The sequence below is a fragment of the Acidovorax sp. NB1 genome (genome assembly GCF_005405905.1).
Classification (GTDB): Bacteria; Pseudomonadota; Gammaproteobacteria; order Burkholderiales; family Burkholderiaceae_C; genus Acidovorax.
Map to the genome: position 1 here is coordinate 226458 of NZ_BJHU01000005.1, position 55624 is coordinate 282081.

General features: G+C 65.8%; 54 protein-coding genes and 2 tRNA genes (2 of these 56 only partly in view). 23 read left to right on the plus strand and 33 right to left on the minus strand.

Going from position 1 to position 55624, the window contains the following annotated elements:
- The 3 genes from folD to AvAM_RS02325 all read left to right on the plus strand — a co-directional run.
- Positions 1-179: the end of a bifunctional methylenetetrahydrofolate dehydrogenase/methenyltetrahydrofolate cyclohydrolase FolD gene (gene folD, locus AvAM_RS02315; protein WP_137745548.1), read on the plus strand. The gene continues 676 nt to the left of window position 1, outside the view; 179 of the gene's 855 nt are visible here — the last part of the coding sequence; its start codon lies off the left edge, out of view; its stop codon occupies positions 177-179.
- A gap of 81 nt (positions 180-260) precedes the next feature.
- Positions 261-2306, plus strand: a complete 2046-nt coding sequence (locus tag AvAM_RS02320; protein WP_137745549.1) for a M3 family metallopeptidase — start codon at positions 261-263, stop codon at positions 2304-2306.
- 65 nt (positions 2307-2371) lie between these two features.
- Positions 2372-3022 carry a glutaredoxin family protein gene (locus AvAM_RS02325; protein ID WP_137745550.1) on the plus strand — a complete coding sequence of 217 codons (651 nt, stop codon included), beginning with the start codon at positions 2372-2374 and terminating at the stop codon, positions 3020-3022.
- 108 nt (positions 3023-3130) lie between these two features.
- Here AvAM_RS02325 and rpiA read toward each other — a convergent pair whose 3' ends face one another.
- Positions 3131-3826, minus strand: a complete 696-nt coding sequence (gene rpiA / locus AvAM_RS02330; protein WP_137745551.1) for a ribose-5-phosphate isomerase RpiA — start codon at positions 3824-3826, stop codon at positions 3131-3133.
- Positions 3827-3862: 36 nt separating this feature from the next.
- Between rpiA and AvAM_RS02335 the strand changes: the two genes are divergently transcribed.
- Positions 3863-4915, plus strand: coding sequence for a quinone-dependent dihydroorotate dehydrogenase (locus AvAM_RS02335; protein ID WP_137745552.1), 1053 nt, complete (start codon positions 3863-3865; stop codon positions 4913-4915).
- 122 nt (positions 4916-5037) lie between these two features.
- Here the strand turns inward: AvAM_RS02335 and AvAM_RS02340 are convergent, their stop codons facing one another.
- The 16 genes from AvAM_RS02340 to uvrB form a co-directional block, all read right to left on the minus strand.
- Entirely contained in the window at positions 5038-5385 is a 348-nt protein-coding gene (locus AvAM_RS02340) for a hypothetical protein (protein ID WP_249367886.1), read from the minus strand.
- A complete protein-coding gene (locus tag AvAM_RS02345) occupies positions 5382-5777 on the minus strand; it encodes a phage holin family protein (protein WP_137745553.1) in 396 nt (131 codons plus the stop codon). The genes AvAM_RS02340 and AvAM_RS02345 overlap by 4 nt, the downstream gene beginning before the upstream one ends.
- 51 nt (positions 5778-5828) lie before the next feature.
- The gene (locus tag AvAM_RS02350; protein ID WP_137745554.1) at positions 5829-6131 is read right to left on the minus strand and encodes a DUF883 domain-containing protein; all 303 of its coding nucleotides are present in this window, start codon (positions 6129-6131) and stop codon (positions 5829-5831) included.
- 147 nt (positions 6132-6278) lie between these two features.
- On the minus strand, positions 6279-7376 hold the full coding sequence (locus AvAM_RS02355) for an NAD(P)/FAD-dependent oxidoreductase (protein ID WP_137745555.1): 1098 nt from the start codon (positions 7374-7376) through the stop codon (positions 6279-6281).
- A gap of 48 nt (positions 7377-7424) precedes the next feature.
- The gene (locus AvAM_RS02360; protein ID WP_137745556.1) at positions 7425-8465 is read right to left on the minus strand and encodes a histone deacetylase family protein; all 1041 of its coding nucleotides are present in this window, start codon (positions 8463-8465) and stop codon (positions 7425-7427) included.
- Between the two features lie 196 nt (positions 8466-8661).
- A tRNA-Val gene (locus tag AvAM_RS02365) sits at positions 8662-8736 on the minus strand.
- A 50-nt stretch (positions 8737-8786) separates the two neighbouring features.
- A tRNA-Val gene (locus AvAM_RS02370) sits at positions 8787-8861 on the minus strand.
- Between the two features lie 38 nt (positions 8862-8899).
- Positions 8900-9613, minus strand: a complete 714-nt coding sequence (gene dnaQ / locus AvAM_RS02375) for a DNA polymerase III subunit epsilon (protein ID WP_137745557.1) — start codon at positions 9611-9613, stop codon at positions 8900-8902.
- A 1-nt stretch (position 9614) separates the two neighbouring features.
- The gene (gene fdx / locus AvAM_RS02380) at positions 9615-9953 is read right to left on the minus strand and encodes an ISC system 2Fe-2S type ferredoxin (RefSeq protein ID WP_010458418.1); all 339 of its coding nucleotides are present in this window, start codon (positions 9951-9953) and stop codon (positions 9615-9617) included.
- 41 nt (positions 9954-9994) lie between these two features.
- A complete protein-coding gene (gene hscA / locus AvAM_RS02385; protein ID WP_137745558.1) occupies positions 9995-11866 on the minus strand; it encodes a Fe-S protein assembly chaperone HscA in 1872 nt (623 codons plus the stop codon).
- Positions 11867-11937: 71 nt separating this feature from the next.
- Positions 11938-12456, minus strand: coding sequence for a Fe-S protein assembly co-chaperone HscB (gene hscB, locus AvAM_RS02390; protein WP_137745559.1), 519 nt, complete (start codon positions 12454-12456; stop codon positions 11938-11940).
- An 84-nt stretch (positions 12457-12540) separates the two neighbouring features.
- Positions 12541-12864 carry an iron-sulfur cluster assembly protein IscA gene (iscA, locus tag AvAM_RS02395; RefSeq protein WP_137745560.1) on the minus strand — a complete coding sequence of 108 codons (324 nt, stop codon included), beginning with the start codon at positions 12862-12864 and terminating at the stop codon, positions 12541-12543.
- A 20-nt stretch (positions 12865-12884) separates the two neighbouring features.
- Positions 12885-13289: a Fe-S cluster assembly scaffold IscU gene (gene iscU, locus AvAM_RS02400; protein ID WP_137745561.1), complete on the minus strand. Its 405-nt coding sequence runs from the start codon at positions 13287-13289 to the stop codon at positions 12885-12887.
- A gap of 39 nt (positions 13290-13328) precedes the next feature.
- On the minus strand, positions 13329-14549 hold the full coding sequence (locus AvAM_RS02405) for an IscS subfamily cysteine desulfurase (protein ID WP_137745562.1): 1221 nt from the start codon (positions 14547-14549) through the stop codon (positions 13329-13331).
- 112 nt (positions 14550-14661) lie between these two features.
- A complete protein-coding gene (iscR, locus tag AvAM_RS02410) occupies positions 14662-15198 on the minus strand; it encodes a Fe-S cluster assembly transcriptional regulator IscR (protein ID WP_015013980.1) in 537 nt (178 codons plus the stop codon).
- Positions 15199-15441: 243 nt separating this feature from the next.
- The gene (gene uvrB / locus AvAM_RS02415) at positions 15442-17532 is read right to left on the minus strand and encodes an excinuclease ABC subunit UvrB (protein ID WP_137745563.1); all 2091 of its coding nucleotides are present in this window, start codon (positions 17530-17532) and stop codon (positions 15442-15444) included.
- A 106-nt stretch (positions 17533-17638) separates the two neighbouring features.
- Between uvrB and AvAM_RS02420 the strand changes: the two genes are divergently transcribed.
- Both AvAM_RS02420 and AvAM_RS02425 read left to right on the plus strand, forming a co-directional pair.
- Positions 17639-18835, plus strand: coding sequence for an amino acid aminotransferase (locus AvAM_RS02420; protein WP_137745564.1), 1197 nt, complete (start codon positions 17639-17641; stop codon positions 18833-18835).
- 34 nt (positions 18836-18869) lie between these two features.
- On the plus strand, positions 18870-19457 hold the full coding sequence (locus AvAM_RS02425; RefSeq protein WP_249367888.1) for a nucleotidyltransferase family protein: 588 nt from the start codon (positions 18870-18872) through the stop codon (positions 19455-19457).
- 86 nt (positions 19458-19543) lie between these two features.
- Here the strand turns inward: AvAM_RS02425 and ygiD are convergent, their stop codons facing one another.
- A complete protein-coding gene (gene ygiD, locus AvAM_RS02430; RefSeq protein ID WP_137745647.1) occupies positions 19544-20449 on the minus strand; it encodes a 4,5-DOPA dioxygenase extradiol in 906 nt (301 codons plus the stop codon).
- Between the two features lie 134 nt (positions 20450-20583).
- On the opposite strand from ygiD, the gene AvAM_RS02435 reads away from it, so the two are divergent.
- The 3 genes from AvAM_RS02435 to AvAM_RS02445 all read left to right on the plus strand — a co-directional run bounded on the left by AvAM_RS02435 (position 20584) and on the right by AvAM_RS02445 (position 25185).
- Positions 20584-21474 carry a CoA transferase gene (locus AvAM_RS02435; protein ID WP_137745566.1) on the plus strand — a complete coding sequence of 297 codons (891 nt, stop codon included), beginning with the start codon at positions 20584-20586 and terminating at the stop codon, positions 21472-21474.
- A gap of 16 nt (positions 21475-21490) precedes the next feature.
- On the plus strand, positions 21491-22183 hold the full coding sequence (locus AvAM_RS02440; RefSeq protein ID WP_137745567.1) for a cold shock and DUF1294 domain-containing protein: 693 nt from the start codon (positions 21491-21493) through the stop codon (positions 22181-22183).
- A 488-nt stretch (positions 22184-22671) separates the two neighbouring features.
- The gene (locus AvAM_RS02445) at positions 22672-25185 is read left to right on the plus strand and encodes an EAL domain-containing protein (RefSeq protein WP_249367890.1); all 2514 of its coding nucleotides are present in this window, start codon (positions 22672-22674) and stop codon (positions 25183-25185) included.
- Between the two features lie 64 nt (positions 25186-25249).
- Here AvAM_RS02445 and AvAM_RS02450 read toward each other — a convergent pair whose 3' ends face one another.
- Entirely contained in the window at positions 25250-27751 is a 2502-nt protein-coding gene (locus tag AvAM_RS02450; RefSeq protein WP_137745568.1) for a YgiQ family radical SAM protein, read from the minus strand.
- Positions 27752-27942: 191 nt separating this feature from the next.
- On the opposite strand from AvAM_RS02450, the gene AvAM_RS02455 reads away from it, so the two are divergent.
- Complete coding sequence (locus AvAM_RS02455) at positions 27943-28905, plus strand: helix-turn-helix domain-containing GNAT family N-acetyltransferase (protein ID WP_137745569.1); 963 nt, start codon at positions 27943-27945, stop codon at positions 28903-28905.
- A 47-nt stretch (positions 28906-28952) separates the two neighbouring features.
- Positions 28953-29501 (plus strand): GNAT family N-acetyltransferase, encoded by a 549-nt coding sequence (locus AvAM_RS02460; RefSeq protein ID WP_137745570.1) that lies wholly within the window; start codon positions 28953-28955, stop codon positions 29499-29501.
- Between the two features lie 85 nt (positions 29502-29586).
- Here AvAM_RS02460 and AvAM_RS02465 read toward each other — a convergent pair whose 3' ends face one another.
- Positions 29587-29778: a hypothetical protein gene (locus tag AvAM_RS02465; protein ID WP_137745571.1), complete on the minus strand. Its 192-nt coding sequence runs from the start codon at positions 29776-29778 to the stop codon at positions 29587-29589.
- A 207-nt stretch (positions 29779-29985) separates the two neighbouring features.
- Here AvAM_RS02465 and AvAM_RS02470 point away from each other — a divergent pair, with 207 nt between their 5' ends.
- Positions 29986-30579, plus strand: coding sequence for a YigZ family protein (locus AvAM_RS02470; RefSeq protein WP_137745572.1), 594 nt, complete (start codon positions 29986-29988; stop codon positions 30577-30579).
- 88 nt (positions 30580-30667) lie between these two features.
- Positions 30668-30883, plus strand: coding sequence for a YjfB family protein (locus AvAM_RS02475; protein ID WP_094286290.1), 216 nt, complete (start codon positions 30668-30670; stop codon positions 30881-30883).
- Positions 30884-30909: 26 nt separating this feature from the next.
- Here AvAM_RS02475 and AvAM_RS02480 read toward each other — a convergent pair whose 3' ends face one another.
- The 4 genes from AvAM_RS02480 to AvAM_RS02495 all read right to left on the minus strand — a co-directional run bounded on the left by AvAM_RS02480 (position 30910) and on the right by AvAM_RS02495 (position 36086).
- Positions 30910-32055, minus strand: a complete 1146-nt coding sequence (locus tag AvAM_RS02480; RefSeq protein ID WP_137745573.1) for an FAD-binding oxidoreductase — start codon at positions 32053-32055, stop codon at positions 30910-30912.
- A 16-nt stretch (positions 32056-32071) separates the two neighbouring features.
- Positions 32072-33634, minus strand: coding sequence for an amidase (locus tag AvAM_RS02485; RefSeq protein ID WP_137745574.1), 1563 nt, complete (start codon positions 33632-33634; stop codon positions 32072-32074).
- 34 nt (positions 33635-33668) lie between these two features.
- Positions 33669-34655 (minus strand): tripartite tricarboxylate transporter substrate binding protein, encoded by a 987-nt coding sequence (locus AvAM_RS02490; RefSeq protein WP_137745575.1) that lies wholly within the window; start codon positions 34653-34655, stop codon positions 33669-33671.
- A gap of 66 nt (positions 34656-34721) precedes the next feature.
- Complete coding sequence (locus AvAM_RS02495) at positions 34722-36086, minus strand: D-serine ammonia-lyase (RefSeq protein ID WP_137745576.1); 1365 nt, start codon at positions 36084-36086, stop codon at positions 34722-34724.
- 93 nt (positions 36087-36179) lie between these two features.
- Here AvAM_RS02495 and AvAM_RS02500 point away from each other — a divergent pair, with 93 nt between their 5' ends.
- From AvAM_RS02500 to AvAM_RS02520, 5 genes are all read left to right on the plus strand, one after another.
- On the plus strand, positions 36180-37136 hold the full coding sequence (locus AvAM_RS02500) for a LysR substrate-binding domain-containing protein (RefSeq protein ID WP_137745577.1): 957 nt from the start codon (positions 36180-36182) through the stop codon (positions 37134-37136).
- Positions 37137-37371: 235 nt separating this feature from the next.
- The gene (locus tag AvAM_RS02505; protein WP_137745578.1) at positions 37372-40887 is read left to right on the plus strand and encodes a DNA methyltransferase; all 3516 of its coding nucleotides are present in this window, start codon (positions 37372-37374) and stop codon (positions 40885-40887) included.
- Between the two features lie 90 nt (positions 40888-40977).
- Positions 40978-41724 carry a nuclease-related domain-containing protein gene (locus AvAM_RS02510; protein WP_137745579.1) on the plus strand — a complete coding sequence of 249 codons (747 nt, stop codon included), beginning with the start codon at positions 40978-40980 and terminating at the stop codon, positions 41722-41724.
- A gap of 184 nt (positions 41725-41908) precedes the next feature.
- The gene (locus AvAM_RS02515) at positions 41909-42532 is read left to right on the plus strand and encodes a hypothetical protein (protein WP_137745580.1); all 624 of its coding nucleotides are present in this window, start codon (positions 41909-41911) and stop codon (positions 42530-42532) included.
- A gap of 213 nt (positions 42533-42745) precedes the next feature.
- The gene (locus AvAM_RS02520; protein WP_137745581.1) at positions 42746-43033 is read left to right on the plus strand and encodes a DUF6150 family protein; all 288 of its coding nucleotides are present in this window, start codon (positions 42746-42748) and stop codon (positions 43031-43033) included.
- Positions 43034-43068: 35 nt separating this feature from the next.
- Here the strand turns inward: AvAM_RS02520 and AvAM_RS02525 are convergent, their stop codons facing one another.
- Positions 43069-43914, minus strand: a complete 846-nt coding sequence (locus AvAM_RS02525) for a fumarylacetoacetate hydrolase family protein (RefSeq protein WP_137745582.1) — start codon at positions 43912-43914, stop codon at positions 43069-43071.
- 301 nt (positions 43915-44215) lie between these two features.
- Between AvAM_RS02525 and AvAM_RS02530 the strand changes: the two genes are divergently transcribed.
- Positions 44216-44815: a chromate transporter gene (locus tag AvAM_RS02530; protein WP_137745583.1), complete on the plus strand. Its 600-nt coding sequence runs from the start codon at positions 44216-44218 to the stop codon at positions 44813-44815.
- A complete protein-coding gene (locus tag AvAM_RS02535; protein ID WP_137745584.1) occupies positions 44812-45408 on the plus strand; it encodes a chromate transporter in 597 nt (198 codons plus the stop codon). The genes AvAM_RS02530 and AvAM_RS02535 overlap by 4 nt, the downstream gene beginning before the upstream one ends.
- Before the next feature lie 24 nt (positions 45409-45432).
- On the opposite strand, the gene AvAM_RS02540 is transcribed toward AvAM_RS02535, so the two are convergent.
- From AvAM_RS02540 to AvAM_RS02555, 4 genes are all read right to left on the minus strand, one after another.
- The gene (locus AvAM_RS02540; protein ID WP_137745585.1) at positions 45433-46599 is read right to left on the minus strand and encodes an ABC transporter substrate-binding protein; all 1167 of its coding nucleotides are present in this window, start codon (positions 46597-46599) and stop codon (positions 45433-45435) included.
- Positions 46600-46770: 171 nt separating this feature from the next.
- Entirely contained in the window at positions 46771-47508 is a 738-nt protein-coding gene (locus tag AvAM_RS02545) for an NAD-dependent deacylase (protein WP_249367892.1), read from the minus strand.
- Between the two features lie 150 nt (positions 47509-47658).
- The gene (gene rlmB, locus AvAM_RS02550; RefSeq protein ID WP_137745586.1) at positions 47659-48405 is read right to left on the minus strand and encodes a 23S rRNA (guanosine(2251)-2'-O)-methyltransferase RlmB; all 747 of its coding nucleotides are present in this window, start codon (positions 48403-48405) and stop codon (positions 47659-47661) included.
- A 111-nt stretch (positions 48406-48516) separates the two neighbouring features.
- Positions 48517-49230, minus strand: coding sequence for an ABC transporter ATP-binding protein (locus tag AvAM_RS02555; RefSeq protein WP_137745587.1), 714 nt, complete (start codon positions 49228-49230; stop codon positions 48517-48519).
- A 15-nt stretch (positions 49231-49245) separates the two neighbouring features.
- On the opposite strand from AvAM_RS02555, the gene AvAM_RS02560 reads away from it, so the two are divergent.
- Positions 49246-49920, plus strand: a complete 675-nt coding sequence (locus tag AvAM_RS02560) for an arylesterase (RefSeq protein ID WP_137745588.1) — start codon at positions 49246-49248, stop codon at positions 49918-49920.
- A 16-nt stretch (positions 49921-49936) separates the two neighbouring features.
- Here the strand turns inward: AvAM_RS02560 and AvAM_RS25835 are convergent, their stop codons facing one another.
- From AvAM_RS25835 to AvAM_RS02580, 4 genes are all read right to left on the minus strand, one after another.
- Positions 49937-50125 carry a hypothetical protein gene (locus AvAM_RS25835; RefSeq protein ID WP_137745589.1) on the minus strand — a complete coding sequence of 63 codons (189 nt, stop codon included), beginning with the start codon at positions 50123-50125 and terminating at the stop codon, positions 49937-49939.
- Between the two features lie 77 nt (positions 50126-50202).
- Entirely contained in the window at positions 50203-51075 is an 873-nt protein-coding gene (locus tag AvAM_RS02570; RefSeq protein WP_249367893.1) for a DUF2189 domain-containing protein, read from the minus strand.
- Between the two features lie 94 nt (positions 51076-51169).
- Entirely contained in the window at positions 51170-52408 is a 1239-nt protein-coding gene (locus tag AvAM_RS02575; RefSeq protein WP_137745590.1) for a PLP-dependent transferase, read from the minus strand.
- A 58-nt stretch (positions 52409-52466) separates the two neighbouring features.
- On the minus strand, positions 52467-52961 hold the full coding sequence (locus AvAM_RS02580; RefSeq protein ID WP_137745591.1) for a BON domain-containing protein: 495 nt from the start codon (positions 52959-52961) through the stop codon (positions 52467-52469).
- 163 nt (positions 52962-53124) lie between these two features.
- Here AvAM_RS02580 and AvAM_RS02585 point away from each other — a divergent pair, with 163 nt between their 5' ends.
- Positions 53125-54813, plus strand: coding sequence for a SulP family inorganic anion transporter (locus tag AvAM_RS02585; protein ID WP_137745592.1), 1689 nt, complete (start codon positions 53125-53127; stop codon positions 54811-54813).
- Positions 54814-54916: 103 nt separating this feature from the next.
- Positions 54917-55624: the 5' portion of a GGDEF domain-containing protein gene (locus tag AvAM_RS02590; protein ID WP_137745593.1), read on the plus strand. 66 nt of this gene lie beyond the right edge of the window; only the first 708 of its 774 coding nucleotides appear in the window; the start codon lies at positions 54917-54919; the stop codon falls past the right edge of the window.

The following is a 55624-nucleotide window of genomic DNA, read 5'->3' on the forward strand; positions in this document are numbered from 1 at the left end:
TGATCGATGTGGGCATGAACCGCAACGACGAAGGCAAGCTCTGCGGCGACGTGGACTTTGATGGCGTCAAGGAAGTGGCAGGCTGGATCACCCCCGTGCCCGGCGGGGTTGGCCCCATGACCATTACCATGCTGCTGGTCAACACCATCGAAGCCGCCGAGCGCACCGCTGCGCACTGAGCCCACCGCTCAGTGCCCCCGAGGTCGGTGTCGGCCGCTTTGCAACTTGAACCTGTGCCACCTGGCGCCATCTAATTTCGCATGAGCAACGCCCTTCTCGACTTCTCCGACCTCCCCCCGTTCGACCGCATCACGCCGCAGGACGTCGCCCCGGCGATGGATGTGCTGCTGGAGCGCGCCAACCAGGCGCTGGAGACGGTCACCGCCCCGGACTTTCCGGCCCGCTGGGATGCCATCGCCCAGGTGCTGGATGTCGCCACCGAGCAGCTGGGGCGCTCGTGGGGCGCCGTGAGCCACCTCAACAGCGTGGCCGACACGCCCGAGCTGCGGGCCGCCTACAACGCCGCCCTGCCCCGTGTCACCGAGTTCTGGACCCGCCTGGGTGCCGACGAGCGCCTGTACGCCAAGTACAAGGCCATCGATCCCGCCACCCTCACGCCCGAACAGCGCCAGGCCCACTCGAATGCCGTGCGCAACTTTGTTCTCTCGGGTGCCGAGCTGACCGGTACTGCCAAGGAGCGGTTCGCCCAGATCCAGGAACGCCAGGCCGAGCTGAGCCAGAAGTTCAGCGAAAACGCGCTGGACGCGACCGACGCCTACGCCTACTACGCCACGGCCGAAGAATTGGAGGGCATCCCTGCCGACGTACAGCAGGCCGCCCTGGCTGCGGCGCAGGCCGAAGGCAAAGCGGGTTACAAGCTCACGCTCAAGATGCCCTGCTACCTGCCGGTGATGCAGTTTGCCGCGCGCAGCGACCTGCGCTCCAAGCTCTACCGCGCTTATGTCACCCGTGCTTCCGAGCAGGCTGAAGGCGACGGCCGCAAATTCGACAACTCCGCACTCATCGGCGAGATCCTGGCGTTGCGCCGCGAAGAGGCCCAATTGCTGGGCTACGCCAACTTCGGCGAAGTCTCCGTGGTGCCCAAGATGGCACAGTCGCCCGCCGAGGTGATCCGCTTCCTGCGCGACCTGGCCCGCCGTGCCCGGCCTTATGCCGAAAAAGACGTGGCCGACCTGCGCTCCTTCGCCGCTGAACATCTGGGGCTGAGTGACCCACAGGCCTGGGACTGGCCCTACATCTCTGAAAAACTCAAGGAAGCGCGTTACTCCTTCAGCGAGCAGGAACTCAAGGAATACTTCACCGCCCCCAAGGTGCTTGCAGGCCTGTTCAAGATCATCGAGACGCTGTTCGAAGTGTCGATCCGCCGCGACTCGGCGCCCACGTGGCATCCGGCTGTGGAGTTTTACCGCATTGAACGCAACGGCGCCCTGGTGGGTCAGTTCTACCTGGACCAACCCGCACGCACCGGCAAACGCGGCGGCGCCTGGATGGACGATGTGCGCACACGCTGGCTTCGCCCCGACACCGGCGCACTGCAAACGCCGGTGGCCCACCTGGTCTGCAATTTTGCAGACGCTGTAGATGGCAAGCCACCCCTGCTGACACACGACGATGTGATCACGCTGTTCCACGAATTCGGCCACGGCCTGCACCACATGCTCACGCAGGTGAACGAGCGCGATGTCTCCGGTATTGGCGGCGTGGAATGGGACGCGGTGGAACTGCCCAGCCAGTTCATGGAGAACTTCTGCTGGGAATGGGACGTGCTCAAGCACATGACCGCCCATGTGGGCACGGGTGAACCCCTGCCCCGCGCCCTGTTCGACAAGATGATTGCGGCCAAGAACTTCCAAAGCGGCATGGCCACGCTGCGCCAGATCGAATTTGCGCTGTTCGACATGCTGTTGCACACCGAACACGACCCTGCACAGGACTTTATGCCCTTGCTGACGCAGGTGCGGCAGGAAGTGGCCGTGCTGCAGCCGCCCCCTTTCGGCCGCACGGCCCACACTTTCAGCCACATCTTTGCGGGTGGCTACGCGGCCGGGTACTACAGCTACAAGTGGGCCGAGGTACTCAGCGCCGACGCGTATGCTGCCTTTGAAGAAACAGCGGGCAGCGATGGCCTGCCCAGCACCGAAACCGGACGCCGCTACCGCGAAGCGATTCTGGAAGCGGGCGGCAGCCGCCCCGCCATGGAGTCCTTCAAAGCCTTCCGGGGCCGGGAGCCTAGCCTGGACGCACTGTTGCGCCACCAGGGCATGGCCGAGGAATTGACCGCCTGAGCCCGCCCAGCGGACACCATCCCCCACGCCGCCAGCCCACAAAAACTGGAGTAAGGAGAACAACCATGCAGAAATCCTTGTTTGCCCCCTTGTTGGCCTCGCTGCTGATGACACTGGCTGGCGCCAGTGCACAAGCGCAGGGTGTCTACCGCATCGTCGGGCCGGATGGCAAGGTGACGTTCTCCGACCGCCCGCCAGCCGATGCTCCGGCGCAGGCAGCACGCACTACCGGTCCGGCGCCAGCGCCTGCCAGCGGCGCAGCGCTGCCGTATGAGTTGCGGCAAATTGCGACGCGCTTCCCTGTCACGATTTACACGGGCAATGACTGTGCCCCTTGCGTGGGCTTGCGCAACGCTCTTGTCGCCAGAGGCGTGCCATTCAGCGAGCGCACCGTGTCCACCAATGAAGATGTGGCAGCGCTGCAGCGCCTGAGCGGATCGGCCAGCCTGCCGTTTGGCAGCATTGGCGGCCAGCAACTGCTAGGGTTCTCCGACGCGGAATGGACACAGTACCTGGATGCGGCGGGCTATCCAAAGCAGTCACAACTGCCGGCCAACTACCAACAGCCCGCCGCTACGCCACTGGTGGCGGTCAAGTCGGCTGCAACGGTTCCTGCGGCAGAGAAACCCAAAGCGGCAGCCCCTGTACGACCCGCACCGGTGGCCCGCCCTATTGATGGCCCAACGCCCAGCAACCCGGCTGGTATCCGCTTCTGACGGGCACCATAACGTCGCTGCACCCGACAAAAGAAGGGGGTCCTACGGGACCCCTTCCTTTTTCATAACGCTTCTGCGCTATCGCACAAACGTTTGTCAGCAAGCCACTCAAAGGGAATAGTCCAGCGTCTTGACCCCCTGCGCCGTCCCCAGCAGGCACACCGTAGCCTTCTGGTGGGCAAACACCCCCACGGTCACCACGCCCGGCCACTGGTTGATCTGCGATTCGAACGCCAGCGGGTCGGTGATCGACAGGCCCTTCACATCCAGGATGTGCTGGCCGTTATCGGTCACCAGCGGCTGGCCGTCCTTGAGGCGCAGGCTGGCCTGACCGCCCATGGCCTCGAAACGGCGCGCAATATGGTTGGCCGCCATGGGGATCACTTCGACCGGCAGGGGAAACTGACCCAGCGCCTGGACCAGCTTGGACTCATCAGCGATACAGACAAAGCGCTCGGCCAAGGCCGCCACGATCTTCTCGCGTGTCAGTGCCGCGCCACCGCCTTTGACCATGTGGCCCTGGCCGTCGATTTCATCAGCGCCATCGATGTAGACCGAGAGCGACTTCACTTCGTTGGCATCGAACACAGGAATGCCGAGCGCCTTCAGGCGCTCGGTGCTTGCCACAGAACTGGATACAGCGCCTTTGATCTGGTCCTTCATGCCCGCCAGCGCATCGATGAACTTGTTGACCGTGGAGCCTGTGCCCACTCCCACAATCTCGCCGGGCACCACATACTGCAGCGCGGCTTGGCCAACCAGGGTCTTGAGTTCGTCTTGTGTCAGGGGAGTCATCGTCGTCATGGGAGAAAATCGGGGGTAATCCTGAATTATCCCCCCATGTCCCTGATCCCCTACGCCCTCACCCGCCCCTTTCTCTTCGGCATGGACGCCGAAGCCGCCCACGAACTCACCATGGACATGCTGGCACGCGGGCAACGCACGCCGCTGCAGTGGGCCTGGTGCAACGAAACCGTCCATGATCCCGTCACGCTGGCGGGTCTTACCTTTCCGAACCGGGTGGGCATGGCAGCGGGTCTGGACAAGAATGCACGCTGCATCGACGCACTGGGCGCCATGGGCTTTGGCTTTGTGGAGGTGGGCACCGTCACACCCAAGGCGCAGCCTGGCAACCCCAAGCCGCGCATGTTCCGTCTGCCCGAGGCCCGCGCCCTCATCAACCGCCTGGGCTTCAACAACGAAGGCCTGGAAGCCTTCTTGCGCAACGTGCAGCAAGCGCAGTTCCGCAAACAAAACCGCCAGCACCCCATGCTGCTGGGCCTGAACATCGGCAAGAACGCCAGCACCCCCATCGAGAATGCCACCAGCGACTACCGCACCTGTCTGGAAGGTGTGTACCCGCATGCGGACTATGTGACGGTCAACATCAGCTCGCCCAACACGCAGAACCTGCGCGCGCTGCAAAGCGATGAAGCGCTGGACGCCCTGCTCTCCGCCATCGCTGAGCGCCGCGAGACACTGGCCACCCGGCACGCCAAGCGCGTGCCTGTGTTCGTGAAGATTGCCCCCGACCTGGATGAAGCCCAGGTCGCCGTGATTGCCGCCACGCTGCAGCGCCATGGCATGGACGGGGTGATCGCCACCAACACCACCATCAGCCGTGCGGCGGTGCAAGGCATGCGCCATGCTGAGGAAACAGGCGGGCTCAGCGGCGCGCCCGTGCTGGAGGCCAGCAACCAGGTCATCCGGCAACTGCGTGCCGCTCTGGGCAGCCGCTTTCCGATCATTGGCGTGGGCGGTGTGATGAGCGCCGAAGACGCGGTGAGCAAGGTCCGCGCTGGCGCGGATGTGGTGCAGATCTACACCGGCCTGATCTACGAAGGGCCTGCCCTGGTCGTCAAGGCGGCCAAGGCCATCAAGGCCATGGCCTGAGCCTGGGAGCGCCCGGGAGCCTGAGGTCAGTCCTCGGATTCAACCCTCCGCGCCCCAAAAAATAGCCACTGTGCAGTGGCTCTTCTCTTTGCTGATGAACGAAGCCTAACCCCACCAGGTGCTCATCGTCGCAGGCGCAGCACCATGGGCAGCAGAACACCTGCCCAGCGGATCAAACGCCGTGGCCCGGCTATCACGGCCACACCTGCCATGGCCGCCACGGCCAGCGGATGTTCGCGGGCAAAACCCGCAGCACGCACTGCCAGCGAGTCCTCCGCGCCCCCGGCGGCGGCATGCTGGCTCTGCGCCAATGCCTGGGCCTCGGCACGCGCGGCACGGCGCGCGCGCAGCCGCTCGCGCTGCAAGGCGATGCGGTCAAGGATGCGCTGCTGCTGGGCGGTGGGCGGGGGCAGCACGGATCGGCTTTGTCCCGGTACTGCAGGCCGGGAAGCGTTAGAAGGTGTACTCACAGCCGCTCCTTGATGTCGCGCCAGTCCTGGGCCAACTCGTTGCGCGTCAGTGCAAAACCGTTGCCCGCGCGCTGCGCCACGGACACCAGTGCCACCAGCGCTGCCACCCACCCCAGCGTCCAGACGCCAGCCACCAACCAGGCGACCAGAGTGCGCTGCGGCGTGTCCCAGAAGTGCACCAGCACCGCGAGCGACAGCATGATCAATGCCACCACCGTGAGCCCGGTGACCACAATGGTCAGCACCAACAACTGCTGAATCCGCTGTTTCAGGTCGGCCCACTCCAGGCGCGCCAAGTCCACGCGGTCTTCCACCGCAATGGCCCCCTCAATCACGTTGGCGCGCCAGCGCGCCGCCAGGCCTTCCAGGCCCAGGAGCGACAGCCAGTTCATGCGGGGCGTCCCTCAGGGCCTGCCATGGTCAGCATGCGCATGGCCGGGCGCTCAGCGGCGCGCAAGCAGAAAACCAACCAAGGCGCCCACCGCCAATGCAGCACCCGCCACACGCCAGGGTTCGTCGTGGGCATAGCGGTCGGCGGCCAGGGCGGCTTCCTTGGCTTGGCGGGCTGCGTCTTGCGCGGCACGCACAGCGGACTCGCGCACGTTGTGCATGCCATCGTCCAGGCGCTGGCGCAGCAGTTTGATCTCTGGCACTGCATCCAGATCCTTGTTGGCCAGCAAGCCGCGCAGGTCGGAAACCAGTTTTTCCAGTTCGCCTTGGGTGGTGGTGGTGTCGGAAGCATTCATAAAAGCAGCCTTTCTTTCAATCAACAAGCGGTTTGGAAAACCCCAGTACGGGGACCTCGGTTCATCTTAGCCACCCGCCCAGAGACCCCTCGTAGGACGGGGGCGCAAGAGGTTACGGATTGCAACAGCCTTGCCCCAGATCAAACCTCAAACCAGCGCAGCCACCTGCTCTGCAATCGCCAGGGAACTGGTCAGGCCGGGCGATTCGATCCCAAACAGATTCACCAGCCCGGGCACCCCATGGACCGCAGGCCCCTGGATCACAAAATCGGCCGCAGGCTGGCTTGCATCGTGGATCTTTGGGCGGATGCCTGCGTACCCCGGAGCCAGGGCTCCATCGCGCAGGCCGGGCCAGTACTTGCGCACCTCGGCATAGAAGGCATCGCCCCGCGTTGGGTCCACCAGCAGGTCGTCGGCCGATGTGACCCACTGCACATCCGGCCCGAACTTGGCCTGACCACCCAGGTCGAGCGTGAGATGTACCCCCAGCCCTGCAGCCTCAGGCACCGGGTAGATCAGGCGGCTGAAGGGGGCCTTGTCGGTCAGCGTGAAATAGCTGCCCTTGGCAAAGTGCGCTGTGGGCACATGCGTGGGGTCCAGCCCTGAAAAGTAGGCCGCCAAGGCCGGTGCGTGCAAACCGGCCGCATTCACAACGCTGCGGGCCTGCAGGCGCGTGCCGTCGGCCGCTTCCAAATAGATAGCATCTTCCGCGCACTGGGCGCGCGCAAGAGGCGAATTGAATGCCACAAGTCCGCCCGCGTTCTCCAGGTCGCCCTGCAGGGCCAGCATCAGTGCATGGCTGTCCACAATGCCCGTACTGGGCGAAAGCAGCGCGCCCACACATTCCAGCGCAGGCTCCAGTGCCAGGGCTTCGTCGCGGCTGAGCCACTGCAGGTCGAGCACTCCGTTGGCCTGCGCACGCGCCTGGATCGACTCCACGCTGGCCAGCTGCGCGGCCGACGTGGCCACCAGCAGCTTGCCGCAGCGCCGGTGTGGCACCCCGCGCTCCGCGCAGTAGGCGTACAGCAGTTCCTTGCCCCGCACGCACAAACGCGCCTTGAGCGAGCCGGTAGGGTAGTACAGCCCGGCATGGATCACCTCGCTGTTGCGCGAGCTGATGCCCGTGCCAATGGCATCGGCCGCCTCCAGCACCAGCACCTCGCGCCCCTGCAAGGCCAGGGCACGGGCCACGGCCAAGCCCACCACACCCGCGCCCACCACCACACAATCCACCGTATCGGTCATTCGTCCGCTCCTTCCGCTGCAAACCAGCCTTTCTCCCCCAGACTGGTGTTATGCCTGCTCAAACCCATCCAGTACGTTGACGGCATTGGTCCCCAGTTCGGCAGCGGCATACCCACCCTCCAGCACAAACACGGTGGGCAGGTCCAGACGGGCCAGACGCTCGCCCAGCCGGGTGAAGTCAGAAGACGCAAGCGCAAAGCGGGAGATCGGATCGCCCTCGAAAGCATCAAGGCCCAGCGAGATCACCAGCGCATCGGCCTGATAGCCAGCGATGCGCGTGCAGGCCTGCTCCAAAGCAGCGAACCAGGTGGCTGCGCTGGTGCCCGCAGGCAGCGGCAGGTTCAGGTTGTAGCCGGTCCCCTTCCCTTCGCCCACTTCGTCCGCATGGCCGAGGTAGAACGGGTACTCCGTGCGGGGATCGCCATGCAGGCTGACGAAGAACACGTCATCACGGTCGTAAAAAATGCTTTGGGTGCCATTGCCATGGTGGTAGTCCACATCCAGCAAAGCCACGCGCCGGGCGCCCTGGTTGCGTAGCGCCTGCGCAGCCACGGCGGCGTTGTTCAAGAAGCAGTAGCCGCCCATGAAATCGGGCCCGGCGTGGTGGCCTGGTGGGCGCGTGCAGCAAAAGGCGGCGCGGGCTCCTTGCCCCACGCGTGCAGCGGCGCTCGCTGCGGCATCGGCTCCGGCCTTGGCTGCCGCCCAGGTGCCTGCGGCCATGGGCGTACCGTTGTCCATGGAGTACAGACCCAGGCGGGCCACGAAGTTGTCGGGCTCGACATCACTGCGCAGTGTGCGCACCGGCCAGACCGAGGGAAACGGCTGGACCGCCGCGTTGGCGACGGGGTCGAGCGCGAGCCATTGCTGCCAGGCGGTCTGCAAAAAGGCGAGGTAACGCGGTGCATGCACCTGCGCCAGCACAGGGTTGCTATCCACATCTGGGGCCAACATCCCGTGGCCACGGGCACGCAAGGCCTCCTCCACATAGTCCACCCGCGCAGGCTTCTCGAAACAGGGCACCCGCTCGCCCCGGAAAAATTCGTGGACAGGGGCGTGCCCTTGGTGCAGGGGATTGTGAAAAGTGATCATCGTCTGGGCGCCAGCAAGCAGTGAAAGGAAAGGTGCAGCGGGCCACGCGCCGCCGCAGGAAACCAAGCCCGACACTGTAGCGGCTTGGCAAGATGCCGAAGCCTTGTCTCACCCCTGCGTGCGCCGATGTCCGCACCCACAAACGGCACCCGCAAGAAAAAACCCCTGCAGACCAGAAATCTGCAGGGGTTTGTATTGGTGGGTGATACATGGATCGAACATGTGACCCCTGCCGTGTGAAGGCAGTGCTCTACCGCTGAGCTAATCACCCGTCGCACACACGTTGAAGCAAGGTTGTTGCGCGAAAGTTTGTCGAAAGCGTGGTGGGTGATACATGGATCGAACATGTGACCCCTGCCGTGTGAAGGCAGTGCTCTACCGCTGAGCTAATCACCCGTGTCGCTGTGACAAGCCTTAGATTATGGCACAGCTTTTCAGGCCGACTGAGAAGTTCGCCAAATTGTTTTGCCTCCGCTGGCCTTGTCGATCTGGGTCAGCACCTCGGCATGCGCGGCATGCTCCTGCTCGCTGGCGCGCAGCACCGGCAGCGCCAGGCCACGCAAATCAATGGCAGCCACCTTCACGCCGTCAGCACCCTCCTGGGCATCATCGGCCATGAGCAGCGCGTCCTGCCCGCGCGTGAGGTTGATGTACACATCGGCCAACAGCTCGGCATCCAGCAAGGCGCCATGCAGCGTACGGCCCGAGTTGTCCACGCCCAGGCGGTCGCACAGGGCATCGAGCGAATTGCGCTTGCCAGGGTACATCTCCTTGGCCATGGCCAAGGTGTCGGTCACGCTCTCCACATAGGTGCGGAACGCGGGGCGCCCCACCAGTTCCAGCTCCTTGTTCAGAAAACCCACGTCGAACGCAGCGTTGTGGATGATGATTTCGGCGCCTTGCAGGTACTGCAGGATGTCGTCCACCACCTCGGCAAACTTGGGCTTGTCCTTCAAGAACTCGTTGCTGATGCCGTGCACCTTCAGCGCGTCTTCGTGGCTGTCGCGGCCCGGATTGAAGTACAGGTGCAGGTTGTTGCCGGTGAGCTTGCGGTTGAGCAGCTCCACACAACCCAGTTCAATGATGCGGTCGCCGCCCTCGGCCGAGAGGCCGGTGGTTTCGGTGTCGAGAACGATCTGCCGTGTCATTTCAGTGGTTTTCCTTGGCGTGGTTGATCGTGTACTTCGGAATTTCCACAGTCACATCGGTCTGCGCCAGGATGGCTTGGCACGACAGGCGCGACTGCGGCTCCAGGCCCCATGCGCGGTCGAGCAGGTCTTCTTCCTCTTCCTCGGCCTCGTTGAGCGAGTTCAGCCCCTGGCGCACGATGACGTGGCAGGTGGTGCAGGCGCAGCTCATGTCGCAGGCGTGCTCGATGTTGATGTGGTTGTCCAGCAGCGCCTCGCAGATCGACGTGCCTGCGGGGGCCGTGATTTCGGTGCCTGCGGGGCAGTACTCGGGGTGGGGAAGAATCTTGATGACGGGCATGGGATGGTCTTGTTTTTGTTCGACAGATGCGGTCGGCTATATCAGAGGGCCTGCACGTTCTTGCCAGCGAGTGCCTGCTGGATGCCACGGTTCATGCGCTGGGCCGCAAAGGCTTCGGTGCCCTTCGCCAGTGCATCGGTGGCCGCTTCGATGACGGCGGCATCGTCAACGTCGCGCTGGTGGCGCAGGGCCACCATCAGGGCGTCAATCGCGGCGCGCTCCTGCGGGCTCAGCACGTCGCCATCGGCGTCCAGCGCGCTCTGGGTGGCGAGCAGCATGCGGTCGGCGTCCACGCGGGCCTCGACCACGGCGCGGGCCTTCATGTCCTGCGCCGCCGTGGCAAAGCCGTCCTGCAGCATGCGCGCGATCTGCTCGTCCGAGAGACCATACGACGGCTTCACATCAATGCGCGCCTCCACGCCACTGCCCTGCTCCTTCGCGCTCACGCTCAGCAGGCCATCGGCATCGACGGTAAAGGTCACGCGGATGCGGGCTGCACCAGCGGCCATGGGCGGAATGCCGCGCAGCTCAAAACGCGCAAGGCTGCGGCAGTCCTGTACCAGGTCACGCTCGCCCTGCACCACGTGGACCGCCAACGCGGTCTGCCCGTCCTTGTAGGTGGTGAAATCCTGCGCCTTGGCCGTGGGGATGGTCTCATTGCGCGCCACGATGCGCTCAACCAGCCCCCCCATGGTTTCGATGCCCAGCGACAGCGGGATCACATCCAGCAGCAGCAGGTCGCCTGCCGTGTTGTTGCCCGCGAGCTGGTTGGCCTGGATGGCGGCCCCCAGGGCCACCACCTCATCAGGGTTCAGGTTGGTCAACGGCTCTTTGCCAAAAAATTCGGCCACCGCGCGTTGCACCCGGGGCATGCGGGTGGAGCCGCCCACCATCACCACACCCTGCACCTCGTCGCGCGCCAGGTGGGCATCGCGCAGCGCGCGGCGCACGGCGGCCATCGAGCGGGCGGTCAACTCGGCGGTCGCGGCTTCAAAGTCTGATTTCTTGACATCAAAATGGGCTTCACCGCCTGATAGCATTGCCTTGAATGCTACCGAATCAGTAGCGGTCAATGCTTCCTTGCAGGCGCGTGCAGCCATGCGCACGGCCGATTTGTCGGCGGCGGTGACGGCTTCCAACCCCAGTTGCTGCAGCACCCAGTCGGCCAGCGCGGCGTCGTAGTCGTCCCCCCCCAGGGCCGAGTCACCACCGGTGGCGATGACTTCGAACACGCCTTGCGTCAAGCGCAGGATGGAGATGTCAAAGGTGCCGCCCCCCAGGTCGTACACGGCGTAGACACCTTCGCTGGCGTTGTCCAGGCCATAGGCAATCGCCGCCGCCGTGGGTTCGTTGATCAGGCGCAGTAGGTGGATGCCCGCGAGCTTGGCCGCATCCTTGGTGGCTTGGCGCTGTGCATCGTCGAAGTAGGCGGGCACGGTGATGACCGCGCCATACAGATCGTCATTGAAAGTGTCTTCGGCCCGGTAGCGCAGTGTGGCCAGAATCTCGGCGCTGACCTCTACCGGCGACTTGTTGCCGTCCACCGTAGCCAGACTGACCATGCCCCCTGCACCTGCGTCGTTGGCGTGAACAAAGTCGTAGGGCAGCTTGCCTGCCTCTGCCACGTCCTTCAGGCCCCGCCCCATGAAACGCTTGGCCGAGGCGATGGTGTTGCGCGCGTCCTGGGCCTGCGCGGCCACTGCGTCGTATCCGATCTGGCGCCCACCGTTTTCCAGGTACCGCACCACCGAAGGCAGCAGCACCCGGCCCTGGGCATCGGGCAGGCATTCAGACACGCCATTGCGCACAGCGGCAACCAGAGAGTGGGTGGTGCCCAGGTCGATGCCTACGGCGATGCGCCGTTGGTGCGGGTCGGGGGACTGGCCGGGTTCGGAAATCTGCAGAAGCGCCATGAAATTTCGGGTCTCAACGTGGTGGAGCCTGCCGTCACGCAAACGGAGGCTCAGGGGAAAGCAAAACCGCTCTATTGTCCCAGTTGCTCTCGGCGACGTTCAATGTCGTCGGCAAATCGCGCAATGAACATGAGGGCTCTGACCTGGCGGGCTGCGCCTGCGTAGTCCTGTTGCTGGTCGATGAGCTGCCCGCAATGCGCCAGCGCGGCGCGGCGCGCCTGCTCTACCTCGTCATCCAATGCGTCCAGCGCACTGTCTGCACGCGCGTCTTCCAGCGCCTCGCGCCACTCCATCTGCTGCATGAGGAAGGCTGCGGGCATGGCCGTGTTGTCTTCGGCGTTGATGGGTGCGCCGTGCAACTCGCACAGGTAGGCGGCGCGGCGCATCGGGTCCTTCAGGCGCTGGTAGGCCTCGTTGATGCGCACCGACCATTGCATGGCCACGCGCTGCGCGGCCGGGCCTTGCGCCGCAAACTTGTCGGGATGGGCTTCGCGCTGCAGTTCCTTCCAGCGCGTATCGATGGCGCTGCGCTCCTGGGCAAAGCAGCGCTCAAGGCCAAACAGTTCGAAGTCGTCAGATTGCAGATTCATGCGCGGAGGACGAGAGGGAAAACCAAGAAAAAACCGCCAGCACAGAGCGCGTTGGCGGTTTGGCGTGACATCAACCCAAGACGTTCAGACGCGGAAGCTCTCCCCACAACCGCAGCGGTCCCGCTCGTTGGGGTTGTTGAACTTGAAGCCTTCGTTCAGGCCCTCGCGCACGAAGTCCAGCTCGGTGCCGTCGATGTAGGCCAAGCTCTTGGGGTCGATCAGCACCTTGACGCCGTGGTTTTCAAACACGATGTCCTCGGGCTCGCTGTCGTCCACATATTCCAGCTTGTAGGCAAGCCCCGAGCAGCCGGTCGTCTTGACCCCCAGGCGCACACCCAGGCCCTTGCCTCGGCGGGTAAGGTAGCGGTTGACGTGCCGGGCAGCGGCTTCTGTCAGCGTGATGGCCATATTGCTCTCGGTGAATGCGCTCAGGCAGCGGCTGTTGTGGTGGCTGCGTGTTTGGTCTTGTAGTCCAGTACGGCGGCCTTGATGGCGTCTTCGGCCAGGATGGAGCAGTGCACCTTCACGGGCGGCAAGGCCAGTTCTTCGGCGATTTCGCTGTTCTTGAGGGCTGCCGCTTCGTCCAGCGTCTTGCCTTTGACCCATTCGGTCACCAGCGACGACGAGGCAATGGCCGAGCCGCAACCATAGGTCTTGAAACGTGCGTCTTCGATCACACCAGTGGCGGGATTCACCTTGATCTGCAGCTTCATCACGTCGCCGCAGGCGGGCGCGCCCACCATGCCGGTGCCCACCGAATCATCACCCTTGTCGAACGAACCCACGTTGCGGGGGTTCTCGTAATGGTCAACCACTTTGTCGGAGTAAGCCATGATGTGTACCTCTTCAATTCTTCAAAAATCTTCAGGGATTCAGTGCGCAGCCCACTGGATGGTGCTGATATCGATGCCATCCTTGTACATCTCCCACAGCGGGCTCAACTCGCGCAGGCGGGCGACGTTCTCGCGGATGGTGGAAATCGCGTAATCGATCTCTTCTTCGGTCGTGAAACGGCCAATGGTCATGCGCAGGCTGCTGTGGGCCAATTCGTCGCTACGGCCCAGGGCGCGCAGCACATAGCTGGGCTCCAGGCTGGCCGATGTGCAGGCAGAACCGGACGACACGGCCAGACCCTTGATGCCCATGATGAGCGACTCGCCTTCGACGTAGTTGAAGCTCATGTTCAGGTTCTGCGGCACACGGCGCTCCATGCTGCCGTTGATGAACACTTGCTCGATGTCCTTGAGGCCGTCAAGCAGGCGCTGCTGCAGCGCGTGGGCCTTGGCATTGCTCTCGGCCATTTCTTCCTTGGCGATGCGGAAAGCTTCGCCCATACCCACGATCTGGTGGGTGGGCAAGGTGCCCGAGCGCATGCCACGCTCGTGGCCGCCACCGTGCATCTGCGCTTCCAGACGCACGCGGGGCTTGCGGCGCACATACAGGGCACCCACGCCCTTGGGGCCATAGGTCTTGTGGGCTGTCATGCTCATCAGATCGACGGGCAAGGTGGCCATGTCGATGGCAACGCGGCCGGTGGCCTGCGCCGCATCCACGTGCAGCAGGATGCCCTTTTCACGGCACAGCGCGCCGATGGCGGGGATGTCCTGGATCACGCCGATTTCGTTGTTCACGAACAGGATGCTGATCAGAATGGTGTCAGGGCGGATGGCCGCCTTGAGCGCGTCCATGTTGACCAGGCCGTCTTCCTGCACATCCAGATAGGTGGCTTCAAAGCCCTGGCGCTCCAGCTCGCGCATGGTGTCCAGCACGGCCTTGTGTTCGGTCTTGAGCGTGATGAGGTGCTTGCCCTTGCCCTTGTAGAACTGGGCAGCGCCCTTCAGTGCGAGGTTGATGGACTCGGTGGCGCCGCTGGTCCAGACGATTTCGCGGGGGTCGGCACCAATCAGGTCAGCCACTTGCACACGCGCCTTTTCGACGGCTTCCTCGGCTTCCCAGCCCCAGGCGTGGCTGCGCGACGCCGCGTTGCCAAAATGCTCGCGCAGCCAGGGGATCATGGCGTCCACCACACGGGGGTCCACCGGGGTCGTGGCGCCATAGTCGAGATAGATGGGGAAGTGCGGGGTCATGTCCATGGCTGGCTCAGTAAAGGTGTCTGGCTGGCAGATTTGCAGGAAAAGGTCGATATTCAGGAAAACGCGTTCAGGGCGGTGCCGACCCCAAGGGCCGGCGCGAGCACTGCAGGTGTCAGGATTTCGCGAAAACGTTGCCCAGCGCGAACACCGAGTTGGGCGCATTCACGCGGATGGGCTTGACCACCGGCGTCGTGGAGATGGCACGGCGCACCACGGGCTTGTCTTCGATCTGCACACCCTTGGCGAGCTGTTCGTCCACGAGTTTTTGCAGGGTCACGGAGTCGAGGAACTCCACCATGCGCTGGTTGAGCGATGCCCACAGCTCGTGCGTCATGCAACGGCCGGCTTCGCCCAGACAGTTTTCCTTGCCACCGCACTGCGTGGCATCAATCGGCTCGTCCACCGACACAATGATGTCGGCCACCGTGATGTCGCCCGCCTTGCGGGCCAGGGTGTAACCGCCGCCGGGGCCGCGGGTGGATTCCACCAGTTCATGGCGCCGCAGCTTGCCAAAGAGCTGCTCGAGGTAGGACAGCGAAATCTGTTGGCGCTGGCTGATCGCAGCCAAGGTGACGGGGCCGTTGTTCTGACGCAGTGCCAAGTCAATCATGGCAGTGACCGCAAAACGGCCTTTGGTGGTGAGACGCATTGCAAGCTCCTTGTGCTGAGGCTCGTTCGTTAAAGAAACTGCCTGCGCTGGCTAGTGGTCAGCACGGGCACCGTCTCCGCCCCTTACTCCACACAGCGTTCTGCGCGGAGCCCTTCATCGCTGGGCTTTGTTCTTGAGTGTTTTGTGCAAGTATAACACAAATCCCTATTGAATTTGTCGGGATAAAAAACCAACAGGTCGCAATTTGGCCTGGATTGTATTTTCCGACCGTCACCTACCCGGTCACAAGGCCACCGAATCGCCTCCGTGCGCGCCAAACGCCTGATCCTTGAGCCGCGACAGCTGATCCCGCACGCGGGCCGCCTGCTCGAACTCCAGGTTGCGCGCATGCTCCAGCATGAGCTTCTCCAGTCGCTTGATCTCGCGCGCCACATCCTTCTCGGACATGTCCTCGACCTTGGCGCGCTGCAGGGCTTCCTGCTCCAGTCGCTCGGCATCCTTGCCCGCTTTTTCGCTGTAAACCCCGTCAATCAGGTCTCTTACCCGCTTGACAATGCTGCGCGGCGTGATTCCGTGGGCCTCGTTGTGTGCGATCTGCTTGATGCGGCGGCGTTCCGTCTCGCCCATGGCTTTTTTCATGGACTCGGTGATGCGGTCGGCATACAGGATGGCCTTGCCATTGAGATTGCGCGCCGCGCGGCCAATGGTCTGGATCAGGCTGCGCTCGGCGCGCAGGAAGCCTTCCTTGTCGGCGTCCAGGATGGCCACCAACGACACCTCGGGGATGTCCAGCCCCTCGCGCAGCAGGTTGATGCCCACCAGCACATCAAACGCGCCCAGGCGCAGGTCGCGGATGATCTCCACGCGCTCCACCGTGTCCACGTCGCTGTGCAGGTAGCGCACCTTCACGCCGTTGTCGGTGAGGTAGTCGGTGAGCTGCTCGGCCATGCGCTTGGTCAGCGTGGTGATGAGCACGCGCTCCTCCTTTTCCACGCGGATGCGGATTTCCTGCAGCACATCGTCCACCTGGTGGGTGGCGGGGCGCACCTCCACAATCGGGTCCACCAGGCCGGTGGGGCGCACCACCTGGTCCACGATCTGGCCGGAATGGGTCCGCTCATAGTCTGCCGGCGTGGCGGTCACAAAAATCACCTGGCGCATGCGCTGTTCGAACTCCTCGAACTTGAGCGGCCGGTTGTCCAGCGCTGAAGGCAGGCGAAAGCCGTACTCCACCAGCGTGGTCTTGCGCGCACGGTCGCCGTTGTACATGGCGCTGAGCTGGCCGATCATCTGGTGACTTTCATCCAGGAACATCAGCGCATCGCGGGGCATGTAGTCGGTGAGCGTGCTGGGCGGGTCGCCCGGCGCGGCGCCCGACAGGTGCCGGGTGTAGTTCTCGATGCCCTTGCAGTGCCCCACCTCGCTGAGCATTTCCAGGTCAAAGCGCGTGCGCTGCTCCAGGCGCTGAGCCTCCACCAGCTTGCCATCTGCCACCAGCTGCTGCAGGCGCTCGGCCAGTTCCAGCTTGATGGTTTCGACGGCGGCGAGCACCTTGTCGCGCGGTGTCACGTAATGGCTGCTGGGGTACACGGTAAAGCGCGGAATCTTCTGTTTGACGCGCCCCGTGAGCGGGTCGAACAGCTGCAGGCTCTCGATCTCATCGTCAAACAGCTCGATACGGATCGCCAGCTCGGAATGCTCGGCCGGGAACACGTCAATCGTGTCGCCTCGCACGCGGAACTTGCCGCGCGAAAAGTCCGCCTCGTTGCGCTGGTACTGCATGCGGATCAGCTGGGCAATCACGTCACGCTGCCCCAGCTTGTCGCCCACGCGCAGCGTCATCACCATGCGGTGGTAGCTCTCGGGCTCGCCAATGCCGTAGATGGCCGAGACGGTGGCCACGATCACCACATCGCGCCGCTCCATCAGGCTCTTGGTGCAAGACAGCCGCATCTGCTCGATGTGCTCGTTGATCGCGCTGTCCTTCTCGATGAACAGGTCGCGCTGCGGCACATAGGCCTCGGGCTGGTAGTAGTCGTAGTAGCTCACGAAATACTCCACGGCGTTCTTGGGGAAGAACTCGCGGAATTCGCTGTACAGCTGCGCGGCCAGCGTCTTGTTGGGCGCAAAGATGATGGCCGGGCGGCCCATGCGCGCGATCACATTGGCCATGGTGAAGGTCTTGCCCGAGCCCGTCACACCCAGCAAGGTCTGGAAGGTTTCGCCGTCATGCAGGCCCTCCACCAGCTTGGCAATGGCCTCGGGCTGGTCACCTGCGGGGGGATAGGGTTGAAACAGTTCGAAGGGGGAATCAGGGAAGCGGACGAACTCGCCGTCTTGCTTTTCAGTTATGACTTCGGTGATATCTGGCATGGGGCGTGGTCAACGGGTGGAGCAGGCCGCCCGTTAAAATCGGCGGAACCCGGCACAGTACACCACGCCCGGATTCTTCGCTACTGACAACCTTTCAAGGATTTTCATGTCTCTGTTCACCGCCGTCGAAATGGCCCCCCGCGACCCCATCCTGGGCCTCAACGAGCAATTCAACGCCGACACCAACCCCAACAAGGTCAATCTGGGTGTTGGCGTTTATTTCGACGACAACGGCAAGCTGCCCCTGCTGCAATGCGTGCAGGCCGCAGAAAAGACCATGATGTCCACCCCCACGGCCCGTGGCTACCTGCCCATCGACGGCATCGTGGCCTATGACAACGCCGTCAAGAGCCTGGTTTTCGGCGCCAACAGCGAACCCGTCACCTCCGGCCGCGTGGCCACGGTGCAGGCCATCGGCGGCACCGGCGGCCTGAAGATCGGTGCTGACTTCCTGAAAAAGGTCAGCCCCAGCGCCAAGGTGCTGATCTCCGACCCCAGCTGGGAAAACCACCGCGCGCTGTTCACCAACGCCGGTTTTGAAGTGGACACCTACGCGTACTACGACGCCGAAAAGCGCGGCGTGAACTTCGAAGGTTTCCTGGCCAGCCTGAATGCAGCCGTCCCCGGCACCATCGTTGTGCTGCACGCCTGCTGCCACAACCCCACCGGCTATGACATCACGCCCGCCCAGTGGGACCAGGTCATCGCCGCCGTCAAGGCCAAGGGCCTGACGCCCTTCCTCGACATGGCCTACCAGGGCTTCGGCCACGGCATCGCCGAAGACGGCGCCGTGATCGGCAAGTTCGTGGCCGCTGGCCTCACCTTCTTCGTCTCCACCTCGTTCTCCAAGAGCTTCAGCCTGTACGGCGAGCGCGTGGGCGGCCTGTCGGTGCTGTGCACGGACAAGGAAGAAGCCAGCCGCGTGCTGAGCCAGCTCAAGATCGTGATCCGCACCAACTACTCCAACCCACCCATCCACGGTGGCGCGGTGGTGGCCGCCGTGCTGAACAACCCCGAGCTGCGCGCGATGTGGGAAAAGGAACTGGCCGAAATGCGCGTGCGCATCAAGGCCATGCGCCAGAAGCTGGTCGATGGCCTCAAGGCCGCCGGTGTGAAGCAAGACATGAGCTTCATCACCACCCAGATCGGCATGTTCAGCTACTCCGGCCTGTCCAAGGACCAGATGGTGCGCCTGCGCAATGAATTCGGCGTGTATGGCACGGACACTGGCCGCATGTGCGTCGCTGCCCTGAACAGCAAGAACATCGACTACGTCTGCCAAGCCATTGCAAAGGTCGTCTGAGCGCGATGAGAAGGCGGCGCTTGCGCGCCGCTTTGTGAGCGAAACGCTCCAGAACCCGCACAACGCGGCCCTTCTGGAGCGTTTGCCGTTTCTGGGCCTGCCCGATGCGTGGCTGGTCGCGGGCTGCCTGTTCCAGACGGTGTGGAACCTGCGCTCTGGCCTGGCGCCCACGGCGCACATCAAGGACTACGACCTGTTTTACTTTGATGCATCGGATCTGTCCGAAGCGGCAGAACAGGCCGTTCAGGACCGCGCCACCGCCCTCTTTGCCGACCTGCCCATCACCGTCGAAGCCAAGAACCAAGCCCGCGTGCACCTCTGGTACGAGCGCTGGTTTGGTTACCCGTATGCGCCGCTGCAGTCCGCCCGCAACGGGATCGAGCGTTTTCTGGTGCCCTGCACCTGCGTGGGTTTGCAGCCTGGCAGCACGCCACTGGCCCCACCGTTGCTGTACGCCCCGTACGGCCTCGCGGAGCTGTATGCCGGGCTGATGCGCCCGAACCCGGCCTGCCCCCACCTGCCGCTGTTCCAGGCCAAGGCTGACAGTTACCGGGAGCGCTGGCCGTGGCTGACTATCCAGCCGATGTTGCCCGCCACTGGCACATTGCCTGATGGTTTTTAGCCTTTTTGGCCTCTACCGCCTGATGGATAAGCGTGAGTAGCTATCAATATCAGAGCAATTGACCAAAGCTGCGCCGTTGCAGCCCATCACCCCCACAGCACCGACCGCATCGAAATCGACGCCGACTGGTAGCCGGTGTTGAAGAAACGCGGCATTTCGCTGGCCTCCACCGCACCGGCGGCGTACAGCAGCGGCAGGTAGTGCTCATAAGTGGGATGTGCCTGCTGGGCCACGGCACCCAGCTTCTGGAAGTCTTGCAAGGCGCCCAGTTGACCCTTTTTGATCTGCTCCTGCACCACGGTGTCGAACTCGGTGGCCCAGTCGTAGGCTTCGTTGGCGGCCGATCCACGGCGGGATGCGCGCAGGTTGTGCACCACGTTGCCGCTGCCCACGATCAGCACGCCCCGCTCGCGCAGGGCCTTGAGCTGCTGGCCCAGCGCATAGTGCTCGGCCGGGGCGCGGCTGTAGTCCATGCTGAGCTGCATCACCGGGATGCGCGCCTGGGGAAACATGGGTTTGAGCACCGACCAGGTGCCGTGGTCCAGCCCCCACTCACCGTCGTCCACACCCAGCGCAGCGCCCGTGGCCGGTGATTTCAGCTCCTTGGCCAGGCTGCGCGCCACGGCCGGTGCGCCCGGCACCGGGTACTGCTGGTCAAACAGCGCCTGGGGGAAGCCACCAAAGTCGTGGATGGTCTTGGGGTTGGCCATGCCGGTCAGCTGCCAGCCGCCGCGCGTGAGCCAGTGGGCCGATACGCACAGGATGAGCTGCGGCTGCACCGCGCGCGCCATCAGCTCCGCACCCATGGCCTGCCAGCTGCGGCGCCAGGCGTTGTCCTCGATGGCGTTCATGGGGCTGCCATGGCCCACAAACAGCACCGGCATGCGGGGCGAGGGCTTGAGCGCCTGCAACGCAGGGGCCGTGGCGGCACTGCTCAGGGACGTGGTCATGAAAGCTCCCGGAAAGGCGGCCAGGCCCGTGAGGGCGGCCAAAGAGGTTCTGCGTTGCATGGATCAGGGAGCGTAACAAATTATGTATAACGCAGGGAGTGAGCCCGGGCGCGCCATGAAGTTCCGGCGCCGCCCCCTCCATTCAAAAACCACAATACCGAGACACCCTCCCACCCATGCCCACCGCCCTGCCCCAGCCCCTGCGCAACACCCGTGTCCTCAGCCTTGCCCTCAACCTGCCCGGCCCCGCCGCCCTGATGCGCTGCGTGCGCATGGGGGCCGACTGCACCAAGCTCGAACCTCCGCCCGCGCCGGGCTACCCCAGTTCCGACCCCATGGGCATCTACAGCCCCGCAGCCTATGCCACGCTGCACGATGGCGTGCGGGTGGTGCATGCCCACCTCAAGACCCCCGAGGGCCAGGCCACGCTGCACGCGGAGCTGGCCCGCGCTGATGTGCTGATCACTTCCTTCCGCCCCTCGGCGCTCACCAAGCTGGGCCTCGGCTGGGACGTTCTCCAGGCCAAATTCCCTCGTTTATCACTGGTTCGCATCGTGGGCGCAGCCGCCGAGCGGGCCGAAGAGCCCGGCCACGACCTCACCTACCTGGCCGATGCCGGCCTGGTGACCGGCACCGAGATGCCGCCCACGCTCTACGCCGACATGGGCGGCGCTCTGATGGCCAGCGAAGCCGTGCTGCAGGCCCTGCTGGAGCGCGCCCACACCGGCAGCGGCGTGTGCATCGAAGTGGCCCTGGCCGACGCCGCCGCCTGGCTGGCCCAGCCGCGCGACTGGGGCCTGACCACGCCCGATGGCGACGTGGGCGGCAACCACGCGGGCTATCGCATCTACCCCTGCGCCGACGGGCGTGTGGCCGTGGCTGCGCTGGAGCCGCACTTTGCTGCCAGCCTGTGCGCAGCCGCCGGCCTGCCTGCCACGGGCGACCCGCAGGTGCTGCGCGCCCCCGCCACCCACGCGGCCGTGGCGGCGTTCCTGCGCACGCAGACCCGTGCCCAGCTGGATGCGCTGGCGGTGGCGCAGGACATTCCCTTGCACACCCTGGCCTGAAGGCAGCCCGCCGCCGATGCAAAAACAAGGCACCGTCATCCGCTGGGACACCACGCGCGCGTTCGGCTTTATCCGCAGCCCCGAAACCTCTGCCGATGTGTTCTTTCATGTGCGGGACTACCAGGGCAGCGCAGCGCCCCGCGAGGGGCTGGCCGTGGTCTACGAAGAAATCCACGTGGGCGGCAAGGGCCCCCGGGCAATGGCGGTGCAGCCTGCGGCCCAGGCCGGCGGCGCAACCCGCCCAGCCGCCAGCGCGGCTACAACAGCGCCTCCGCGTAAGGCACCGCACGCGCGCGCCCCTGCATCGCCACCCGCCCCGCGCCGCGAGCGCCCGGCAAAAAAGCACCAGGAGGCCCATGCCCCTGCCCTGCCCACCCTGCTCCTGATGCTGGGCTGGGCCGCGCTGCTGGCCTGGGGCGTCTGGGCGGGCAGGCTCCCGCTGTGGTCACTGGGCGCTGCTGCGGCCATCAACCTCCTGACCTTTGTCACCTATGCCATGGACAAAAGCGCCGCACAAAGTGGCCGGTGGCGCACACCAGAAAAACACCTGCACCTGCTCAGCCTGGCAGGCGGCTGGCCGGGTGCGTGGTGCGCGCAGCAGTGGCTGCGGCACAAGTCGAGCAAGCAGGAGTTCCGCACCGTGTACTGGGCCACGGTGGTGCTGCATTGCGCAGCGCTGGCGGCATGGGTCGGCGGATGGCTGCGATAGCAGCCATCGAAATGCTTCTATTTTGATAGCACAAAGAGAATGATAGACGCGCGGTAACGGCCATTTTTGCTTGTATTTTGAGCACCCGGTGCACCTCCGAGGCCACAGCACAGGGACAGACACTGGGGGTCATTTCCGGCACCACACCAGTGGTGCCCCAGGGGCCCGGCAACTGCCGCTGCGCAGGCTGTGCGCCCTGCCTGAACAAACGGCGCTGGCACGCTAGCCCCACACGCTGGCAGCAGCAGATGGCTCTGCAAGCACTGCGGCCCCTTAGCCTGCCAAACTTTGCATGCGTCTGCCAAATGATCGCTATATAGTGGCCCGCAGGCACTGCACCACCCAACCAGCAGCCGGGCCCGGGAAGCCTTTTCCGGGCAGAGGCGACTTGCACAAGGCGCAGGCACAGCAAAGCAACAAATGCGCGCTGGCCATGAATCACCATGGCCAGCGCGCCTGGCAACGAAGCATGAGGCGGGGGACCATCCATGAATGTGTTGCAGCAGCCAGTCGAGCGAAAACCGGTGCCGCTGACCCTGCGGGTCACCTGGCCGTTCATCGTGATGGTGCTGCTGTTGGCCGCCTGCGCCACGGCCAGTCTGCAGGTCTTGTCCGGCGTGCGCGCCTTTGTGGCGGGCGAAAGCCTGTGGACCAAGGGCCAGAAGGACGCCATCTACCACCTGCACCAGTACGCAATCAATGGCTCGCCCCAGGCGTTTGACGGGTTCGCGCGTGCCATGGACATCCCCCTGGGCGACCGGACGGCGCGGCTGGCCCTGCAGCCCGGCCAGGTGCAGACGGATGTGGCGCGCGAGGGTTTTCTGCGCGGCGGCAACCACCCGGACGACATCGACAGCCTGATCTGGCTGCTGCGCTACTTCGACCACCTGGACCTGGTGAAAAAACCCGTGAGCCACTGGCTCATCGGCGATGAATACATCAACGCACTGCGCGAGCTGTCGCACGACATCCACCAGCACAACACCGACGGCACGGCAGACGCTGCCATGCGGCAGCGGTGGCTGGACACCATCCACCAGATCAACGCCGGTGTCACTCCCGTCGCCCGCAACTTCAGCGAGGCCCTGGGCGAAAGCTCGCGCCAGATCGTGCTGCTGCTGATGTGGACCAACATGGGCATGGCGGCTGTGCTGATCGTGCTGACCCTGTGGCACACCCACGGCCTGCTGGAGCAGCGCCGCCGCGCCGAACAGGCCCTGGAGGCCGAACGCGAGCAGGCCCGCACCACCCTGACCGCAATCGGCGACGGCGTGGTGACCACCAACACCCAAGGCCAGGTGGTCTACATGAACCCCGCCGCCGAGGCCCTGCTGGCCCGCCCGGCCACCGAGGCCAGGGGCCAGCCGCTGGCGCAGCTGCTGGTGTTTGACGGCGAGGCGCCGCCCCTGTCGGCCGACACGCTGGTGCAGAACATCCTGCGCAGCAGCAGCGCGGCCCTGGGCAACGTGCACACCACCCTGGTGCGGCCTGACCAGACCATCGTGCCGGTCAAGCTGGTGGGCTCGCCCATCCGCCACCGGGGAGCGCTCACCGGGGCTGTGCTGGTGCTGCACGACGTGACGCGCGAGCAGCACTACGTGGAGCAGCTGTCCTGGCAGGCCAGCCACGATGCGCTGACGGGCCTCGTGAACCGGCGCGAGTTCGAGCACCGGCTCGAAGCCCTGCTGGCCCAGCCCCGCCCCGTGGGCCGCGAAGGATCGCTGCTGTATGTGGACATGGACCAGTTCAAGCTCATCAACGACACCTGCGGCCACCAGGCGGGCGATGAAATGCTGCGCGAGGTCTGCCGCATGCTGCAAAGCCACCTGCGCGAGGGCGACACACTGGCCCGCCTGGGCGGCGACGAGTTCGGCATCCTGCTCAAGGACTGCCCGGCCGGGCCCTCCGCCCGCATTGCCGAACAGTTGCGCCAGGCCGGGCAGGAGCTGCGGCTGAACTGGGGTGGTCAGCAGCTGCGCACCGGGTTGTCCATCGGCATGGTGCAGCTCATCCCCGCGCTCACGTCCATCCAGGAGGCCATGCGCGTGGCCGACATGGCCTGCTACCGCGCCAAGGAAGGCGGGCGCAACCGCGTCTTCATCTACCAGACGGAAGACATCGAAATGAGCCGCCGCGAGGGCGAGATGGACTGGGTGCGGCGGCTGCGCCTGGCGCTGGAGCACAACCAGTTCCAGCTGCACGCCCAGGCGATTGCCCCCCTGCAGCCCAGCGGCGAAAGTGGCCTGCACATGGAGGTGCTGCTGCGCCTGCGCGACGACGATGGCCAGCTGATTGCGCCCGGCGCCTTCATCCCGGCGGCCGAGCACTACGGAATGATGACCTCCATCGACCGCTGGGTCATCCGCCACACGCTGGAGGCGCTGGCACAGCACCAGCCCCAGCCGGGCCAGCCGCCGGTGCACACCTGTGCCATCAACCTGTCAGGCACCAGCCTGGGGGACGACAGCCTGCTCAAGCTGATCCGCAGCGCGCTCGCCGAGTCGGGGGTGGACCCGCACATGCTGTGTTTCGAGATCACGGAAACCAGCGCCATCTCCCACCTGCCCAATGCCGTGCGGCTGATGAAGGAGCTGCAGCAGCTGGGCTGCCGCTTTGCGCTCGATGACTTTGGCGCGGGGATGTCGTCCTTCAACTACCTCAAGCACCTGCCGGTGGACTACCTCAAGATCGACGGCAGTTTTGTGAAGGACATGCTGCACGACCCCGCCAACCGGGCAATGGTGGAGATGATCCACCACATCGGCCACGTGATGGGCAAGCAGACGATTGCGGAGTTTGTCGAATCCCAGGCGATCGTGGAGGCCCTGCGGGAGATTGGCGTGGACTATGCGCAGGGCTATGCACTGGCGCGGCCCATGCCGCTGCAGGAGTATCTTGCCCTGGGCAGCGCCCCCAGGCCCGGGCCTGCGCAGGGTGCCGGTCCGGTGCAGGGCCACGCGCCGCCGCTCGGCGCGCCCTTCCCCCAGCAGCGCCAGGCCTGATGCGCCCTTGATAGGCCCAGGCGCGTTCCGCGCACCCAGCCTACTGAACCGGAGACATCGGCGCTCAGCGCGCTTTCTTGAATGCCTTGCCGTTGCCAGCGGGCTTGGTTTTTGCAGCAGAACCTGTCACACGCGGTGGCAGCCCGGTGTGCTGGGTCAGCATGCGCCCCGGCTGGGGGGCCGTGCCGCGAAAACGCACGTCGCCCTTGGGCTCATTCAGTTCCTGCGGGCGGGGCCGCAGGGCCACGGCCTTGCCGTCCTTGTTGATGGTGTAGCCGAGCCCGCCGCCGCCCGTGGACGCCGTGCTGTTCTTCTTGCGTGCGCTCTGGTAGCCGCCATCCGTCATCGGCTGGAAGGTCGGAATCAGGTGCTGCTTGCCGTTGCCGATCAAATCCGCGCGGCCCATGGCCTTGAGCGCCTCGCGCAGCAGCGGCCAGTTGTTCGGGTCGTGGTAGCGCAGGAAGGCCTTGTGCAGACGGCGGCGCTTCTCGCCGCGCACGATGTCCACCGACTCTTCGGCGGTGTCGCGCATCTGGCGGCGCACGCGGGTGAGCGTGTTGCGGCCCGAGTGGTACATGGCCGTGGCTGTGGCCATGGGGCTGGGGTAGAAGGTCTGCACCTGGTCGGCGCGGAAGCCGTTCTTCTTGAGCCAGATGGCGAGGTTCATCATGTCCTCGTCGCTGGTGCCCGGGTGCGCGGCGATGAAGTACGGGATCAGGAACTGCTTCTTGCCCGCCTCTTCGCTGAACTTCTCGAACATCTGCTTGAACTTGTCATAGCTGCCGATGCCCGGCTTCATCATCTTGGTGAGGGGGCCCTGCTCGGTGTGCTCGGGCGCAATCTTGAGGTAGCCACCCACATGGTGTTGCACCAGCTCCTTCACGTACTCGGGCGACTTCACGGCCAGGTCGTAGCGCAGGCCCGATCCGATCAGGATCTTCTTGATGCCCTTCAAGGCGCGGCCACGGCGGTAGATCTTGATCAGCGGGCCGTGGTCGGTCGTGAGGTTCTGGCAGATACCGGGGTACACGCAGCTCGGCTTGCGGCAGGCGGCTTCGATCTCTGGGCTGCGGCAGCCCAGGCGGTACATGTTGGCCGTGGGGCCGCCCAGGTCGCTGATGGTGCCGGTGAAGCCCTTGACCTTGTCGCGGATGTCTTCGATCTCCTGAATGATCGAATCCTCGGACCGGCTCTGGATGATCCGGCCTTCGTGCTCGGTGATAGAGCAGAAGGTGCAGCCGCCAAAGCAGCCACGCATGATGTTGATCGAGAAGCGGATCATCTCCCACGCGGGGATCTTGGTGCCGTGGTCGTGGCTGCCGTTCTCGTCGGCGTAGCTGGGGTGTGGGCCACGGGCGTAGTGCAGGTCGAACACATGGTCCATCTCGGCCGTGGTGAGCGGGATGGGCGGCGGGTTGATCCACACGTCGCGGGCCGTCACGCCCTCGCCGTGCGCCTGCACCAGCGCGCGCGCGTTGCCGGGGTTGGTCTCCAGGTGCAACACGCGGTTGGCGTGGGCGTAGAGCACGGGGTCGCTTTTCACCTGCTCGTAGCTGGGCAGGCGGATCACGCTCTTCTCGCGCGGCGGCACCTTGAGCTTGGCCTTGAGCGCTGGGTTGGCCACAAACAGCATGGGCTGGATCGCGGGGTTGGGCTCAGCTCTTTCTGGGCTTTTTTGGCCCTCACCGCCCGTTCCGCTTACCTTTTTAGCTACGGAATCAGGAGCATCCTCCTTGCTGCAGGTGCTACCTTGCGCGGCAGCCTGCTCGCTGGTGGTCATGTAGGGGTTGATGTGCGCTTCCACACGGCCGGGCTCGTCCACCGTGGTGGAGTCGATCTCAAACCAGCCCTTTCCGCTTTCGTCGTCGGGCCGGCGCACAAAGGCCGTGCCGCGCACGTCGGTGATCTGCTCCACCGGCTCGCGCGCCGCAATGCGGTGGGCCACTTCGACCAGCGCACGCTCAGCGTTGCCATAGAGCAGCAGGTCGCACTTGCTGTCCACCACGATGGAGCGGCGCACCTTATCGCTCCAGTAGTCGTAGTGGGCGATGCGGCGCAGGCTGCCTTCGATGCCGCCGAGGATGATGGGCACGTCCTTGTAGGCCTCGCGGCAGCGCTGGCTGTAGACGATGGCCGCGCGGTCGGGGCGCTTGCCGCCCACATCGCCGGGGGTGTAGGCGTCGTCGCTGCGGATCTTCCGGTCGGCGGTGTACCGGTTGATCATCGAATCCATGTTGCCCGCCGTCACGCCCCAGAACAGGTTGGGCTTGCCCAGTGCCTTGAAGGGCTCGGCGCTTTGCCAGTCGGGCTGGGCGATGATGCCCACGCGAAAGCCCTGGGCCTCCAGCGTGCGGCCGATCACGGCCATGCCGAAGCTCGGATGGTCCACATACGCATCGCCTGTGACCAGGATGATGTCGCAGCTGTCCCAGCCCAGTTTCTCCATCTCCGCGCGGCTCATCGGCAGGAACGGGGCCGTGCCAAAGCGCTTGGCCCAGTACGGACGGTAGCTGGTCAAGGGCTTTGCGGCGCGCGCAAAAAAGGAGACGTCAACGGGGGCGTTCATGCAAAGGGGGTCGCGGCCGCCCCCGGTGCGATGGGGGCCTTCGTGGGGCGCGTCTGTGGTGGATAACCCGCGATTTTACGTTGGCGGACGGTTTTTGTCGCCTTTGCAGCACTTGCCCCTCACTGTTACAGGCTTGATGGCCATCAAGCATATACTTGCTTTTGTCAATTAATTAACTGACAAAGGCATTCATGAGCAACATCTCCCCTGCCCCTTCGGCCTCCGCCTCCGTACCTGCGAGCGCCGTGAAGGCTGTGCGCCGCTTCAACCGCTTCTTCACCCGTCGCATTGGCGTGCTGGACCCGTACCTGGGCAGCGATCTTTCGCTCACCGACGTGCGCGTGCTCTATGAACTGGCCCACCGAGAGGCCCCCGTGGCCAGCGAACTGGCGCGGGAGCTGGGGCTGGACGGCGGCTACATGAGCCGCATCCTGCGCAGGTTCGAGCAGGCGGGATGGATCAGCCGCAGCACCAGCACACAGGACGCGCGGCAAAGCGTGCTGGCGCTGACGGCGGCCGGGCGCGCGGTGTTCGAGCCCCTGCAGCAGCGCTCGCGCGACGAGGCCACCGCCCTGCTCGCCCCCCTGCCCCCAGCGCGCCAGCAAGAGGTGGTGGACGCCATGGAGCGCATCGAAACCCTGCTGGACCCGGCGTCAAGCGCAGCAACGCCCACCCGCATGGCGGTGCTGCGCGACCCCGTGCCCGGCGACATGGGCTGGGTGGTGCAGCAGCATGGCGAGATCTACTGGCGCGAATACGGCTGGGACAGCCGCTTCGAGGCGCTGGTGGCCGACATTGCCGCGCAGTTCTTGCGCAAGTTCCAGCCCGAATGGGAGAAGGCCTGGATCGCTGAGCTGGACGGCGAGCGCGTGGGCGCGGTGTTTGTGGTGCGCAAATCCCCCACCACGGCGCAGTTGCGCATGCTGATCCTGGCCTCCAAGGCACGCGGGCTGGGCCTGGGCGCCCGGCTGACCGACGAATGCCTTGCATTTGCGCGCGCCAAGGGCTACAAGAAGATGGTGCTGTGGACCAACAGTTGCCTGACCGCCGCCCGGGGCATCTATGCCCAGCGCGGCTTCCGCCTGACCAAGTCCGAGCCCTACGACGGCTTTGGCCAGCAACTGGTGGGAGAAACCTGGGAGCTGAAGTTGTAGCTAAAGCAATGACGCGCAGGCACCGCACACCCCACAAGGCCACCACCATGACTCCCAACCCCCGCCCCACCATCCGCCAGGTCACGCCCGAGGATGATTTGGAGCGCCTGACGGCGCTCATCCACGCCGCCTACGCCCCCCACGCCCGGCTGGGCCTGCGCTACTGGGGCACCCACCAGTCGGTGGAAGACACGGCCAAGCGGTTTGCATCGGGCACCGGCCTGGTGATGCTGGAGGCTGGCGAGTATGTGGGCACAGCCACCTTGCGGCCACCCCAGCCGGATTCCACCGTAGCGCTGTACCGCGACCCCACGGTCTGGTCGCTGTGCCAGTTCTGCATCAGCCCCCAGGCCAAGGGCCGGGGCTATGGTAAACAATTGCACGCCTATGCCACCGCGTTTGCCAAACAGACAGGGGCCCGCACCCTGGCGCTGGATACGGCCCAGCCTGCCGCAGCCTTGATCGCGATGTATGAATCCTGGGGCTACGAGGTGGTGGGCGAATGCGACTGGCGGCCACTGACCAACTACACCAGCGTGCTCATGGCACGCAGTCTGGTGGACCAGCCAGGCGACAGCGGCACGGGCGGCGGCTGACGAAGCAGGCAAACAGGCCCCAAGAAGCGGCAATGGCCCCCAGGAGGGCCATCGGTGGCAAAACCGGGACAGGGCCCAGCACCGCTTACCACTCGCCGACTTCCCGCACGCGCTGGGCCAGGTCGGGGAAGTCGTCTTCTTCCTGCACCGGTTCGTTCACCACAGGTGCCACCATGGGCTTGTGGGTGTCGGCCGGGGCAGACCGCGACATGAACCGGCCAAACACCTGGTTGGCAAAACGGGGAGGCACGGGGGCGGAGAACGGGGTGGCAAACATGGCAGTTCCTTTTTTTCGGGTGGGCCTGGTGCTTTCAAAAACGTAGCATCAGCGTAGGCCACCACAACAGCTGGGCAGTGTAGGAATGCACGCCGCTCTGGCGTGTGACAGAACGCACACTCCCGGCCCCGGCGCCCATCCCACGGCACCATGAGGACACGCTGCGTGACATTCGTCACACAACACACGCCGTACACTCACTGCCCCATGCCCCAGACTCTGGCCGCGCCTGCGCACAGCGAACTCATCATCAAGAAAAGCCGCTTCATCGGCTGCGTGCAACCCATGGCCGACCGCGCCAGCGCCCAGGCCGCCGTCGATGCCCTGTGGGAGCAGCACCCCGGCGCCGCCCACATCTGCTGGGCGCTGCTGGCGGGCGGCCAGTCGGCGGCGGTGGACGACGGCGAGCCCGGCGGCACCGCTGGCCGCCCCATGCTGGATGTGCTGCGCCACCAGGACCTGGAAGGCGTGCTGGCCACGGTGGTGCGCTACTTTGGCGGCGTCAAGCTGGGTGCGGGCGGCCTGGTGCGCGCCTACACCGACAGCATTGCCCAGGCCCTGCTCACGGCCCCCAAGGTCACGCTGCAGCGCATGACCACCTTGCAGTGCCTGGTGCCCTATGCGCTGGAAGGCTTTGTGCGGCGCGAGGTCGAATCCGCCGGCGCCGAGCTGCTGGACGTGCAGCATGGCACGCTGGTGCAGCTGCAGATCCGTCTGCCCGAGGCGCAGGCAAGCATTTTTGTGCAGCGCATCAACGATGGCGGGCAAGGCCGTGTGGGGTGGACGGACAACCGATCCTGACCCGGGCATACCGGCCCGGCTACAGATGTAACACCCCTCAAGCCCGCCGCCGGGATGCCGATACAACGCCATTACCCAAGGAATCGCCATGGACGTCGCCCTCGCCAACAGCATCGTCAGCACCGCCACCAACCTGGCCAGCGCCAAGACGTCGGACGCGCTGAACATGGTGGTGCTGAAAAAAGCGCTCGACATGCAGGCCGTATCGGCCGCCACCATGCTGGATGCCATGCAGCAGTCCATGCCCCAACCCCAGTTGGCCACCAGCGGCACGCTGGGCACCAACGTCAATACATTCGCCTGAAGGGCGATTCACCCCGCCCGCGCGGCTCAGCGCAAACGCGCAGGCGACAGCCCTTCCACCCCCACGCCCTCGCGTACCAACTCTTCGGCCAGCGGCTCGCCCCGCAACAGTTGCCGCGCCAGCAACGAGGCGCCCGCCGCACTCTGAATCCCATACCCGCCCTGCCCGGCCAGCCAGAAGAAGCCGGGCACATGGTTGTCCCAGCCAATCACCATGTCGCCATCCGGCACAAACGAGCGCAGCCCGGCCCAGGTGTGCGACGGGCGGCGGATCTGGAACCGGGTCATTTCCTCGATGTGATAAATCCCGGTGGCCACGTCCAGCTCCTCGGGCACCACATCGTGCGGATGTGTGGGGTCGGCATTGGCCGGGGAGCCCAGCAGTTGCCCCGCATCGGGCTTGAAGTAAAAGCTTTCGTCGATGCCGATCACCGCAGGCCAGTGGGTGGCGTCCATGCCCTCGGGCACCGGGAAGGTGAACGCCGTGCGGCGGCGTGGCTCCAGCCCGATGGGCGGCACGCCTGCCAGGCCCGCCACCACATCGGCCCAGGCACCCGCAGCGTTGACGACGGTGGGGGCGGCAAACACCCGCCCGTCGGCCAGCGCCACCTCCCACGCATCTCCAGCGCGGCGCACGGCGGTGACCTCGGCGTGGGTCAGCACCTGGCCGCCGCGCTGGCGCAGGCCACGGAGGTAGCCCTGGTGCAGGGCGTTCACGTCGATGTCGGCGGCCTCGGGTTCGCTCATGCCGGCGGCCACGGCCTCGGGCTTCAAGCAGGGCAGCATGGCCAGCAGCTCGGCCTGCTGTACCCACTGCACATTGGGTGACGTGGCATGCGCCTCGTCGTAGGTCTGCTTGAGCAGATCCAGCTGGTCCGGCCCGGCCACATAGACCACGCCACGGGGCGAGAGGAGGGGGTCGGCGCCAAACTCGGGCGGCGGCGCATCGTAGAACGCGCGGCTGGCCCGGGTCAGCGCCTGGATGTTGGGCGTGCCATAGGTCGCCATGTAGAGCGCAGCCGAGCGACCGGTGGTGTGGTAGCCGGGCTGCGATTCGCGCTCCAGCAGCAGCACGCTGGCGCCTTGCCCTGGGGCACCCGGCTGCACCAATTGCCAGGCCACAGAGGCCCCGGCAATGCCCGCGCCAATCACGATGGTGTCTACAGTTTGCATGGTCGGAGTCTCCTGTTCAAACCGCCGACACCTGCGCGGCCGATGCAGCACGGTCGTCGCGCGGCAGGCTGTGGGCGTCGCGGGGGTCGGGCGCGCTGGTCACGATGGAGGTCAGCGCGGGTTCGGCATGGGTTTGTATTAGTTTGGCGATGTCGGGCCGGGGCCGGGCCAGCCCTGCAATGCCCTTGAACGCCTGCTCCAGCGCATGCCCCACGCCCAGCGTGTGCCGGTCGGCGCGAAAGCGCCCCACGATCTGCAAGCCAAACGGCATGCCAGCGTCGTCCAGCCCGCACGGCAGGCTCAGCGCCGGGTGGGTGGTGAGTGTGGTCACATAGGTCAGTGCCAGCCAGCGGTAGTAGTTGGCCTGGGGCTCGCCGTTGATATGGCTGGCGAACAGCTCGGTCCATGCGAACGGCGACACGGGCGTGGTGGGCGCGAGGATGACGTCGTAGTCCTCGTACAGCTTTTGGAACCGCGCCAGGATGCGCGTCTGCTCGGCCTGCGCCCAGGCGCTGTCCAGCAGCGTCATGGCGGCGCCCATTTCGTAGTTGGCGCGGGTGTTGGGGCCCAGGGTGGCGGGGTCGCGCTCATAGGCCTCGCGCGTGCTCGCCACAAAGGCCTCGGCGCGCAGCACGTCAAAGCAGCGGTGCACATCGCCCAGGTCGATGTCGATGGCGTCGCAACGGGCAAACAGGTGCTTCATGGCCTGCACCTTTTTACGGAACACGGCGCGGATACCGTTGTCCACCGCGCAGGCGCCGAAGTCTTCGGTGGTGGCCACGCGCAAGCGGCTCAGGTCCACCGATTCGGGCAGGAGGAAACTCATCGGGTCCAGCGGATAGCTCAGCGGGTCGCCGGGCGACATGCCCGCCGATGCGGCCAGTTGCAGGCAGGCCTCTTCCACCGTCCGGCCCATGGGGCCAACCACCGAAATAGGCGTCCAGCCCAGCAGCTTGCGCGAACTGGGCACCACGCCGGGCGAAGGCCGAAAGCCCACCACGCCACAAATGGACGCCGGAATGCGCAGCGACCCGCCTGTGTCCGAGCCCGTGCACACCGGCAGCATGTCGCACGCCAGCGCAGCGGCCGAGCCGCCCGACGAGCCCCCGGCGTTCAGGTTGGGGTTGAACGGGTTGCCCGTGGCGCCCCACACGGTGTTGCGCGAATTGGCGCCTGCGCCCATCTCGGGGATGTTGGTCTTGCCCGTGACGATGGCGCCCGCCGCGCGCAGGCGTGCCACCAGCACGTTGTCCTCGGCCGGAATGTGCTCACGGTAGATCTGTGATCCATAGGTGGTCAGCAGGCCCGCCGTGGCCTCCAGGTCCTTCACGCCCATGGGCAGGCCATGCAGCAGGCCCAGTGGTTCGCCGCGCAGCACGGCTTGCTCGGCCGCCTTGGCCTCGGTGCGGGCGCGGTCGTAGCAGGTGGCGGTGACGGCATTCACATGCGGGTTCACCGCCTCGATGCGGGCGATGCAGGCGTCGAGCAGCTCCACCGGCGAAATCTCGCGCGTGCCGATGTGATGGCGCAGTTCGTTGGCGGTCAGCTCAACCAGGGCTTCGGGGCTTGTTGTGGTCATCTCGGGCTTGTCTCCTTGTTCTGGTCCCACGGGTTCAGTCTGCGGTGATAGCGGCACGCTGTGCAATGGCGCGCATCAGCGGCAACTCCTTGTCAATCAGCTCGGCCAATACCTTGGACGAAGCATAGGACGGCTCGAACCCCACCGCGATCATCTTGTCACGCGTTTCGGGGTCTGACACCACCTGGGCCAGCGCCAGCTCCAGCCGCGACTTCACGGCCGGCGGTAGCCCACGCGGCGCCACCATGGCCAGCCAGGTGTCCATCTCCAGGCCCGGGTAGCCACTCTCGCCCAGCGTGGGCACCTTGGGCAGCAGGGCCGAGCGTTTGCCCGAGGTCACGGCAATCGCTTTGATCTTGCCGTCCTTGAGCTGCGGCAGCGCAGCCGATACGGTATCGACGGTGAACGGGATCTGCCCGCCGAGCAGGTCGGTCATGGCAGGCGCACTGCCCTTGTAGGGCACATGCTGGATCTTCAGGCCCGCCGCGTGGAAGAACATCTCGCCCGCAAACTGCGACGTGGTGCCCGCACCAAACGAGCCATACGAATACTTGTCAGGCCCGGCCTTCACCATGGCCACAAACTGCTTCACATCTGCCACCGGCACATCCTTGTTGGCCAGCAGGATCAGCCCCGTGCGCCCGGCGATGCCAATGGGCTCGAAGCTTTTGACCGGGTCGTAAGGCAGCTTGGCGCGCACGGCGGGGTTGACGGTGAAGGTGGTGCCCGAACTCATGAGCAGCGTGTAGCCATCGGGCGCAGCCCGCGCCACCGACGTCGCACCGATCACCGTGCCCGCCCCCGCACGGTTGTCGATCACCACGCTCTGGCCCAGCTTGTCGCCCAGCTTTTTGCCGATCAGCCGACCCAGCACATCGGTGGCGCCACCGGGCGGGAACGGAATCACCAGCGTGATCGGCTTGGTGGGGAAGGCCGCTTCCTGCGCCATAGCGGGTGCCCACGCGGTGGGGCCGAGGGCTGCACACAGTACGGCGGACAAAAGCAGTTGCTTGCGGTTCATGGCGTGGCTCCGGACAAAAGGTGGAAAAGAAAGAGAGAAACGAACAAAGACGAAAGGCGCGTGCGATCAGCCCTGCGCAGCCAGCACGACACGCCCGCGCTGCACAAAGCCCTGGTACTGCGCATCAGGCACCAGCAGGCCGCCGGTGGTCCACACCAGGTGCGTGGCCTGGTGCAACACGACGTCAATACCCGTGCTGCGCAGCCAGGCCTGCCCGGCCGTGGTGCCCGTCAGCAGGGCCGGGCCGCTGAAGCCAGCGGCGGCCGAGGGCTCGATGCGCTCGCCCAGGGCATCCAGCACCAACACCAACTGGGCAAACAGGGTGTCGTCGGCCACAGTGAACACGCCCGACAGCAGTGGCCGCATCAGCTCGGCCGCCAGCAGGGATGCACGTGGCACGGCCAGGCCGTCGGCCTCGGTGCGGTTGGTCAGGCCCCAGTCGTACACCGATGGGTGCTCACCCACACCTTGCGTTGCATCGGCCATCATCTGCACCATGAAACACGGCGACTGCACCGGCTCTGCAAAAAAGCAGTGCACATGCGGCCCCAGCACCTGCCGCAGGCCAAAGGTGATGCCCGCAGGCGCGCCGCCCACGCCACAAGGCAGGTAGACGATGAGCGGGTGCTCGGCATCCACCGCCACGCCCTGCTCGGCCAGCTGCTTTTGCAGGTGCAGCGCCGCTGCGCTGTAGCCCAGCAGCAGCGAGAACGATTGCTCGTCGTCCACAAAGTGGCACAGCGGGTTGCTGGCCGCCTCGGCACGGCCTGCGGCCACGGCGCGCTCGTAGTCGCCCGCGTGCTCCACCACCAACACGCCGCGCTGGCGCAGGCGGTCTTTCTTCCACTCCTTGGCATCGGCCGACATGTGCACCGTGGCCTGGAAACCCAGGGCCGACGCCACCACGCCAATGCTCATGCCCAGGTTGCCGGTGGAGCCCACCGCCACCTGGTAGCGCCCGAGCACCTCGCGCGCCTGCGGCGTTGCCAGCGCGCGGTAATCGCCGCCGGGCTGCACCAGGCCGTGCTGCAGCGCCAGCCCCTCGGCAAACTCCAGCACCTCGTGCATGCCGCCCCGCGCCTTGATGGAGCCCGCGACGGGCAGGCTGTGGTCGGCCTTGATGAACAGGCGGCCTTGCCCCTCGGCCATGCCCAGCGCGGGCTGCAGCGCCGTAGCGGGCAGCAGGGGCGACTCCACCACGCCACCTGTTGCGGCCAGCTCGGGGAACACCTGGGCCAGCAGCCCGGCAAAACGTGCCAGACGCGCCGCCGCTTCTTTCGTATCATCCAGACTAATAGTCCTGCCCAATGCGGACATCGCTGCGGCAGGCTGCGCCTTGCGGGCTGCGTTGGTCCACAAAGCAGGCTGGGCGTTGCGTAAGCGGGCAGCCAGCAAGGCATCCACGGCAGATTGGGTCCTGGCAGTCGTCATGGCATCTGTGTCTCGAAGAGTGTTGCCCCCATTCTTCGCCTGTCACGCCACCATCACAAACCATTTATATTGAGCGAAACATTAGTATTAATAATGGATATTCGCCTCTCCCCTTCCCTGCTCGCCTGGCTGCGCAGTTTTGATGCAGCGGCCCGCCACGGCAGCTTTACCAAGGCGGCGGCCGAGCTGTGCATCACCCAGGGCGCCGTGAGCCAGCAGGTCAAGCAGCTCGAAGACTGGCTGCGCCGCCCGCTGTTCTTGCGCACGCCGCGCGCGCTGGTGCCCACGCCCGAGGGCAAATGGCTGGCCGTCGTGCTGCGCGAGAGCTTTGACGCCATCGAAAGCACCCTGGCCCAGATGCGCCAACCGGCCGAGGCCGCCACCGCCACGCTGAGCTGCTCGCCCTCGTTTGCCATGAGCTGGCTCACGCCCCGGCTGGGCGACTTCTTTCGCCAGCACCCGCACACCGGGCTGCGCGTGTTTGGCGAGTTCCACACGCTGGACCGCACCCGCATGGTGCGCGACGGCGTGGAAGCCGCCGTGCGCTTTGACCTGGGCGGCTACCGCGACCTCAACGCCACCGTGTTCCTCGACGAATGGCTCATCCCCGTGGCCAGCCCCGAGTTCCTGGCCCGGCACCCGCCCATCACTACGCCCGAGGATCTGCACGGCGACTGGTTGCTGCACGACGGCAGCGCCTGGGACGGCGCCGACACCTACGAAGAGTGGCAACACTGGTTTGCGCAAAGGGGCGCTACGCCCCCACCCTGGGCGGGCGGCCAGCAGTTCAACCTGTCGCAACTCGCCCTGGGTGCCGCGCTCGCAGGCCAGGGCATTGCCATGGGCCGCGCCGCGCTGGTGCTGCAGGACGTGAAGGCCGGGCGCCTGGTGCCGCTGCTGGGGCGCAGCGTGCCATCGCGGGCTGCGTATTCGTTTGTGACCACCACCCACCCCAGCCCAGCGATGGAGCTGGTGCGGGAGTGGCTAGTGGAGGAGGCCCGGCGGTTCGGCGCCGAAAGGGCGCAGGTGCTGAAAGCGCCAGCGGTATGAAATGCGGTGGGAGCAGAAGGTCTTGGTCTTCGGAATATCAGTGTTTTTGGCCACTCGCGCTTGACAGGAAAGCGCCACCAGCTATTGTTTTTGATGCATCCCAACACACCGGGGCTGCGGTGCTCCACCCGGCTGCTTCACACCATCGGCAAGGCGCTCGTACCTCTGCGTTACAACACGCATCGCCTCGTTAGACTCCCCAGCGCACCCCGTCACGGCACTCACACCTTCACGCATGACCTCTGCCAGCCCCGACACCACCACAGCCGCCGCACACGCCTTCATCCAGCGCTGGCAAAACAACACCGCCAGCGAGCTGGCCACCGCACAGAGCTTTGTGATGGACCTGTGCGATCTGCTGGGCGTAGCCAAGCCACACCCCACGCCCGAGCATGACTACATGTTCGAGCGCCCCGTCACCTTTGCCCATGGCGACGGCAGCACCAGCGCCGGGCGCATCGACTGCTACCGGCGCGGCCACTTTGTGCTGGAGGCCAAAAAGCTCAAGGCCAGCAGCCACACCAAGGGCTTTGACGACGGCCTGCTGCGCGCCCGCAGCCAGGGCGAGGCCTACGCCCGCGCCCTGCCCGCAGCCGATGGCCGACCGCCCTTTGTGCTGGTCGTGGACGTAGGCACCGTGATCGAGGTGTACGCCGAGTTCAGCAAAACCGGCGGCACCTACACCCCCTACCCCGACCCACGCAGCCACCGCATCGCCCTGGCCGACCTGGCAAAACCCGAGGTGCAAAACCGCCTGCGCCGCATCTGGACCGACCCAGACAGCCTCAATCCCGCCCGGATCAGCGCACAAGTCACCCGCGACGTGGCCGAGCTGCTGGCCCAGCTGGCCAAGTCCCTCGAAGGCAACAGTGCAAACTACAAACAAAATCAGGCCCTACCGACCGACCACAAAGCCCAAGTAGCTCCTGAAACCGTAGCAGCCTACCTCACCCGCTGCCTGTTCAGCATGTTTGCCGAAGACGTGGAGCTTCTGCCCAAAGGCGCCTTTCTAGGCCTGCTGCAAACCCACCGTAACGACCCCGCCACGCTGCAGCAGATGCTGCGCATTCTGTGGGCCGACATGGACCGGGGCGGCTTCAGCGCCGCGCTGGCCAAGCCCGTGCTGCACTTCAACGGCAAGCTCTTCAAAGGCGCCGGGGAAGACGGCTACAGCCTGCTGCTCACCCCCGAGCAGGTCGATTTGCTCATCGCCGCCGCAAAGTGCAATTGGCGCGAGGTGGAGCCCGCCATCTTCGGCACCTTGCTGGAACGCGCCCTGGACCCCACCGAGCGCCACGCCCTGGGCGCCCATTACACGCCCCGCGCCTATGTTGAGCGCCTGGTGCTGCCCACCGTGATCGAGCCCCTGCGCGCCGACTGGGCCAACGCCCAGGCCGCTGCGCTGGTGCTGGCGCACGAAGCCGCCGCGCTGCAAGGCAAGGCGATGGAAGCCAAACTGGCCGAGGCCCGCGCCGAGGTCAAAAAATTCCACCACCAGCTGTGCACCACCCGTGTGCTCGACCCGGCCTGCGGCAGCGCCAACTTCTTGTATGTGACGCTGGAGCACCTCAAGCGCCTGGAGGGCGAAGTCGTCAACCAGCTCGAAGCGTTAGGCCACACGCAAGACCAGCTTGGCTTTGAAGGCGAAACCGTCACCCTGCAGCAACTGCGCGGCATCGAGCTGAACGAACGCGCCGCCGCCCTGGCCGAACTGGTGCTGTGGATTGGATACCTCCAGTGGCACATCCGAACCCGCGGCAACGCCGCCGTGGCCGAGCCCGTGGTGCACAACTACGGCAACATCGAACGCCGCGACGCCGTGCTGGCCTGGGATGCGCAAGAACTGGCGTATGACGACGCAGGCCAGCTGCTCAGCCGCTGGGACGGCCGCACTTTCAAGACCCACCCCGTGACGGGCGAAAAGGTGCCCGACGAAGCCGCCCGGGTGCCGCAATGGCGCTACGTGGGCGCCCGGCAGGCGCAGTGGCCGCAGGCGGATTTCATTGTGGGGAACCCGCCGTTTATCGGTAAGTCCGCAATGCGCGATGCCTTAGGCGACGGCTACGTACAAGCCTTGCGCAACGCATGGACTGAGGTTCCAGACAGCGCCGACTTCGTCATGTTCTGGTGGCACCACGCCGCACAGCAAGTCGCGGCTGGGCATGCGCGCCGAATGGGCTTGATCACCACCAACAGCCTGCGCCAGACCTTCAACCGCCGCGTGGTGCAGGCAGCACTAGACAAAGGCACGCACCTGGAACTGGCAATTCCCGACCACCCGTGGGTGGATGGCGCCAATGGCGCAGCCGTACGCATTGCCATGACGGTCCTCGCCCCAAGCGTTGGCGAGGGCAGCTTGATGACCGTGACCAGCGAGCAAGCGGGAGAACACGGTGAGATGGCAGTGGCGCTACAGGAGCGCGGTGGATTGATCTACGCCGATTTGAGCGTGGGCGCCAATGTGGCGGCAGTACAAACGCTACGCGCTTCGGAAGGTCTGTCTAGCAACGGTGTCATGCTAGCGGGGAGCGGTTTCATCGTGACGGCCGAGCAAGCGCAGGTGCTTGGCCCATCACCCTTAGTTCGGCCTTATCGCAATGGCCGCGACCTCACTGCCGAACCACGAGGCGCGCTCGTAATTGATGCTTTTGGTCTCAGTGCGGAGGAACTACGCACCCGCCACACCGGCATCTACCAATGGCTGCTGGAGCGCGTCAAACCTGAGCGCGACGCAAATCGTGATCAGCAGTTCCGCGAGAAGTGGTGGCTTCACGGCAGATCGCGTGGCGAAATTCGACGGGCTCTTGCTGGGTTGCCTCGCTACATCGCCACCGTTGAAACCGCCAAGCACCGTGCCTTCCAGTTTCTGGACGCCAGCATCCTGCCCGACCACATGCTGATCGCGATCGCGTTGGAAGACGCCTTCACCCTTGGCGTGCTCTCCAGCCAGTTGCACATCGAATGGGCGCTGGCCACGGGCGGGACGTTGGAAGACCGCCCCCGTTACAACAAATCCCGTTGCTTCGAAACCTTCCCCTTCCCCGACGAAGACACCGGCCTGACCCCGCAGCTGCGCGAGCGCATCGCCCAACTGGCAGAGCAGATCGACGCCCACCGCAAGCGCGTGCTGGCGCCCGAATCCGGCAACACCGGCCTCACCCTCACCGGCATCTACAACGTGCTGGCGGCGCTGCGCGAAGGCCGCGCGCTCACCGCCAAAGAGAAAACCCAGCACGCCCAGGGCCTGGTGGGCGTGCTGCGCGAGCTGCACGACGAGCTGGACGCTGCCGTGCTGGCGGCCTACGGCTTGCCCGCTGCGGCCACAACCGACGACATCCTGGCCCACCTGGTGCAGCTCAACACCCAGCGCGCCGCCGAAGAAGCCCAGGGGCGTGTGCGCTGGCTGCGGCCCGACTTTCAGAATCCGCAAAATTCGCTGCAAAAACAGGAGCATCTCCCGCAAGAGCAACAGGCGGAAGAGGCTGATTCGGATAGTGAAAAACTACTATCAAAATCAGAGCAAACCAAAACCACCCAGCACCCCTGGCCCCCCACCCTGCCCGAGCAGGTGCGCGCCGTGGCCCACGCACTGGCCGCCAGCCCCGTCCCGCTCACCCTGCCCGCCATCGAGGCCCGCTTCAAAGGCCGTGGGCCATGGAAGAAGGGCCTGCCCACGCTGCTGCAAACGCTTGAGGCTCTGGGCCGGGCGCAGACGGTGGCTACCGAGGGTGGTACAGCCTGGCGCGGCTAGCCCGCACAGCGCCCAGCCAAAGCGAAGCGCCCTACAACAACGCACATCACCAGAGGAACCATGAGCAACGCGCTGCAACCTGTTTTCAACATGCTGTTGTCCACCCTGTCGTGGCTCATCCCTCTGATGCTGGTGGTGTCGATCTTGCGCACCCCGTGGGCCAAGGGGCACATGGGTGAGTGGTTTGTGCGCTTCATGCTCCGGCTGCGCCTGGACAAGGCGGTGTACTTCCCGCTGCACAACGTCACCCTGGCCACGCCGGACGGCAGCACGCAGATCGACCATGTGATCGTGTCGCGCTTTGGCATCTTTGCCGTCGAAACCAAAAATATGCAGGGCTGGATTTTTGGAAACGAACGGCAGGCCGAGTGGACGCAAAAGATCTACAAGCGCACCTTCAAGTTTCAGAACCCCCTGCGCCAGAACTACAAGCACACCAAAGCGCTGGAGGCCATGCTGCAGGTACCGCCTGACACCATTCACTCGGTCATCGTGTTTGTGGGCGGCAGCACGTTCAAAACCGAGATGCCCGCCAGCGTGACGTATGGTGGTGGCTGTGCGCGGTTCATTCTGTCGTTCACACAACCGGTTTTCAACGACCAACAAGTGCAGGACTTGGTGCTGCAATTGCAAACCGGCCGACTGGCCCCCACCCGCGCCACGCATGTGGCCCATGTGCAGCAACTCCAAGAGCGCCACGACCCCAATGCGGAGCGCAAATGCCCTGCATGCGGCAGTGCAATGGCCCTGCGCACCGCCAGGGCGGGTGCGCAAGCTGGCAAACAGTTTTGGGGATGCTCAACGTTTCCAAGGTGCCGTGTCATGCAGAAGCTCTGAACAACGCGGAGGTGTGCGCCTCCATTCGGGCAGACGTTCAGCTTGCAAATCACAAAGTCCCCTGCGCGGCGCACAGGGTCGGGCTCTGGTTGTCGATGGTGCGCCTTCGGCGATGGATTGGCGCCCCCACCGCTTCTGCGCACAATCCGGTGCCACCACGCCCTTCTGCCCGGCCCGCCGCACCATGAGCCTCTCCACCGTCCTCAAGATCGCCATCGCGCTGCTGATCGCTTTTTTTGCCATCGAGAAGCTGCGGGTGCGCCGGGCCGACCAGCGGCTGCGCAGTCCGGTGAGCACCGCCCAGCAGCCGTTGGCCGAAAGCCCCGTGCAGACGGCCACGCGCGAAGCGCCGTTTGTGCGGGAGGGGTATGAGATCAAGCCGCTGGCGAACTTTGCCGTGCGGGCGCGGGTACTGTCGCGCGAGGACTATGTGCTGGGCCGGGAGGCCGACCTGTCGCGCACCGACCTGGCGCTGGGCTGGCAGCGCATGGCCGACCCGGCGGTGTATGGGCCGCTCAACATTTCCCAAGGCGGACGCTGGTACCGCTATTCCTGGCGCGACCAGCCGCCCATCCCGCTGCAGGAGATCATCGAGTCGTCTGCCAACATGCACATGATTGCGGCCGACGCCACGGTGGAGCGTGCCTTATCCAAGGTCCGCAAAGGCCAGTTTGTGCGCATCACCGGCAAGCTGGTGGAGGTGAGCCACGCGAGCGGCTGGCGCTGGACCAGTTCGCTCACCCGCAGCGATTCGGGCGCCCGCGCCTGCGAGCTGGTGTGGGTGGAGTCGCTGCAGGTGGAGGACTGATGGGGTGAGTGGCGTTGGGGCACAACCCGCACCGCTTCGAAATCAGTAGCTATCAGCCCATGACCATAGCGCGCAAACCGGGTTTTTTGTTGAAATCCCCAGCACACCGTACGGTCAGCGCGCCGCCTTGTCGGCCCAGCCCGGATACTGCGGCTGCAAGGTTTGCCCCACGGGCAGACCACCGGACTCCCTGAACCCCAGCAAAGGACGCCCATGGCCAAGATCCTGGAAGTGAAGTACGAGCACCAGGCCGATGCCCGCGTGTGCGAGGTGGCCCACAAGAGCCAGGCCGACCTGTGCTGGCACGAAGTGCACTACCCCGCACAGGCCAGCGGCGACGCGATCTGGTTCATGGTGGCCTACGCAAACCAGGCCAGCTTCAAGGTCTTGCGCGTCAAGCACGCCAGCCTGGCGGACCTCAAGATCTTCAAGGTGGCCACGCCCGAGGAAGCGGGCTGGAACACCAAGGACCACTTGCTGATCGGCAAGCTGGGAAAGTAACCGGGCCAGCAACCAACCTGGGCGGCCAGCTCAGCTCAACCCCCCACGCACTTCTGCACCTGCTCGCCCAGGCCGGTGGCCCCCAGGCGCATCACATCGCCGGGCTTCAGGAACCAGGGCGCAGGCTTCTGGCCCAGGCCCACGCCAGCGGGGGTGCCGGTCAGGATCACATCGCCCGGCTCCAGCGTCATGAACTCGCTGATGTACGACACCACCGTGGGCACATCAAAAATGAAGTTGCGGGTGCTGCCGTTCTGCACGCGGCGGCCGTTCACCTCCAGCCACAGGTCGATGGCATGCGGGTCGCCCACCTCGTCGGCCGTCACCAGCCAGGGGCCGATGGGCGCAAAGGTGTCGTGGCTCTTGCCCTTGTCCCACTGGCCGCCGCGCTCCATCTGCCAGGCGCGCTCGGACACGTCGTTGGCCAGCACATAGCCCGCCACATGGTCCAGCGCCTGCGCCTTGGCCACGTTGCGGGCGCGGGTGCCGATGACGATGCCCAGCTCCACCTCCCAGTCGGTCTTGACCGCACCGGCAGGGATGCGCACATCGTCGTGGGGGCCGCTCAACGCCGTCACGGCTTTCATGAAAAGCACGGGCTCAGCGGGCGGCTGCAGGCCGGCCTCGCGCGCGTGGTCGGCGTAGTTCAGCCCCACGCACACGATCTTGCCCACGCCACCCACCGGGCTGCCCAGGCGCGGCGAGCCATAGACGGGCGGCAGGCGGCTGGCGTCGATGGCGGCCAGGGCCGACAGGGTGCGCGGGTTGAGCTGGGCCGGGCCGATGTCGGGCAGCAGCATCGACAGGTCGCGCAGCGTGCCGGAGGCGTCCAGCAGGCCGGGGCGCTCGGCGCCGGGCTGGCCGTAGCGGATGAGTTTCATTGCGGGGAGTCCTTGTGGATCGGTAAAAGGGGCAACGGCAGCGACAGAGACCACAAAGCGGCCCGCTGCGCCCATCACGCAGCATAGCGGCCGACAGGCCCGTGCGCTGCCGCAAATCGCAGCGCCCGCCTTGCCAACACGCGACGCCTGCACCCAGGCGGCTGCCCGCGCACAGCGCTCGGCACGCGTAACATCGCACACGGGCTGCCAAACGCATGACAGCCGCAGCCATTACTCCTGATTTGATAGCTTATACCGCAATACAGATGCGCGGTAACGGCCATTTTTAGCCCTATTCGCCATGGCCACCGCCGCCAACCCGACATCCCCGCCCCCCGAGTCCCCTCCCCGGCCCCAGCCGCGCAACCCGGCCGACCTGTTCTGGTCCTTCACCTGGCTGGCCCTGCAGGGCTTTGGCGGCGTGCTGGCCGTGGTGCAGCACGAGCTGGTCGAGAAAAAGCGCTGGATGACCAACGAGGAGTTCGTCGAAGACTGGGCCGTGGCGCAGATCATGCCGGGCCCCAACGTGGTCAACCTCAGCATCATGATCGGTGACCGTTACTTTGGCCTGCGTGGCGCGTTCGCTGCGCTGGCAGGCATGCTGACCTTCCCGCTGATCCTGGTGCTGGCCCTGGCCGTGGTCTATGCCGAGTTCTCCAGCCACCCGGCCGTGGCCGGTGCGCTGCGGGGTATGGGTGCCGTGGCGGCGGGGCTGATTGCGGGCGTGGGCATCAAGCTGTTCGCCTCCATCAAGAACCACCCGCTGGGCCGCGCCCTGTGTGTGGCCTTCACGGTGTTGACCATCGTGGCCATGGTGGTGCTGCGCTGGCCGCTGTGGTGGATCCTGCCGGTGATCGGCGGCGCCGCCTGCCTGCTGACCTGGAGGAAGCTCGCGCCATGACCAGCACCGCCCTCGTGCTCAGCCCGATGGACTGGCTGAACCTCTTTCTGTACTACATGTCGCTGTCGTTGCTGGCCGTGGGCGGCGCCATTGCCACCGCGCCCGATATGCACCGCTTCCTGGTCGAGCGCCAGGCCTGGCTCACCGACCCGCAGTTCAACGCCTCCATCGCCATCGCCCAGGCCGCGCCCGGCCCCAACGTGCTGTTCATCGCCCTGCTGGGCTGGAACGTGGGCATCAATGCGGGCGGCCCAGGCCTTGCAGGCTGGCTGCTGGGCGCGCTGGGCATGGCGGTGTGCATGCTGGGCGTGATGCTGCCCAGCAGCCTGCTCACCTGGCTGGCCACCCGCTGGGGCCACCGCAACCGCGAACGCCGGGGCGTGCGCGCCTTCAAGCAGGGCATGGCCCCGGTGGTGATTGGCCTGCTGCTGGCCACCTCGTGGGTACTGGCCCGCGCCCACGGCGGCCCCGCCGAGGCCTGGCCCCTGTGGCTGCTGAGCGGCGCCACCGTGCTGCTGGTGTGGCGCACCAAGCTGCACCTGCTGTGGATGCTGGGCGCAGGGGCGGTGCTGGGGGCTTTGGGCTGGGTGTAGCCGAAAAAAAGCCCTCCCGCCAGGTCAGCTGATCCGGCGCCCGTGCTCCGCGTACACCGCCAGGTAAATGGCGTCCGAACCGATGTACGGCGCCTTGTTGCCAAAGCCCACGTTGAAATCGCCAAACGACAGTGCACGGATGCTGGCCAGACCTGCGCGCAGTCGTTCGCGCGTGGGTTCCTTGCCTGCGTTTTTCAGGCCCTCGATCATGATCTGGGCGTTGAGCCAGCCTTCGAGTGCACTGCCGCTGTTGAGGTAGGCTGCGTCGCCGCCCGTGGCCTTCATGGTGCTCTGGAACTTGCGCACCACAACCGACTTTTGCGAGTTGGCATCGGGGAACACCTGCACCAGTGCCAGGCCCCGTGTGGACGCCGCCAGCTTGGGCAGTTCCGACGAGATCACCGTGACCGACAGGCCCGCCAGCGGCACACCCTGGGCCTTGGCACGGAAGGCCTGCACAAAGGCCGTGTTGGCTGTGCCCGTGGTGGCCAGCAGCACAGCGCCGGGGCGCTCGGCAGCCACCTTGTCAGCCAGCTCGGCGCCGTTCTTGCCGTCCACGGCCAGCGCGAACTCGCCACCGCGCTCGACCTTGATTTCATCGAGCGCCGCAGACATGTCCTTGAGCACTTCCTTGCCGAAGGGGTTATCCAGGTAAACCACTGCAATGCGCTTGAGGCCCATGTCCACGATCTGCTTGACCAGGCGCTGGGTTTCTTCGCGGTAGGTGGGGCGCAGGAAAAACACATGCTTGTTGCCAGGCACGCGCAGCGAGGTGGCGCCCGTGACGGGCCCCACGGTAGGGATGCCCTTGGACTCGACGAGCGGCAGGATAGAGGCGGTGTTGGCCGTGCCCAGGGGCGAGATCAGCGCAAACATCGACTGCGCCTCGATCATTTCGGTCACGTTCTTGAGCGTGCGCGCGGCCACGTAGCCGTCGTCCTTGGCATCCACTCGGATCTCGCGGCCATGCACGCCGCCTGCGGCATTCACCTCGGCAAACGCCGCCTTCATGCCTGCCAGCTGCTCGATGCCGGCCTGGCCCAACGGGCCGGTGAGCGCGATGGAGCAGCCCAGGGTGATGGAGCGGGCGGTCAGCGCTTCTTCAGCGGCCAGGGCGTGGTGGGCCCAAGTGGGCAGACCGGTGGCAGCGACAGCCTGGGTGGCGCGCAGCAGAAATTGACGACGGCTCATGGTGTGCAGGGCGGATAAAACAAAGGTGGCGCAGGCTACCGGCCGCTGCGCCACCGGGCTGTCCGCTGCGCGACAAAAGGCGCCGCACGGGGCGGAAACCGGGGGTTTTCACCGAGCAGGCTGGTCAAGCCCGGGCCCGCAGCGGGGCCCTTGTATCCTCTGCTGAGCTGCTCAGCAGCCCAGCAGTTGCGGCAACAAGCTGGCGGCCGTGCCGCGCAGCAACGCGTGTGCGGCGCCATCCAGCTCGCTGGGGGCGGGGTTCAGCACCACCACCTGGGCGCCCGCTGCCCGCGCCTGGTGTGCCAGGCCTGCTGCGGGGTAGACCGCGCCGGCCGTGCCCACCACCAGCATCAGCTCACACTGCGCAGCGGCGTTCTGCGCCGCTTCGAGCGTGGCCCGAGGCAACGCCTCGCCAAACCACACCACCCCAGGGCGCACCAGGTTGCCACAGCGGTCGCAGTGGGGTGGGCGCCCGGCCACGGCATGGTCGAGGTGGCAGCACGGGCGGGGGGGGTCGAGCCAGCGGTTGCTAACGATGTCGCCGTGCAGGCACAACACACCTGGGCTGCCTGCGCGCTGGTGCAAGCCGTCCACGTTCTGGGTGATGAGGGTGAGCCTGCCCGGGTGCTGCTGCGCAAAACGGGCCAGCGCATGGTGCCCGGCGTTGGGTACGACATCGGCGAGCAGGTCGCGCCGGTACTGGTACCAGTCCCACACGCGCTGGGGATGGGCGCGGAAGCCCGCCTCGGTGGCCATGTCTTCGGGGCGGAACTGCGCCCAGTAGCCGGTCTGCGCGTCGCGGAAGGTGGGCACGCCCGATTCGGCGCTCACGCCTGCGCCGGTGAGCACGGCGATGTGTCGCGCCTGCTGGACCCAGGCGCGGACAGTTTGCAGAATCTGTGCGTCCAAGAGCTGGGCCTCAACTTCTTCTTGCTGCGCGTCATTCAACCAGCAGCGCACGAAACTGGCGCGTGCCCAGACCAGTGCCCCCGCGCAAGGGCCGCCCCGCCGCGCTGGGGGCGTCCCCTCGGGGGGAAGGCGCGATGCGACTCAGGGGGGTCAAGATCTCTGGCGCAGGGCCTCGTACAGGCACACGCCGCTGGCCACCGAGACGTTCAGGCTTTCCACGGCACCCTTCATGGGGATGCTGACCAGCTCGTCGCAGGTCTTGCGTGTGAGCTGGCGCATGCCGTCGCCCTCGGCGCCCAGCACCAGGGCCACGGGGCCTTTCAGGTCTACCTGGTAGATGGTCTTGGGCGCATCGTCGCTGGTGCCGATGCACCAGATGTTGCGCTCCTTGAGTTCGTTCAGGGTGCGCGCGAGGTTGGTGACCATGAAGTACGGCATGGTCTCGGCCGCACCGCTGGCGACCTTGGCCACGGTGGCGTTGATGCCCACGGCGTGGTCCTTGGGGGCGATGACGGCGTGGGCGCCAGCACCATCGGCCACACGCAGGCAGGCGCCCAGGTTGTGCGGATCGGTCACGCCGTCGAGCACCAGCAGCAGGGGCTGTTCGATGCCAGCGGCTTCCAGGTCTTCCAGCAGCTCATCCAGTGAGGTGGCAATCTTCACTGGCTCCACCCTCGCGGCCACGCCCTGGTGGCCGTGGCTGCCGGCCAGCTTGGCAATGCGCACGCTGTCGGCTTCGATGAGGCGGGCACCGGCCTCGCGGGCGCGGTCGAGAAACTGGCGCATGCGGGCGTCGCGCCGCGTGGCTTCGTAATAAATCTCGATGATGGACTTTGGCGCGGTCTTCAGACGCACGCCCACGGCGTGAAAGCCGAAGAGAACTTTGGGGCTGGACATGCGGGGATTATCCGCTGGCCGCAAGGCCACCCATCACTGCACTATGAATTTAATAGCTATCAAGGCAATACCATCGCGCGGTAGCGGCCAAAAAAGTTCAAATTTTTCGCCTCAGACGACGCGCCCCGCGTCGATGGTGATGCGATGCTCGCACTGCGCAGCGATGGCCCGGTCGTGGGTGACAAGCACCAGCGTGGTGCCCTGCTCGCGGTTCAGCTCGAACATGAGCCGCATGATGGTCTCGCCCGTCGCAAAGTCCAGGCTGCCCGTGGGCTCGTCGGCCAGCAGCACGGCGGGCTGCACCACAAAGGCCCGCGCCAGCGCCACGCGCTGCTGCTCGCCGCCCGACAGCACCTTGGGGTAGTGCGACAGGCGCTGGCCCAGGCCCACGCGGGCCAGCATCTCGGTGGCGGCCTTGCGCGCGTTTTTGCGGATCTCGGGGCGGTTGGACAGCTCCAGCGGCAGCATCACGTTCTCCAGCGCGGTGAGGTTGCCCATGAGCTGGAAGCTCTGGAACACAAAACCCACCTTCTGCGCGCGCAGGGCGGCGCGGGCATCTTCGTCCAGCGCAAACAGGTCGTGGCCGTCCAGCCGCACCGTGCCGCGTGTGGGGGTGTCGAGCCCCGCGATGATGGAGAGCAAGGTGCTTTTGCCCGAGCCCGAGGCCCCCACGATGGCGGCGGTTTCCCTGGCGGCCAGGCGGAAATCGATATCCCGCAGAATGTCGAGCGTGCCGGTGGAATCGGTCACCGACTTGAAGACATGCTCCACGGCGATGATGGGGGTTGCAGACGATGCCTGCGGCAGTGGGGAGGATTCGGACATGAAAGGATTTTTGCTTTGATTCGATACCTGCGTCGGCGCCACTTTATCGTGAGCGCAGCCACCGGAGCACTGGTGGGGCTTTGCACCCCGGCCGCCCTGGCCCAAACCAAGGCCCCCGCCACGCCCGCCCGCACTCCCCTGCTGCTGGTGCTGGGTGATTCGCTGAGTGCCGAATACGGCCTGGCGCGCGGCACGGGCTGGGTGGCTCTGCTGGAAAAACAGTTGGCACAAGACAAGCTGAATATCACTGTGGTCAACGCCAGCGTGAGCGGCGAAACCACCTCGGGCGGCCGATCGCGCCTGGCCGCCCTGCTGACCCAGCACAAGCCCACCCATGTGGTGATCGAGCTGGGCGGCAACGATGCCCTGCGTGGCCTGCCGCTCAAGAACACCGAGGAAAACCTGACCTGGATGACCCAGGCCGCCCAAAAGGCGGGCGCCAAGGTCTTGCTGGTGGGCATGCAGGTGCCGCCCAACTATGGGGCCGACTATGCGAACAAGTTTGCGGGTTTGTTTACCACCGTGGCGCAGGCCCAGAAGGCAGCCGTGGTGCCCTTTCTGCTGAAAGGGGTAGCGGATGGGCCGGACCCGACCCGCCTGTTCCAGCCTGACCGCATCCACCCACGCGCCGAGGCGCATCCGCAGATGCTGGCCAATGTGTGGCCGGAACTGAAAAAGCTATTGCGCTGACGCCAGATACAGCCCGTCAGGCGCTGGCGGGGCCCCCAGGCTGGCCGGGGGTGCCAGCGTCGCCGGCAGGCTGGTCGTCTGCCGGCTGATCCCCCTGCGGCTCATCCGGCCTGCGGTGCGCCTTGGCCCTCAGCTTCTCTTCTTTTTTTTGTTTTTTGGCGAGTTCGCGCTGGCGCTTTTCGTATCCGTAGTTAGGTGTTGCCAAGGTAATTGCTTCCTGAAGTAGAGGCCCACTGTAACAGCATGCTCATTGGAGCCGACTCCAAGAACCAGCTCAAAGCATCACGCCGCAGCAGGCGGTGGTGGCGTGACCCGTGACACCGCCGCGCGGTAGGCATGCCAGCTGGCAAAGCCCAGCACCGGGCCCGCCAGCAGCAGCCCCACACCCCAGAACCAGAGCGAGGCCACAACGAGGATGGTGATGAGTGCCCCCCACAGCAGCATGACGAGGGGGTTCTCCAGCACCACGCGCATGCTGGTGATGCCGGCAGTGAGCGCGTCGGTGTCGCGGTCCAGGATCATGGGGATGGACACCACCGAGGTGGAGAACACCAGCGCAGCAAACACCCCGCCCACCACCGCGTACACAGCCACGAAGCTCCAGTTCTGGGGGTTGAACACCGCCTGGAGCACCCCCGTGGTGGACGGCATGCCGGTGTTGAAAAACACCGCAAACACCACCAGCGACGCACGACCCCAGAGCAGCTCCAACACCACCAGCACCAGCACCAGCATGCCCATGCTGCCCATGTGGCTGTCCCAGCAGGTGAGGGATTCACTCAGCTCTGGTTTCAGGCCCGCCTCACGCCGGCGGCTGGTGTCGTACAGCCCCATGGCCAGAAACGGCCCCAACAACAGGCAACCGCTGGCCATGGACATGGTGTATTCGGGCCGGGTGCGGAACACCCAGCCCAGCACCACCGCCATGCCCCAGAAACACACGCCATAAAACGCCGCAATGCCCGGCGCGGTGCGCACGTCGTCCAAGCCCCGCATCAGCCATCGGAAGGGATCGGCCAGGCGCAGCGGCTGCAACAGCACAGGCTGGGCCGTCTGGGCTTTGACGCGGTTGGCAATGGCCTCGGCCTGCCGGGCTTCTGAGGCGTCTGGCGTGCTGAGCGTGTCCGGTGTGGGCTTGGAGGATGTCGCAGTCATGCCGCCACACTAAGCCCGCCCGTTCGGCTGCGCCACTGAGGAAAGCCCGTAGCCCGAACGGCGTCGGCCGCTGGGGCTGAGGCCGAATGCAAGCTCAGGCGGCGGGGAAAGCCCCCTCCATCGCCTGCTGCAGGTCGCGCCGCAGGTCCTCCACCGCCTCCAGCCCGATGGAAAAGCGCACCAGCGTGCCCGGTTTCAGGTGGGACGAAGGGCGGCTGCGCATGCTGGCGATGGTGTAGGGCACCACCAGGCTCATGGGGCCACCCCAGCTGTAGCCCAGCTTGAACAGGCGCAGGCCGTCGCAGAACGCATCCACCTGCTGCTGGGTGTAGCGCGCGTCGATCATCACGCTGAATAAACCCGCCGCGGCGCCCTGCCCGCCGTCTGCGGCACCACACAGGGCCTTCCAGTGGGCATGGCCGGGGGCGTCTTCCAGCGCCGGGTGCAGCACCTGGACGATGGCGGGTTGCTGCTGCAACCAACGCGCCAGCGCGCGGGCCGCTTCGTCGTGGGCGCGGTAGCGCAGGCCGATGCTGGGCAGTGCCCGCAGCACGGCTTCCGCGTCGTTCGCGCCCACGCCCAGGCCCAGCCGCATGTGGGTGAGCTTGATCTTCATGTGCAGGCCCTGGTCGCGCGTGAGGACGCTGCCCATGAGCACATCGCCCCCACCGCTGGGGTACTTGGTGAGCGCATGGGCAGAAATGTCCACGCCCAGGCTGCCGTCGCCCGTCAGGTCAAACGGCGCAAACGCCAGGCCCGCGCCCCAGGTGTTGTCCAGCGCGGTGGTCACGCCGCGTGCACGGCAAATGCGCACCTGCTCGCACAGGTCGGGGAACTCCATGCTCACCGAGCCCGGCGCCTCCAGCCACACCAGCCGGGTGGCAGACGTGATACGCGCGGCCAGGTCGGCCGGGTCCAGCGGGTCATAGAACGCATGGGTGACGCCGAAGCGGGCCAGCTCGCCATTGGCGAAGTCCTTGCCGGGGCCGTAGGCGTTGTCGGGGATCAGCACCTCGTCGCCGGGCTTGAGCAGGGCCAGCCCCACGTTGGCGATGGCGGCCAGGCCGCTGGGCACCAGCACACACTGCAGGCCGCCTTCCAGTGCGCACAGGCGCTCTTCGAGGATGAAGGTGGTGGGCGTGCCGTGCAGGCCGTAGGTGTAGCCGCTCTTGTCCTTCCATTCGCGCGATCGCATGGCCGCGACGTTGGGGAAGATGACAGTGGACGCCTTATAAACCCCGGGCTGGGGGGCTTCAAAACCGGTGGGCGGCAGGTAGTCGTGGTGAACGAGGCGGGTGGCGAGATCGGTGTCGTGGTCTTTCATGGCGGCCATGGTAGCGCGCCGCCCAGGACAAGCCTGGGCGGCGCGGTGCCTGCGGGCTGCAACGGGTTTAGCTGGCGCTTACCACCAGCTGGTTGTTCACAGCGGTGACGCCGCTGATCGCCTTGGCAATGGTCTCGGCACGGTCACGGGCCACGGTGGAAGGTGCAGGGCCATTCAGCGTGACCTTGCCATTCACGGTGTCCACGTTGATCTTGACGGCGCTCAGATCGGGGTCCTTGGCCAGGCCTGCATTCACCTGGGCGGTGATGGTGGCGTCATCAATCGCCCCCTTGGCTGTATCGGCGGCCTGCTTGGCTGTTGCTTCGGCGCTTGCCGCGCCCTTCTCCATCTTGGTTTCCGCGCTCTGCATCGCGGCCTCGGCCTTGGCGCGGGCATCGGCAGCGGCCTGCTCGGTCTTCTCCACAGCCGAGTCAAGCCGCTGGCCCACGGTGGGCTCCTCGGTCTTGCTGCAGGCTGCCAGGCCCAGGGCCAGTGCGCTCACAGCCAGCAGGCTGGCAACGCGGTGGGCGGGGTGGAAGTGGGTGGTCTTCGATGTGTTCATGCTGTGACTCCTTGCGGTTGAAACATGGGCCCCACTTTAGGCAGCAGCACGCGGCCTGCGGGTCGGACAGGGCCGAAGTGCCTGTAGGACGGAGCCGGGACACACCGCCGGATTTCCCCCGACCCATCCCTGCAGAGCGGCCTTGACACGCGACAATCGGGCCATGATTTCGCCGTCGCTGACCCGCTGGTTTCCGTTTCTCGCATGGCCCCGCCCCGACCGTCACCTGCTCAAGGGCGAGTTCTGGGCGGGCATGACGGTGGGCCTGATGCTGGTGCCCCAGGGCGTGGCCTATGCCGCGCTGGCGGGCATGCCCCTGGTCACAGGGATCTACGCCTCGCTGATCCCGGCGCTGATTGCCGTGCTGTTCAGCGCGTCCACCCGGCTGGGCGTGGGGCCGACGGCGCTCACCAGCCTACTAATTGGTGCGTCGCTCACCGGCCTGGCCGAGCCCGGCAGTGCCCAGTGGGTGGCCCTGGCGGCGTGGATGGCCATGCTCTCGGGCCTGCTACAGCTGGTGATGGGGCTGGCGCGGTTTGGCTGGCTGCTCAACCTGGTCACATCGCCCGTGCTCAATGGTTTCACGCAGGCGGCGGCGCTGCTGATCCTGGGCTCGCAGTTGGGTGCGCTCACCGGCCTGCGGGCGGCGGAATGGAGCACGCTGCTGACCACGCCCTCGCCCGGCCTGTTCGACCTGACAGCTGCTGCCTTCGGGCTGGGCAGCCTGGCGCTGCTGATGCTGGCACGCCGCTGGAGGCCCAATTTTCCGGCCGCCATCGTGGTGGTGGGCGCAGCGGGTGCGCTGAGCTGGGCCCTGGGGTATGCCGACGCCGGTGGCGCGGTGGTGGGTTCCCTGCCCTCGGGCCTGCCAGCCCCCTACTGGCCGGGCACCCTGCCCTGGTCCAGCTTTTCTGCCTTGGTCATGCCGGTGCTGGTGGTCACGCTGGTGAGTTTTCTGGAGACGGCCTCCAGCGCCAAGGTCGAGAGCCAGCGCTCGGGCGAGCAATGGAACGAAAACCAGGACCTGATCGGCCAGGGCCTGGCCAAGATCAGCAGCGGCCTGTGCGGGAGTTTTGCCACCAGCGCCTCGTTCTCGCGCTCGGCCATCAACCTGTACGCCGGTGCCAAAAGCGGCTGGGCCACGCTGTTTGCGCTGAGCCTGGTGCTGGTGGTGCTGTTGTGGCTCACGCCCGCGCTGTACCATGTGCCGCAGTCGGTGCTGGCGGCCGTGGTGGTCACGGCCGTGACCAGCCTCATCAAGCCCGGCACGCTGCTGCGGCTGTGGCGGGTGTCGCGGGTCGAGGCCGTGATCGGCGGCATCACCTTCGCCCTGACCCTGGCCACGGCGCCACGCATGTACTGGGGTGTTCTGGTGGGGCTGCTGATCAACCTGAGCCACTTTCTGTACCAGCGGCTGCATCCGCGCATCATCGAAGTGGGCCTACACCCGGACGGCAGCCTGCGCGACCGCCACCTGTGGCAACTGCCCCCGCTCGCCCCCCGGCTGCTGGCGCTGCGCATGGATGCCGAACTGGACTTCGCCTCGGCCAGCGCCCTGGAGCGGCGGGTGGCCGAGCACCTCGCGCAACACCCCGACGTGGTGCACCTGTGCCTGCTGGCCCAGCCCATCAACCGCATCGACGTGACCGGGGTGGAGACCTTTGCGCAGCTGCTGGGGCTGATGCAGTCCCGGGGCGGAACCCTGCACCTGAGTGGCCTCAAGCTGCCTGCCGAGCAGGTGCTGCGGCAGGCGGGCCTGCTGGAGCCCCGTGCCGGGCTGGCGATGTACCGCACCGATGCCGACATGCTGGTAGCCATGCAGCAGCTGCCCGAACCCACGCCCAGGGCGTAGAACAGCGCCAGACAAGCCCCTGCGCGGGTTTTACCTACACCCCGGGCAGGCGCTCGGGTCGCCCTTGCGCTGGTACACTGCGCAAACTCTCTTTGCTCCATTTGTGTCTGACTCTGCGGCCTCTCATCTGGTAGATCTGCGCGAGCTTCGCCTGGATACTGCTCACGCGCTGGTGGCTCAGGCCGGCGGCAGCGAAGCAGCGTTGCACCGCGAAGCCCCTTCGCGCTACTTGCAAGGCCTGATTGACGGCCTGTGCGAGCTGTCCCTCAAAGACCCCCTCACCGGCCTGGCCAACCGCAGGCATTTCCGTGCCGTGCTGGAGCGCGAGATCGACCGCGTGACGCGTTCTGGCGAAGCGGCCCTGCTGCTGATGCTGGACATCGACCATTTCAAGAAGGTGAACGACACCCACGGCCATCTGGCCGGTGACGTGGTGTTGCAGTCGGTGGCCCGCACGCTCAGCGCCTGTGTGCGCCCCATGGACACCCTGGCGCGCTACGGCGGCGAGGAATTTGCCGTGGTGCTGCCCGCCTGCCAGGCCGCGTTTGGCCGCGTGGTGGCGGAACGCATCCGCCGCGCCGTGGCCAACACCCCCATCCGGATCTCGCCCGGTGTGGAGCTGAACGTGACAGTGAGCGTGGGTGGTGCCTTTGCGATGCAGTGGATCCGCTCGACCACCCTGCTGTGGACCGACCGCGCCGACCACCAGCTCTACCAGGCCAAATCGGCCGGACGCAACCGCGTCAGCATTGAGGAGCAACCCGACAGCACCGTCAGTGCCGAGGAAAAAAGCCTGTTGTTTGGCCCGCTC

Coding starts and splice junctions, on each gene's coding strand:
- AvAM_RS02585 (WP_137745592.1), top strand. CDS start 53,125: ATGATTTCGCCGTCGCTGACCCGCTGGTTTCCGTTTCTCGCATGGCCC.
- AvAM_RS02470 (WP_137745572.1), top strand. CDS start 29,986: ATGCCCCAGACTCTGGCCGCGCCTGCGCACAGCGAACTCATCATCAAG.
- iscA (WP_137745560.1), bottom strand. CDS start 12,864: ATGGCCATCACGCTGACAGAAGCCGCTGCCCGGCACGTCAACCGCTAC.
- AvAM_RS02490 (WP_137745575.1), bottom strand. CDS start 34,655: ATGAACCGCAAGCAACTGCTTTTGTCCGCCGTACTGTGTGCAGCCCTC.
- AvAM_RS02350 (WP_137745554.1), bottom strand. CDS start 6,131: ATGAATGCTTCCGACACCACCACCACCCAAGGCGAACTGGAAAAACTG.
- uvrB (WP_137745563.1), bottom strand. CDS start 17,532: ATGCCAGATATCACCGAAGTCATAACTGAAAAGCAAGACGGCGAGTTC.
- AvAM_RS02540 (WP_137745585.1), bottom strand. CDS start 46,599: ATGAGCCGTCGTCAATTTCTGCTGCGCGCCACCCAGGCTGTCGCTGCC.
- AvAM_RS02460 (WP_137745570.1), top strand. CDS start 28,953: ATGACTCCCAACCCCCGCCCCACCATCCGCCAGGTCACGCCCGAGGAT.
- AvAM_RS02520 (WP_137745581.1), top strand. CDS start 42,746: ATGGCCAAGATCCTGGAAGTGAAGTACGAGCACCAGGCCGATGCCCGC.
- AvAM_RS02530 (WP_137745583.1), top strand. CDS start 44,216: ATGGCCACCGCCGCCAACCCGACATCCCCGCCCCCCGAGTCCCCTCCC.
- AvAM_RS02345 (WP_137745553.1), bottom strand. CDS start 5,777: ATGAACTGGCTGTCGCTCCTGGGCCTGGAAGGCCTGGCGGCGCGCTGG.
- AvAM_RS02495 (WP_137745576.1), bottom strand. CDS start 36,086: ATGACGACTGCCAGGACCCAATCTGCCGTGGATGCCTTGCTGGCTGCC.
- AvAM_RS02355 (WP_137745555.1), bottom strand. CDS start 7,376: ATGACCGATACGGTGGATTGTGTGGTGGTGGGCGCGGGTGTGGTGGGC.
- AvAM_RS02515 (WP_137745580.1), top strand. CDS start 41,909: ATGAGCCTCTCCACCGTCCTCAAGATCGCCATCGCGCTGCTGATCGCT.
- AvAM_RS02475 (WP_094286290.1), top strand. CDS start 30,668: ATGGACGTCGCCCTCGCCAACAGCATCGTCAGCACCGCCACCAACCTG.
- fdx (WP_010458418.1), bottom strand. CDS start 9,953: ATGCCCGTCATCAAGATTCTTCCCCACCCCGAGTACTGCCCCGCAGGC.
- AvAM_RS02325 (WP_137745550.1), top strand. CDS start 2,372: ATGCAGAAATCCTTGTTTGCCCCCTTGTTGGCCTCGCTGCTGATGACA.
- AvAM_RS02435 (WP_137745566.1), top strand. CDS start 20,584: ATGCCCACCGCCCTGCCCCAGCCCCTGCGCAACACCCGTGTCCTCAGC.
- AvAM_RS02525 (WP_137745582.1), bottom strand. CDS start 43,914: ATGAAACTCATCCGCTACGGCCAGCCCGGCGCCGAGCGCCCCGGCCTG.
- dnaQ (WP_137745557.1), bottom strand. CDS start 9,613: ATGACACGGCAGATCGTTCTCGACACCGAAACCACCGGCCTCTCGGCC.
- AvAM_RS02445 (WP_249367890.1), top strand. CDS start 22,672: ATGAATGTGTTGCAGCAGCCAGTCGAGCGAAAACCGGTGCCGCTGACC.
- AvAM_RS02500 (WP_137745577.1), top strand. CDS start 36,180: ATGGATATTCGCCTCTCCCCTTCCCTGCTCGCCTGGCTGCGCAGTTTT.
- AvAM_RS02440 (WP_137745567.1), top strand. CDS start 21,491: ATGCAAAAACAAGGCACCGTCATCCGCTGGGACACCACGCGCGCGTTC.
- iscR (WP_015013980.1), bottom strand. CDS start 15,198: ATGCGTCTCACCACCAAAGGCCGTTTTGCGGTCACTGCCATGATTGAC.
- AvAM_RS02450 (WP_137745568.1), bottom strand. CDS start 27,751: ATGAACGCCCCCGTTGACGTCTCCTTTTTTGCGCGCGCCGCAAAGCCC.
- AvAM_RS02455 (WP_137745569.1), top strand. CDS start 27,943: ATGAGCAACATCTCCCCTGCCCCTTCGGCCTCCGCCTCCGTACCTGCG.
- AvAM_RS02510 (WP_137745579.1), top strand. CDS start 40,978: ATGCTGTTGTCCACCCTGTCGTGGCTCATCCCTCTGATGCTGGTGGTG.
- AvAM_RS02570 (WP_249367893.1), bottom strand. CDS start 51,075: ATGACTGCGACATCCTCCAAGCCCACACCGGACACGCTCAGCACGCCA.
- hscA (WP_137745558.1), bottom strand. CDS start 11,866: ATGGCGCTTCTGCAGATTTCCGAACCCGGCCAGTCCCCCGACCCGCAC.
- AvAM_RS02485 (WP_137745574.1), bottom strand. CDS start 33,634: ATGACCACAACAAGCCCCGAAGCCCTGGTTGAGCTGACCGCCAACGAA.
- iscU (WP_137745561.1), bottom strand. CDS start 13,289: ATGGCTTACTCCGACAAAGTGGTTGACCATTACGAGAACCCCCGCAAC.
- AvAM_RS02480 (WP_137745573.1), bottom strand. CDS start 32,055: ATGCAAACTGTAGACACCATCGTGATTGGCGCGGGCATTGCCGGGGCC.
- AvAM_RS02320 (WP_137745549.1), top strand. CDS start 261: ATGAGCAACGCCCTTCTCGACTTCTCCGACCTCCCCCCGTTCGACCGC.
- AvAM_RS02575 (WP_137745590.1), bottom strand. CDS start 52,408: ATGGCCGCCATGAAAGACCACGACACCGATCTCGCCACCCGCCTCGTT.
- hscB (WP_137745559.1), bottom strand. CDS start 12,456: ATGAATCTGCAATCTGACGACTTCGAACTGTTTGGCCTTGAGCGCTGC.
- AvAM_RS02535 (WP_137745584.1), top strand. CDS start 44,812: ATGACCAGCACCGCCCTCGTGCTCAGCCCGATGGACTGGCTGAACCTC.
- AvAM_RS02465 (WP_137745571.1), bottom strand. CDS start 29,778: ATGTTTGCCACCCCGTTCTCCGCCCCCGTGCCTCCCCGTTTTGCCAAC.
- AvAM_RS02505 (WP_137745578.1), top strand. CDS start 37,372: ATGACCTCTGCCAGCCCCGACACCACCACAGCCGCCGCACACGCCTTC.
- AvAM_RS02335 (WP_137745552.1), top strand. CDS start 3,863: ATGTCCCTGATCCCCTACGCCCTCACCCGCCCCTTTCTCTTCGGCATG.
- AvAM_RS02420 (WP_137745564.1), top strand. CDS start 17,639: ATGTCTCTGTTCACCGCCGTCGAAATGGCCCCCCGCGACCCCATCCTG.
- AvAM_RS02405 (WP_137745562.1), bottom strand. CDS start 14,549: ATGGACATGACCCCGCACTTCCCCATCTATCTCGACTATGGCGCCACG.
- AvAM_RS02360 (WP_137745556.1), bottom strand. CDS start 8,465: ATGATCACTTTTCACAATCCCCTGCACCAAGGGCACGCCCCTGTCCAC.
- rlmB (WP_137745586.1), bottom strand. CDS start 48,405: ATGTCCAGCCCCAAAGTTCTCTTCGGCTTTCACGCCGTGGGCGTGCGT.
- AvAM_RS02555 (WP_137745587.1), bottom strand. CDS start 49,230: ATGTCCGAATCCTCCCCACTGCCGCAGGCATCGTCTGCAACCCCCATC.
- AvAM_RS02580 (WP_137745591.1), bottom strand. CDS start 52,961: ATGAACACATCGAAGACCACCCACTTCCACCCCGCCCACCGCGTTGCC.
- rpiA (WP_137745551.1), bottom strand. CDS start 3,826: ATGACGACGATGACTCCCCTGACACAAGACGAACTCAAGACCCTGGTT.